38 protein-coding genes, 5 tRNA genes and 1 riboswitch (2 of these 44 cut by a window edge) are annotated in these 57,671 nt (G+C 37.0%); of the genes, 17 read left to right on the top strand and 26 right to left on the bottom strand.

From position 1 onward, the window contains the following. Window positions 1-456, bottom strand: partial view of an NADPH-dependent aldehyde reductase Ahr gene (ahr, locus tag EO244_RS11000; protein WP_129254724.1) — the start only. The gene continues 552 nt to the left of window position 1, outside the view; the window shows 456 of its 1,008 coding nt (coding positions 1-456); the start codon lies at window positions 454-456; its stop codon lies off the left edge, out of view. A 281-nt stretch (window positions 457-737) separates the two neighbouring features. Here ahr and EO244_RS10995 point away from each other — a divergent pair, with 281 nt between their 5' ends. Next, window positions 738-1,652, top strand: coding sequence for a hypothetical protein (locus tag EO244_RS10995; RefSeq protein WP_129254723.1), 915 nt, complete (start codon window positions 738-740; stop codon window positions 1,650-1,652). 114 nt (window positions 1,653-1,766) lie between these two features. On the opposite strand, the gene EO244_RS10990 is transcribed toward EO244_RS10995, so the two are convergent. Both EO244_RS10990 and folB read right to left on the bottom strand, forming a co-directional pair. Further along, window positions 1,767-1,837: transfer RNA gene (locus EO244_RS10990), tRNA-Cys, on the bottom strand. Between the two features lie 117 nt (window positions 1,838-1,954). After that, complete coding sequence (gene folB, locus EO244_RS10985) at window positions 1,955-2,308, bottom strand: dihydroneopterin aldolase (RefSeq protein ID WP_129254722.1); 354 nt, start codon at window positions 2,306-2,308, stop codon at window positions 1,955-1,957. A 248-nt stretch (window positions 2,309-2,556) separates the two neighbouring features. On the opposite strand from folB, the gene EO244_RS10980 reads away from it, so the two are divergent. Further along, a complete protein-coding gene (locus EO244_RS10980) occupies window positions 2,557-4,269 on the top strand; it encodes a glutamine--tRNA ligase/YqeY domain fusion protein (protein WP_241687973.1) in 1,713 nt (570 codons plus the stop codon). 172 nt (window positions 4,270-4,441) lie between these two features. Here EO244_RS10980 and EO244_RS10975 read toward each other — a convergent pair whose 3' ends face one another. Together EO244_RS10975 and EO244_RS10970 are read right to left on the bottom strand one after the other, a co-directional pair. After that, window positions 4,442-6,997 (bottom strand): adenosylcobalamin-dependent ribonucleoside-diphosphate reductase, encoded by a 2,556-nt coding sequence (locus EO244_RS10975; RefSeq protein WP_129254721.1) that lies wholly within the window; start codon window positions 6,995-6,997, stop codon window positions 4,442-4,444. A gap of 374 nt (window positions 6,998-7,371) precedes the next feature. Beyond that, window positions 7,372-8,601, bottom strand: coding sequence for a 3-deoxy-D-manno-octulosonic acid transferase (locus EO244_RS10970; RefSeq protein ID WP_129254720.1), 1,230 nt, complete (start codon window positions 8,599-8,601; stop codon window positions 7,372-7,374). Between the two features lie 238 nt (window positions 8,602-8,839). On the opposite strand from EO244_RS10970, the gene EO244_RS10965 reads away from it, so the two are divergent. The 5 genes from EO244_RS10965 to EO244_RS10945 all read left to right on the top strand — a co-directional run bounded on the left by EO244_RS10965 (window position 8,840) and on the right by EO244_RS10945 (window position 14,746). Then, window positions 8,840-12,283, top strand: coding sequence for a hypothetical protein (locus tag EO244_RS10965; protein WP_129254719.1), 3,444 nt, complete (start codon window positions 8,840-8,842; stop codon window positions 12,281-12,283). Between the two features lie 267 nt (window positions 12,284-12,550). After that, window positions 12,551-12,623: transfer RNA gene (locus EO244_RS10960), tRNA-Met, on the top strand. A 53-nt stretch (window positions 12,624-12,676) separates the two neighbouring features. After that, window positions 12,677-12,749: transfer RNA gene (locus tag EO244_RS10955), tRNA-Met, on the top strand. A 57-nt stretch (window positions 12,750-12,806) separates the two neighbouring features. Further along, window positions 12,807-12,879: transfer RNA gene (locus EO244_RS10950), tRNA-Met, on the top strand. 844 nt (window positions 12,880-13,723) lie between these two features. Further along, window positions 13,724-14,746, top strand: a complete 1,023-nt coding sequence (locus tag EO244_RS10945; RefSeq protein WP_129254718.1) for a DUF6588 family protein — start codon at window positions 13,724-13,726, stop codon at window positions 14,744-14,746. A 132-nt stretch (window positions 14,747-14,878) separates the two neighbouring features. On the opposite strand, the gene EO244_RS10940 is transcribed toward EO244_RS10945, so the two are convergent. Continuing rightward, window positions 14,879-14,952 (bottom strand) — tRNA-Ile (locus EO244_RS10940). A gap of 98 nt (window positions 14,953-15,050) precedes the next feature. Here EO244_RS10940 and EO244_RS10935 point away from each other — a divergent pair. Beyond that, entirely contained in the window at window positions 15,051-15,683 is a 633-nt protein-coding gene (locus EO244_RS10935; protein WP_129254717.1) for an HAD family hydrolase, read from the top strand. A 7-nt stretch (window positions 15,684-15,690) separates the two neighbouring features. Here EO244_RS10935 and EO244_RS10930 read toward each other — a convergent pair whose 3' ends face one another. Together EO244_RS10930 and ispG are read right to left on the bottom strand one after the other, a co-directional pair. Continuing rightward, a complete protein-coding gene (locus EO244_RS10930) occupies window positions 15,691-16,476 on the bottom strand; it encodes a hypothetical protein (RefSeq protein ID WP_129254716.1) in 786 nt (261 codons plus the stop codon). Between the two features lie 138 nt (window positions 16,477-16,614). After that, window positions 16,615-18,579 (bottom strand): (E)-4-hydroxy-3-methylbut-2-enyl-diphosphate synthase, encoded by a 1,965-nt coding sequence (gene ispG, locus EO244_RS10925; RefSeq protein ID WP_241687972.1) that lies wholly within the window; start codon window positions 18,577-18,579, stop codon window positions 16,615-16,617. A 225-nt stretch (window positions 18,580-18,804) separates the two neighbouring features. Here ispG and gldA point away from each other — a divergent pair, with 225 nt between their 5' ends. Both gldA and metK read left to right on the top strand, forming a co-directional pair. Then, on the top strand, window positions 18,805-19,704 hold the full coding sequence (gene gldA / locus EO244_RS10920; RefSeq protein ID WP_129254715.1) for a gliding motility-associated ABC transporter ATP-binding subunit GldA: 900 nt from the start codon (window positions 18,805-18,807) through the stop codon (window positions 19,702-19,704). A 609-nt stretch (window positions 19,705-20,313) separates the two neighbouring features. Next, the gene (gene metK / locus EO244_RS10915; protein WP_129254714.1) at window positions 20,314-21,570 is read left to right on the top strand and encodes a methionine adenosyltransferase; all 1,257 of its coding nucleotides are present in this window, start codon (window positions 20,314-20,316) and stop codon (window positions 21,568-21,570) included. Window positions 21,571-21,892: 322 nt separating this feature from the next. Here the strand turns inward: metK and EO244_RS10910 are convergent, their stop codons facing one another. Then, the gene (locus EO244_RS10910) at window positions 21,893-22,342 is read right to left on the bottom strand and encodes a hypothetical protein (RefSeq protein ID WP_129254713.1); all 450 of its coding nucleotides are present in this window, start codon (window positions 22,340-22,342) and stop codon (window positions 21,893-21,895) included. A 287-nt stretch (window positions 22,343-22,629) separates the two neighbouring features. Between EO244_RS10910 and sucC the strand changes: the two genes are divergently transcribed. Beyond that, window positions 22,630-23,802, top strand: coding sequence for an ADP-forming succinate--CoA ligase subunit beta (sucC, locus tag EO244_RS10905; RefSeq protein ID WP_129254712.1), 1,173 nt, complete (start codon window positions 22,630-22,632; stop codon window positions 23,800-23,802). Between the two features lie 54 nt (window positions 23,803-23,856). After that, window positions 23,857-24,732 carry a succinate--CoA ligase subunit alpha gene (gene sucD, locus EO244_RS10900; protein WP_129254711.1) on the top strand — a complete coding sequence of 292 codons (876 nt, stop codon included), beginning with the start codon at window positions 23,857-23,859 and terminating at the stop codon, window positions 24,730-24,732. Between the two features lie 86 nt (window positions 24,733-24,818). Here the strand turns inward: sucD and EO244_RS10895 are convergent, their stop codons facing one another. From EO244_RS10895 to EO244_RS10850, 10 genes are all read right to left on the bottom strand, one after another. Next, a complete protein-coding gene (locus EO244_RS10895) occupies window positions 24,819-26,513 on the bottom strand; it encodes a tetratricopeptide repeat-containing sensor histidine kinase (protein WP_164977471.1) in 1,695 nt (564 codons plus the stop codon). Between the two features lie 209 nt (window positions 26,514-26,722). After that, complete coding sequence (locus EO244_RS10890; protein ID WP_129254709.1) at window positions 26,723-28,630, bottom strand: tetratricopeptide repeat-containing sensor histidine kinase; 1,908 nt, start codon at window positions 28,628-28,630, stop codon at window positions 26,723-26,725. 257 nt (window positions 28,631-28,887) lie between these two features. Next, window positions 28,888-30,111 (bottom strand): alanine dehydrogenase, encoded by a 1,224-nt coding sequence (locus EO244_RS10885; RefSeq protein ID WP_129254708.1) that lies wholly within the window; start codon window positions 30,109-30,111, stop codon window positions 28,888-28,890. Window positions 30,112-30,225: 114 nt separating this feature from the next. Continuing rightward, window positions 30,226-30,651: a tRNA (adenosine(37)-N6)-threonylcarbamoyltransferase complex ATPase subunit type 1 TsaE gene (gene tsaE / locus EO244_RS10880; protein ID WP_129254707.1), complete on the bottom strand. Its 426-nt coding sequence runs from the start codon at window positions 30,649-30,651 to the stop codon at window positions 30,226-30,228. A 40-nt stretch (window positions 30,652-30,691) separates the two neighbouring features. Continuing rightward, a complete protein-coding gene (gene porX, locus EO244_RS10875) occupies window positions 30,692-32,251 on the bottom strand; it encodes a T9SS response regulator signal transducer PorX (RefSeq protein ID WP_241687971.1) in 1,560 nt (519 codons plus the stop codon). Between the two features lie 162 nt (window positions 32,252-32,413). Continuing rightward, a complete protein-coding gene (porW, locus tag EO244_RS10870; protein WP_129254705.1) occupies window positions 32,414-35,977 on the bottom strand; it encodes a type IX secretion system periplasmic lipoprotein PorW/SprE in 3,564 nt (1,187 codons plus the stop codon). Window positions 35,978-36,179: 202 nt separating this feature from the next. After that, window positions 36,180-36,932 carry an amidohydrolase family protein gene (locus EO244_RS10865; RefSeq protein WP_129254704.1) on the bottom strand — a complete coding sequence of 251 codons (753 nt, stop codon included), beginning with the start codon at window positions 36,930-36,932 and terminating at the stop codon, window positions 36,180-36,182. Further along, window positions 36,929-37,807 carry a DUF4296 domain-containing protein gene (locus EO244_RS10860; RefSeq protein WP_129254703.1) on the bottom strand — a complete coding sequence of 293 codons (879 nt, stop codon included), beginning with the start codon at window positions 37,805-37,807 and terminating at the stop codon, window positions 36,929-36,931. The genes EO244_RS10865 and EO244_RS10860 overlap by 4 nt, the downstream gene beginning before the upstream one ends. A gap of 105 nt (window positions 37,808-37,912) precedes the next feature. Next, a complete protein-coding gene (locus EO244_RS10855) occupies window positions 37,913-38,665 on the bottom strand; it encodes an ABC transporter ATP-binding protein (RefSeq protein WP_129254702.1) in 753 nt (250 codons plus the stop codon). Continuing rightward, window positions 38,662-39,402, bottom strand: coding sequence for an MlaE family ABC transporter permease (locus tag EO244_RS10850; protein ID WP_129254701.1), 741 nt, complete (start codon window positions 39,400-39,402; stop codon window positions 38,662-38,664). The genes EO244_RS10855 and EO244_RS10850 overlap by 4 nt, the downstream gene beginning before the upstream one ends. A 177-nt stretch (window positions 39,403-39,579) precedes the next feature. Between EO244_RS10850 and EO244_RS10845 the strand changes: the two genes are divergently transcribed. Beyond that, on the top strand, window positions 39,580-40,662 hold the full coding sequence (locus EO244_RS10845; RefSeq protein WP_129254700.1) for a mannose-1-phosphate guanylyltransferase: 1,083 nt from the start codon (window positions 39,580-39,582) through the stop codon (window positions 40,660-40,662). A 48-nt stretch (window positions 40,663-40,710) separates the two neighbouring features. On the opposite strand, the gene porN is transcribed toward EO244_RS10845, so the two are convergent. From porN to topA, 6 genes are all read right to left on the bottom strand, one after another. After that, entirely contained in the window at window positions 40,711-41,559 is an 849-nt protein-coding gene (gene porN, locus EO244_RS10840; RefSeq protein WP_129254699.1) for a type IX secretion system ring subunit PorN/GldN, read from the bottom strand. A 126-nt stretch (window positions 41,560-41,685) separates the two neighbouring features. Beyond that, window positions 41,686-43,239 (bottom strand): type IX secretion system motor protein PorM/GldM, encoded by a 1,554-nt coding sequence (porM, locus tag EO244_RS10835; protein WP_129254698.1) that lies wholly within the window; start codon window positions 43,237-43,239, stop codon window positions 41,686-41,688. Window positions 43,240-43,269: 30 nt separating this feature from the next. Then, entirely contained in the window at window positions 43,270-44,217 is a 948-nt protein-coding gene (gene porL / locus EO244_RS10830; RefSeq protein WP_129254697.1) for a type IX secretion system motor protein PorL/GldL, read from the bottom strand. Window positions 44,218-44,248: 31 nt separating this feature from the next. Further along, complete coding sequence (gene porK, locus EO244_RS10825; RefSeq protein WP_129254696.1) at window positions 44,249-45,583, bottom strand: T9SS ring complex lipoprotein PorK/GldK; 1,335 nt, start codon at window positions 45,581-45,583, stop codon at window positions 44,249-44,251. A 45-nt stretch (window positions 45,584-45,628) separates the two neighbouring features. Further along, window positions 45,629-46,546 (bottom strand): PorP/SprF family type IX secretion system membrane protein, encoded by a 918-nt coding sequence (locus EO244_RS10820; protein ID WP_129254695.1) that lies wholly within the window; start codon window positions 46,544-46,546, stop codon window positions 45,629-45,631. 257 nt (window positions 46,547-46,803) lie between these two features. Further along, on the bottom strand, window positions 46,804-49,233 hold the full coding sequence (gene topA / locus EO244_RS10815; protein ID WP_129254694.1) for a type I DNA topoisomerase: 2,430 nt from the start codon (window positions 49,231-49,233) through the stop codon (window positions 46,804-46,806). A 219-nt stretch (window positions 49,234-49,452) separates the two neighbouring features. Between topA and EO244_RS10810 the strand changes: the two genes are divergently transcribed. Both EO244_RS10810 and EO244_RS10805 read left to right on the top strand, forming a co-directional pair. Further along, on the top strand, window positions 49,453-51,828 hold the full coding sequence (locus tag EO244_RS10810) for a penicillin-binding protein 1A (RefSeq protein WP_129254693.1): 2,376 nt from the start codon (window positions 49,453-49,455) through the stop codon (window positions 51,826-51,828). 44 nt (window positions 51,829-51,872) lie between these two features. Continuing rightward, window positions 51,873-52,072: riboswitch (cobalamin riboswitch) on the top strand. A gap of 239 nt (window positions 52,073-52,311) precedes the next feature. Then, on the top strand, window positions 52,312-53,646 hold the full coding sequence (locus tag EO244_RS10805) for a sigma-54-dependent transcriptional regulator (protein ID WP_129254692.1): 1,335 nt from the start codon (window positions 52,312-52,314) through the stop codon (window positions 53,644-53,646). Here EO244_RS10805 and EO244_RS10800 read toward each other — a convergent pair. Next, the gene (locus EO244_RS10800; protein WP_129254691.1) at window positions 53,643-56,174 is read right to left on the bottom strand and encodes an ATP-binding protein; all 2,532 of its coding nucleotides are present in this window, start codon (window positions 56,172-56,174) and stop codon (window positions 53,643-53,645) included. The two genes, EO244_RS10805 and EO244_RS10800, sit on opposite strands and share 4 nt — an antisense overlap. A 296-nt stretch (window positions 56,175-56,470) precedes the next feature. Between EO244_RS10800 and EO244_RS10795 the strand changes: the two genes are divergently transcribed. Continuing rightward, on the top strand, window positions 56,471-57,325 hold the full coding sequence (locus EO244_RS10795; protein ID WP_129254690.1) for a Cbp1 family collagen-binding glycoprotein adhesin: 855 nt from the start codon (window positions 56,471-56,473) through the stop codon (window positions 57,323-57,325). Window positions 57,326-57,654: 329 nt separating this feature from the next. Further along, a protein-coding gene (locus EO244_RS10790) for a Cbp1 family collagen-binding glycoprotein adhesin (protein ID WP_129254689.1) crosses the window boundary here: on the top strand, window positions 57,655-57,671 show its 5' portion. Its footprint extends 838 nt past the window's final position; only the first 17 of its 855 coding nucleotides appear in the window; its start codon is at window positions 57,655-57,657; its stop codon lies off the right edge, out of view.

The raw sequence follows: 57,671 nt of genomic DNA, 5'->3' as shown, positions 1-57,671 counted from the left end.
TCCACCACAAAGCAGGGGACCGGCTTTCTTCATATCGATACCCTCAGGAAGTGGAATAGCCCAGGACCAATGCCCTCTGACATAATCAGCAAAACCACCATGTCGTCCAACAATAGTCCCTTCTACTGAATAGCACAGATGATGACTCCCATCCATACATTGTTTACAGTGCATACAGGATGCTGAATTCCAGCCCAAACCAACTAAATCACCCGTTTTAAGCGTTTTCACATTCTCGCCCACGGCTGCAACCTCGCCCACTATTTCGTGTCCGGGAACAAAGGGGTATTTCGTCATGCCCCATTCATTATTCAACATGCTCAAATCAGAATGACAAATACCACAATAATGCACCTTGATATCCACCTCATCCTTGCCGAGTTCTGCTAATTCGTACTCAAAAGGTTTTAACTGTCCTCCTGCCTCACTTGCAGCATACGCCTTTACTTTTTTCATAATAAACCGTTTTTAAAATGACTTTATTATTTCGACTCACATGCCTTCCAATAATTTAAGTCTTTAAAAACAAGGCCAATGAGTCTGAAAATCCGATTCATTCAATTTACCGAAAAAAGCACGAGGAATAAAAAATAATTGACAGGCTGAACTTTTTTCTAAACAAATAGGACTTGCCAGACCAATAATTACTCTAGTCTTGAGTGGATTATTAACTTAATTTTAAATTATTTAAAACTTGCAGATATTATCATAAAAGCTATATTTACAATAAAAAAACTATGACGAAAAGTATCTATTTTTTTATTATTGTAATTTTCTCTTTGTCTCTTATAGGCTGTGATAAAGAGAATGAAGATGTACAAACTCCAGAACCTAACAAAACTAAATTTGAACTTCTTTTGGAGGAATATAATTTACTAGACTCTGACGTAAATTTTGAAAACTACACCCTGGGAATAGATACAAATCTGATTTATTTTAATGGCAGAAAAAAAGATCAACTATTTATTGAATGTTTTAATCGAACTGATAAATCGAATGTTCTTTCATGGAATAAACAAGCTGCAATCGACACCATAGTTACGGTAGATAAGGGATATGGCGAAACAGCCACATACACGTTTGAAAATTTTAAACTAAGACAGGCCTATACCTACAAAAACAATCATGTTTTTATCCTACAAGGAGGATATGCTGAGAATTTATTATCAACATATTCTTTAGATCTATTTTTTGTTTCCAATCAAGACTACACTAAAATAAAAAAAATAAGAATGGGGGCCCTTATTCAAAACTTATTTTATATCATTCCTTGGTATGAAGGTCATATACTCTATCAAACGTCAGATGAGGAAGGTGAAACAGTATGTATATCTTATACTGTAAATGGTGAAGAAATATATAAAGCTGAGGACTCTATAAATATTAACGAAGAAAATATTATACCTATCAATTTGTATGAATATATAGGTTTTGTTAACAATTCTTTCTATCGTAATAATCTTACAACAAAGAATAGAATATGGATATCAGAAAATGTATTGCCAGATAATTCCAGAGTCGATGATGCTGAAATAACTCAAGAAGACCCAGATTATGTCATTTTCGATTTAAAATATACTTTATATAGTGGAGATAAAAAGTCCAAGAAATTTAAAGTCAATATCGAATCTGGAACATTTACAGAGATATAAATAAGGTTTTATAAACTGTTTCGTCTTAAAAAACATGAAACAGATTCAAATTAAAAAATCGTCAGGCATAAAAAACAAAACGCTTAACTTTTAGAAAGTTAAGCGTTTTAATTGAGGTCTCTGGCGGATTCGAACCGCCGTGGATGGTTTTGCAGACCACTGCCTAGCCACTCGGCCAAGAGACCCTTTCCTCCTTAAGAGCGATGCAAAGATAAGTAATAAAGAAAATACTTTACAAACTTTTTTACGCTTTTCTCTCATTTTTTTTAACCGACTTCTGCAGCTAAAAGAGAATCAAAAACTTATCGGCTTAGTGTTAAACTCACTTTTTCGATTTGCCCACCCATAGGGGGATTCATTTTAGAAACCTTAACCATAGCATGCTCCAATTCGGGAAATTTAGCGTAAAGCATATCCAATAAACGCTGGGCCACATGTTCCAAAAGATGAGATTTTATCTTAAACTCTTCCTGAATCATCTCGTAAGCGCGTTGATAATTGAGTGCATCAGTAATGGCATCCGAAGCCGCTGGTTTCTCAGCATTATACTCCATACGCACATACACAATAAACTTATTACCCACCACTTGCTCTTCAACAAAACAGCCGTGATAGCCGTAAAACTCCAATCCTTCTAATTCAATAATTCCCTTCATGATTCTTGTACTAATTCACGGCGAATATAAAACAAATTTCTAAATGCCGGATTCAAATTCAGTCTCACGTGCAAATTCGTGTGTGAGTAACTGTTTTATTTAGTGAAAATCTCTACTTTTGTCAGTTCGAACCTCTTATATCTGAAATTTTACAACCAAATGGTTTCTATCGGGTATAAAAGACAAAAGCAAGGCGAGATTCCGATGAATCTCAGGCAATACATGTATCATCTAAAATAGAATGAAGTATGGATAACAAGACTATGAATGAAGAGAACACTAACGAAACAAAATCTCTGAATTTTATCCAGCAGATCATTGAAGAAGATCTGAAAAATAAGGTCAATGATGGTAGAGTACACACCCGTTTCCCTCCGGAACCAAACGGTTACCTACACATTGGTCATGCAAAAGCAATCTGCCTAAACTTCAGCCTTGCCCAACAATACCAGGGAAAATGTAACCTACGTTTCGACGATACCAATCCTGTAAAGGAAGATACCGAGTACGTAGACTCAATAATGGAAGATATTAAATGGTTAGGTTTTAAATGGGACGGGGAGCCTTATTACACCTCTGATTATTTTGAGCAGCTTTACGATTGGGCTGTGAAACTGATTAAAGATGGAAAAGCATATGTTGATGACCAGTCTGCTGCACAAATTGCAGAGCAAAAAGGAACGCCAACAAGCCCGGGAACCGAGAGCCCTTTTCGCAACCGTAGCGTTGAAGAGAATTTGGATCTGTTTGCCCGCATGAGAGCCGGTGAGTTTAAAGATGGAGAAAAAGTGTTACGTGCCAAAATTGATATGGCATCGCCAAACATGCACATGCGTGATCCGTTGATGTACCGTATTCTGCATGCACATCACCACCGTACAGGTAACGCCTGGTGTATTTACCCAATGTACGACTATGCTCATGGCGAGTCGGATTATTTAGAGGGTATTACCCACTCAATCTGTACGCTTGAATTTGAAGTTCACCGTCCGCTTTACGAGTGGTTTGTAAACAATATTACAGATACTGAATACAAGCCTAAACAGCGTGAATTTGCTCGTTTGAACCTGAGTTATACTGTAATGAGTAAGCGTAAACTGCTTCAATTGGTAACAGAGAAACATGTATCGGGATGGGACGATCCACGAATGCCAACCATTTCAGGTTTGCGTCGCAGAGGTTATACGCCAAATTCAATTCGCAATTTTGCTGATATCATTGGTGTTGCCAAGCGTAATAACGTGATTGATGTTTCTGTTTTGGAACACTGTGTTCGCGAAGATTTAAATAAAACAGCCCCTCGTGTAATGGCTGTTCTCGATCCGGTAAAACTGGTTTTAACCAACTACCCTGAAGGACAAGAAGAATTCTTAAGCATCGAAAACAACCCTGAAGATCCGGAATCCGGATCACGTGATATTCCATTCTCAAGAGAACTCTATATCGAGCGTGACGACTTTATGGAAGATGCGCCTAAGAAATACTTTAGAATGACTCCGGGTCGCGAAGTTCGCCTTAAGGCAGGCTATATTGTGATGTGTGAAAAAGCGGTGAAGGATGCTGATGGCAACATTACTGAAATTCATGCAACATACGATCCCTTATCAAAATCGGGTAGCGGTACTGAAGAAAGTAAGCGCAAGGTGAAAGGAACACTGCACTGGGTTTCAGCCAAGCATGCACTTAAAGCTGATGTGCGAATCTACGATCGTTTATTCAACGACGAAGCACCTGACGGACATAAAGACAAGGATTTCCTTGAATTTATCAATCCGGATTCATTAAAAGTTCTTGAAAACTGTTTTGTTGAACCTGGGTTGAAAAATTCAAAAGCTGAAGATCATTTTCAGTTCACACGTCTGGGTTACTTCTCAACTGATAAGGATAGTTCTGCTGATAAGCTAATCTTTAACCGTACCGTTTCGCTTAAAGATTCATGGGCTAAAGCACAGAATAAATAGGGATTTACCCCTCATATTATATTTAAAATCCGATCGAACGATCGGATTTTTTTATTTACCCAACTCCCAAAAACAAGCTTGGGTACTCCTTCATAAAAAAGAAGGAAAAATTTAATGCAAAAAAAGGACGTTCGATATGAACGTCCTTACCTAATTTTATTGTTCTAATTGTTTATCCGCATTTAGAAGTTCCGCATGATTGGCAAATCAAGCAACCCTCCTGATAAATAATATGTTCTGAACCACAATCGGTACATGTCATCCCTTTAGCTTTTGTGCCATTAGGGATATATTTCTTAAGTGAACGCTCAACACCATTTTTCCATGTGTTGATATTTTCGCTATCCAATTGTAAACCTGAAACCAAATTCACAACCTGCTCAATTGGCATACCATGACGTAATACCCCTGAGATCAATTTTGCGTAGTTCCAGAATTCTTTGTTGAATTTGTACGACAGACCTTCAAAAGTTGTTTTAAAGCCACGTTTGTTGCTGTATTGGAAGTCATATCGGGTGTTGCCTTCCTCATCCTTACGTTTCAGAATAAAACCTTTGTTTACTGATTTAGGTAATAAGATACCTTCCTCATCATCCTGAATACCCGTAAAAATCTCATAAGGTTTTCCATTATAAAGACCGATAATCGCAATCCACTTTTCTTTATTATTCTGGAAACGAACCACTTCAGCCTCAAGCTCCGTTGGGCGTTTCTCAGGCATATCTTTGTCTCCTGCTCCCTCCTTTTTATCATTAGCAATCAAAACTCCTGATCGGGAACCATCACGGTAAACGGTACATCCTTTACATCCGCTCTTCCAGGCTTCTACATAAAGGTCGCCAACAAGCTCTTCAGAAACATCGCTTGGCAAATTAACAGTTACACTAATTGAGTGATCAACCCATTTCTGGATACGACCTTGCATACGTACTTTTTGCAACCAATCAACATCATTGGATGTGGCTTTATAATATGGCGACTGTTTTACCAACTCATCAACTTCTTCATCAGTAAAATGGCGTGCCGTTTCAATACCATTGGCTTCCATCCAGGTCACAAATTTATGGTGGAATACCACAAACTCTTCCCAACAATCACCCACCTCATCGGTAAAGTCAACACGAACGTCTTTATCGTTAGGATTCACTTTTCTACGACGCTTGTACACAGGTAAAAAGACAGGCTCGATACCTGATGTTGTTTGTGTCATCAAACTGGTTGTACCCGTTGGAGCAATCGTCAAACAAGCAATATTACGACGACCATATTTCACCATATCTTCATACATTTCAGGATCAGCCTCCTTCAAACGTAAAATAAATGGATTTTTGCTTTCTCTTTTAGCATCGAAAATGGTAAATGCACCACGATCTTTAGCCAAATATACAGATGCACGGTATGCTTCAACAGCAATCACCTTGTGAACTTCTTCTGAGAAATCAGTAGCAGCTTCGGTACCGTATTGCAAGCCCATAGCCGCAACCATATCGCCTTCAGCTGTAATACCAACACCCGTACGTCTACCTTCGTTAGCTTTGGTTTTAATATTATTCCAAAGATTACGCTCAACACGTTTCACTTCAGCGTCCTCAGGATCATTTTCAATTTTTTCTATAATCGCATCAATCTTCTCAAGTTCAAGATCAATAATATCATCCATGATACGTTGAGCCATTCCAACATGCTTCTTAAAAAGATCGAAGTTGAATTTTGCCTCAGGAGTAAAAGGATTCTCTACATAGCTATAAAGATTGATCGCCAACAAACGACACGAATCATAAGGACACAATGGAATCTCACCACATGGATTAGTCGAAACAGTGCGGTAACCTAAATCTGCATAACAATCAGGCACAGATTCTCTCTCAATCGTATCCCAGAATAAAATACCGGGTTCTGCTGATTTCCATGCATTGTGAACGATTTTCTTCCACAACTTACCTGCATCAATATCTTTTGTATATTTTGGGTTCTCAGCGTTAATTGGGTATTGCTGAGTATAATTCTTTCCTTCAAGAACAGCCTGCATAAACCCATCGTGAATTTTCACAGACACATTGGCTCCGGTTACTTTTCCCTGCTCCATCTTTGCATCGATAAACTCTTCCGAGTCAGGATGCTTAACAGATACACTAAGCATTAAAGCTCCACGACGACCATCCTGAGCAACTTCACGAGTCGAATTTGAGTAACGCTCCATAAATGGCACAATACCTGTCGATGTTAAAGCCGAATTCTTAACAGGAGACCCCTTTGGACGGATATGCGATAAATCATGACCAACACCCCCACGGCGTTTCATCAATTGTACTTGCTCCTGATCGATTTTCATGATACCACCATAAGAATCAGAATCACCGCTATTTCCAATCACAAAACAGTTTGACAAAGAAGCAATCTGGAATTTATTTCCAATACCTGACATGGGGCTCCCTTGAGGAACGATATATTTAAAGTCTTTAAGAACAGCAAAGATTTCGTCTTCAGAAAGTGGATTAATATACTTTTTCTCAACACGTGAAATTTCACTGGCGATACGACGATGCATATCATCTGGTGTCTTTTCGTAGATATTACCAAATGAATCTTTCAAAGCATACTTATTCACCCAAACACGTGCAGCTAATTCATCACCTCTAAAATATTCAAGTGAGGCTTGAAAAGCTTCTTCGGAATCAAAAGTTTGTTGCTTAACCATCGTCTCTTGTTTCTTGTCTTTAACTGTCATGATAACTATTAATTGTAAATTTACCGTTTAATTACTTTACATAAAACAGACGATGTGCCGTCTTTTTCTATTTTATGTTTCCTGATATGCAATTTAGTTATCGTTTTTTAAACCAACAATACTAAAATAAAAAAAACGATTAAAGTTATCCACAACAAACTGTTAATTTGTTAAAAACCAATTATATACAGATTGAGGAAATTGATAAAGTTTTCCAAAAAAGAAATATCTAGATATTAACATACAATCCAAACATGCTGAAAATAGAGCGTTTGAGGCTCTTTACAGATGAAAAACCTATTGAAAATAAAATATAATGTAGTATGGATTAGCTAAAGAACTGAAAGTGTGAATGCCGATGCATTTTGCTTAAACTAAAACTTTATTGTGTAAAGAATTTTGTCTGTCGCACCTCTCATTTCATCAACGTAATTTTTGGACGATGCACCGGATTTTTTTCGAGCATCCACATCATCATGATAAAAATCGAACAGGCTATTTAACTCTTCATAGTTTTCATATGAGTGAGCGCCACCCAGTGCAATTAGATCTTTAGCTTCTTTAAATTTGTGGTAATTTGGGCCAAATATAACGGGCATACCATAACAGGCCGCTTCGAGCGTATTGTGGATGCCTCGGCCAAATCCGCCACCGATATAAGAAATATCGCCATAGCGATACAATGACGATAAAACGCCTATACAATCCACAACCAAAACTTCAGCCGCATCAATCTCTGCTTTGGTCGCATTCGTAAATCGCACGTATGGCTTCTCAATAGCACTTACAATGTTTGAGATGTGATTCTCATCAACCTCGTGAGCGGCAATAATATATTTGTAATCGGTCTTTGAGGCATTGATATACTTAATGATATGCTCTTCATCCTTAGGCCAGGTACTTCCGGCAATCATTACGGGGCGACCCTGCGCGAAATCTTCAAGTTGAGGCAAAACTGTGGCCTGCTTTGCAATGGAATAAACACGATCGAAACGCGTATCACCTGCTAAGCTTACATTCTCGAATCCAATCCCTTTTAACAAATCGATAGATTCCTGATTCTGAACAAAGAAATGCGTAAATGCATTCAATATTTTTCTGTAGAGCCCTCCATAAGGTTTAAAGAATATCTGCTTGGGACGGAATATGGTTGAAAAAATATAGGTTGGCACCTCATTTTTTCTCAGCTCATTCAAATAGTGGTACCAAAATTCATACTTGATAAAGAAAACCATCTTCGGATTGATCAATCGAATAAAAGCTTTTGCATTTCGCTTGGTATCTACAGGTAAATAAAACACAAAATCGACGTCCCCATAATTCTTTCGAATCTCATAACCTGAAGGCGAAAAGAAAGTCAATACAATTTTATAATCCGGGTGTTTTTTTTTGAACGCTTCGATAACAGGACGCCCTTGCTCGAACTCACCCAAGGATGCCGAATGAAACCAAACCAGGTTCGACTCACCTTTTACTGCTGCTTCAATCTTCGCGAGAATAGATTTACGCCCATCAAGCCATTGCTTTGCCTTAGGGTTGAACAGAGATGCAAAACGCACCAATAGAGTATAAAAAAAGATGGACAGATTATAAAACAGAATCATGTGTCGAGCAATTTAGAATCAGAAAAGTCGTTTTAGAAGTAAAACGAAATCTTATTAAATAGACAAATAAAGATAAATGTGATTTAATATGAAGAAAAAACATATCTCACCCTACAAAACTAAACATTTTTAATATCCCTCTGTCTTCTCTAAAAAAATTATCCCCAAATTCGTATATTAAACAAAACTCAAAACCTAAATATTACAATTACGCCTTTAATCCCCTAACAGCACACCATTGAAACGAACTCTGATCTTTTGCTTTTTAATCATTCTGTGCACAGTCAACTATGCACAGGACTCAAGCAATATCAGAAACAAGGAAATTGATCTCACCAAAGACAGCATTCAACTGGACTCACTTTTAATTCTACCAGCAACAATCAGACTAAGGGTGAATGAGGAATTGCTTGACAGCTCCTATTATAAGCTGAATCTTGCTAAAGGCATTTTTATTCCCACGACCAAATTGAAAGCAAAAGGAAACCAGGCCCAAATTACGTACAGAGTGTTTAATTACAAGGTGAATCAGGTTTTATACAAACATCATTTAAATGAAATTAATAAACCAGATGTGCTGCAAACCAGACGGTACACCTTATCGCAAAATCATTTAAATACAACCGATGAATTCAGTTCTCAACTCAACAAACAAGGAAGTTATACCCGTGGCTTATCATTGGGAAACAATCAGGATGTGGTTAGCAATTCGAATCTGAACCTGCAATTATCAGGAAAACTCAGTGAGAATGTCAACATACTGGCGGCTATTACTGATGATAATATCCCCATCCAGCCCGATGGAAACACTCAGCAAATTCAGGACTTCGACCGCATCTTCATTAAACTGTTCAACGACGAACACGAACTTACACTGGGAGATTATCAAATTGAAAATTCAAAAACATCACATTTTCTCAGATTTAAAAAAAAGGTCCAAGGCGGACAATACCAGGGAATGGTTTCGAATGGAAAGAAAAGGAAAGTTCACACACAAGTCAGTGCCTCAATAACCAAAGGAAAATTCAACCGAATGGAAATTCAAGGCCTTGAGGGCAACCAGGGACCTTACCGATTATCTGGCGCCAATAATGAAACCTATATTATTGTTTTGGCCGGATCGGAGAAAATTTACAAGGATGGCAAACTACTGTCACGTGGCGAAAATGAGGATTACACCATCAATTACAATACTGCCGAACTGAGCTTTAACACCAGTCAACCCATAAACAGAAACGCGCGAATTATTGCTGAATTTGAATATTCCGAAGAAAATTATTCGCGATATTTAATCTACAACAGCACCGAAATTAGAGGTAAAAAAGCCTGTTTTCAATTCAACTTCTACAACGAACAGGATAATAAAAACAATACCCTTAGTCAGAACCTGAGCGACGAACAAAAACTTCTGTTAAGCCAGGTTGGAGACAATTTACAAAATGCCATTACACAGCAAATTCAGATTGTTGAATTTACCAATGATTTGGTTTTATATAAAAAAGAGACTCAGCAAGTTGAAGGGATAGACTACGAAACCTACGTTTATTCAACTCAACCGGAGGAGGCTATTTACAAGATACGCTTCTCATATGTGGGAGATAAAAAGGGAAACTACAGACAGATTGAGTCTTCTGCCAATGGGCGAGTTTATGAATGGGTTGCTCCAATCAACTCCGAACCTCAGGGTGACTTTTCGCTAAATTCTCAGATGATTGCTCCGGAAAAACATCAACTCATTAGCTTTGGTGGTCAATTCAGGCATTCTGATCGCGCCAACAGTCAGTTCGAATTGGCTTTTAGCAATAAAGATATCAATACCTATTCCTCTACTGACGATCAAAACAACAAAGCTTTAGCCTTCAATTTCGAAACCCATCAAAAATTCTTTCAAAGAGATAGTAATCAATTCCTGAATTCATCTCTCATCTACAATTATTTAGGTCAGAATTTCGAGGAAGTTGAGAAATTTAAATCACCTGAATTTAACAGGGACTGGAATATCCGGAAAGAATCAGAAAAAGGAGAAGAACATTTTGTCGAAATTAAAAATGCATACCAAAATAAATCGAGTCTTCTGAGCTACGACATAAGCCTTCTTAAACAGGCGTCGCAATACAAAGGGCTGCGTCATAATGCCGTGGCTGGCTATAAGAAAAAACATTTTGAATTCAACTGGGATGCCAACCTAATGACAAGCCAGGAAGACCAAATTCAAACCGAATTTTTCCGAAATAATATCCATACAACTTATAGACTAAACGTCTTTAAAATTGGTATGGAACAGCATAGTGAGCATAATCAGTGGAAGAGCAAAAACGATCACCAATTACTCTCGAACAGTTTTGCAAACAAAACTTACAAAGCCTATATAAAAAGCACTGAAACCAGCCTAAATCAATTTGAAACCTATTACCAATATCGCAAAGATTTGTTGCCTTGGGAAAATAAACTCAGTTCGCAAAGTGAATCTGAAGATATTGGTTTCAGCCTTTGGCTGAAAAAAAACAAAAAGAATCAATTAAAGCTGGGCAGTAATTATCGCAAACTTCGTATTTTAAATCAAGATATTAGTCAGGAAAAACCCGAAGAGAATTTCTTAGGCAAACTGGAACATCGCTCAAGAATTTTGAAAGGACTCATCCAAACATCCACTTATTATGAACTAGGATCTGGTTTGGAAGCTGATCGCATCTATTCCTACCTTGAAGTTAACGCCGGACAGGGTGTCTACAAATGGACTGATTACAATAAAAATGAAATAAAAGAAATCAACGAATTTGAAATTGCAAGCTTTAAAGATGAAGCCAATTACATTCGAATTTCCAACATCACAACCCAATACAGAAAAGTGTATACCAGTGAATACCGACAAAGTTTAAATATTCAACTTAAACGCTTAAAAGGTCAATCCTGGTTCCTTCGATTTGCTTCAGCATTTAACAATCGCTTTTCTTATCGGATTGCAAAAAAGAGTACGGATAAAGATTTTAACCTTTACGGAAATCCGTTTTCTTCGTCAGAAAACAAGAATAGTATTATCAACCAAACTTCTTCGCTTCAAAATACGCTTTCGTTTCATCCTAACAAATCGAATACCAGCTACGATTACATCTATTTAAATAATGCCGGCAAGCTTCTTCTGAATAATGGTTTTGAGAAGAATAAACTCTCGCAAAACAGCTTGCGCCTGGTCTGGAGAAAACAAAATTGGCAAATCAGTAACAGAGCCGATATAGGTCATAAAACGCGAAGCAGCGAGGTATTTTCAAGTAAAGATTTCAAATTAGACATTTTAAAAAATGAGTTAAAACTCAAATATCAGCTGGGACGAAACTTTCAATTAGGATTTGAGTATCTTTTCAAAAACAAAGAGAATAAGCTCAATATCGAAAAACTCAAATCTCACGATTTTGGTCTAGATGCCCAACTTTCACCTGGAAATAAAAAAAACTTAAATGCTTCGGTGCATTATCTAAGTCTAAAATACAATAGTGATAATAACAGTTCAATTGCATACGAGATGCTCGAAGGTTTTCTGCCCGGAAATAACATGACTTGGAGCTTAAATTACCAACAACAACTATCTAAAACTTTTCAGATGAATATCAACTACCGGGGAAGACAATCCGAAGGAAATTCAGCTATTCATGTGGGAAGTATGGAATTGAGAGCCTATTTCTAAAAAAAAATATTGCTTTAAAACAAGGATGATAAAATCACTATTCAAATCTCCGCAACGAATAATTACCGACTCTCAACTCTGTGATTATTTGACAAATGAGGCTCCATTTTAAAACACAAATTCATCAACAAACTGCATAAACATGACACGATCGATACACAGAAGATCTTGATATTCTCAAAAAAAAGTAAGGATTACCTTGCTTTAGTTTAAAAAGGGCGTATCTTTGCAATCGCAAATAAGAAAGATACCAATCTAAAGATATATTGCGGGGTGGAGCAGTTGGTAGCTCGTTGGGCTCATAACCCAAAGGTCATCAGTTCGAGTCTGGTCCCCGCTACTTAGAAATCCTTCGGGATTTCATCTTTCGACGAAAACATATTGAAAATATATTGCGGGGTGGAGCAGTTGGTAGCTCGTTGGGCTCATAACCCAAAGGTCATCAGTTCGAGTCTGGTCCCCGCTACATAGAGAGTCCTTTCGGGGATTCGTTTTCGTCGAAATTACCTTATTGAAAGTATATTGCGGGGTGGAGCAGTTGGTAGCTCGTTGGGCTCATAACCCAAAGGTCATCAGTTCGAGTCTGGTCCCCGCTACTCGAGAAAAGCTCTTAACGAAAGTTAGGAGCTTTTTTTGTATCTTAATTTCTGATATGTATACAGTTTACGGATCACTAGTAAAAGTTGGGTCTTTCTAATTCCAAGTAATAATTTTGGAAGGCATAAACAGAAAAAATCTTAAATCTGTGATACGAACCACTTTTTCTCTTTATTTACTTTTCCTTGATGAAAAGTAACAAAAATCAATGGCTTTGGCACTCAGTGACCCATCACGGTTCAAAGTCTAAACAGACTGAACTCGTTCGTACCTCACTCAAACAGCATTCTGTTTTTAACGCCTTTTTCACCTATGGGTCCCCACTTGCGTTGCCAAGGCCAGAAACAAAAAAAAAAAACGGCTCACAATTTCAATCATTTTTTATGAAAATGTTTTGGGCGGGCCTTGTCAGCCTGCCGTGAGGCGTGCTAATTTTTTTCCACTTAGAGAAAACAAGGATCAGGCTGACTTGATTCTTTTATTCGCAAATGTAATTTCTAGTGCTCATGAACCCTTCGGGGTTGTCTACTTTTCTCATATAAGGAGAATTGAAAATCATGAATTCCTTAATGTGATATTATTATATGAGTAGAAGTAGAAGCCTAGCGGCTTGAGCGAAAAATTTAAAAGATAATCCTAAAATATATTTAATCACTTTGACCCAACTTTTACCAGTGATCCCTCATATCCGCCTAAGGCGGATAAAATCTCCAACACTTCCCCTAAGCGTATTATCAAAAAAAATGATTTGGCTACATTCATTTTTTCTTTTACCTTGAGAAAAGTTCGTTTTATAACCAATTACTAGCTATTCATTGAACATTCACACTAAATCATACCCCTATGAAAAAAATTATTCTACTGCTTTTCTTATTGATTCCATTTCTGGGAAAGTCTCAGGACATTGAACAATTTCTTTTAGCCGGAACTGAAGATGCTTCAAAACTAACAGAGAACTATGTGAACCCCGTTTCCAAAGGTTTTATGTATGGGTTAAATAACGGATGGTACAGCACAGCCAGAACGCATAAAAAATTTGGTTTTGACATCACACTGGTTGCGAACCTTGCCAAAGTTCCCGGAAAAGATGAGGTTTTTAATTTTGTTGCTTCCGATTACAAGAATCTAACTGTAAAAAGTGGTCCAAATGAAATCCAAACCTTAATGGGAGGAAAAAACACGACCGTGCTTCAAGCCCAAATTGAAACAGAAAATGGTTCTTATAATTTGGCCGAATTTAATATCCCCGATGGAATTGGAAATGATTTGCCTATGAATGCCGTACCTTCGGCAACCCTTCAAGTCGGCCTTGGAATTCCGGTTATTGATGCTGATTTAAAAATAAGATACTTGCCCAAGATTGGAACCTCTGATCTGGATGTTGGTCTATTTGGTATTGGTATTCAGAAAAGTTTTACCAAACTGCTGAAGATGGACAAAACACCTTTTGATATTTCAGCCTTGGTCGCATTCACCAATCTCACCTCAGAATATGATATCCAAGATGAATCAACCTTTGAGGGATCTGGTCAGGTAATGGAATTTTCAACCAAGGCTTTAACCTTTCAGGCTATTGCTTCAGTCAATCTGAAATTGATTGAATTTTACGCGGCCCTTGGCTACAACACAGCTAAAATGGATGTCGATATAAAAGGAACTTACACGCTTGAATATACAGATACCAACTCCGGAACAACTGTCGTTTCCGAAACTGTAACAGATCCTGTATCTGTTGATTTTGATGCCAGTGGTGTGAGAGCAACCATTGGAACTCGCTTAAACCTGGGCTTCTTCAAAATATTTGCTGATTATACAATGCAGGAATACAACACAATTACAGGAGGTCTGGCTTTTAGTTTCAGATAAATACAAGGAAAATATTTATTTACAAAAAGAGAATGTTCTATCAGGAACGTTCTCTTTTTTAATTCCCTCATTTTAAAACAAAATTGACAATAAAAAAGCCGCTACACATTGTGTAACGGCTTCTATTGGGGGTGGGCCCACCTGGGCTTGAACCAGGGACCCCCTGATTATGAGTCAGGTGCTCTAACCAGCTGAGCTATAGGCCCTCGAAAAACTTTTCGATAAAAGTATTTTATTACCTTTGTTTTCGGACTGCAATGTTACATATTTGCATTGAATAATTCAACAATATTTAGAAAAAAAAATGCCAAATTTTTCATCAATTCCCAATATAATCTTCGATTTGGGCGGAGTTCTTCTCAATATAAATCCCGAAAATTCTGTCAATCAATTTAAAGCGATTGGTTTAAATGATCCTGAAAGGATTCAATATGAATATCGCGAAAATGGTTTGTTTGATCGTCTCGAAAAAGGACTTCTCAGCCCTCAGGCTTTTCGTGATGAAATTCGTCAGTATATCGATGCTAAAGTAAGCGACCAGCAAATAGATCAGGCCTGGAATGCCATGTTGCTTGACTTCCCTTACGAACGACTCGCCCTTCTCCAGGAACTTAAAAAAACACATAAAGTCTATTTACTCAGCAATACGAATCGGATTCATTGGGAATACTACACCAAACAAATCAAAGAAACACATGGTGTTGACTTAGCTGACTGTTTTGAAAAGGACTATTATTCTCATGATATGGGGCTTAGGAAACCTGATATGAACATCTATCAAGAACTTTTAAAAACCGAAAAACTCAAAGCCGGAGAAACCCTGTTTATCGATGATATGTACCCAAATATTGAAGCTGCTAAGGCTGTTGGCATGATTGCGCATCATCTCGATCTTGAAAATGGAGAAAGTGTCTTAGATCTGTTTACTTGTAATTAAACCAATCTTATTCTTTGATAAAGTCCCCAATGGTGTTATCGTAATTCACGTAATACTTCCCTGGAATTAAATCATCAAAACGGACTTCTTTGCCAAAACCGTCATAAATAAGGTTCCCAAAAGTATCGAAGATCTCAAATTGAGTCGGAGCTGAAAAATTCAGCTTCGATGTCACTGTCTTTTTCACCAAATAAACTGGCTGAATTCCAGAATGAAATTGAATGGTATCCGAATACCTCATCTTCTCACTGTGATCAATCTGGTAAACTCGAAACATATTTTGACCGGAATGAACCGGAACTTTTATCCTATAAAAGTTAAGACCATCTGTCCCAACTCCTCTTAATTGCCCAACAGTCAACCATTTATTCCATCGATACTGCTGCACAAAGAAAGTTAAAGACCCTATTTCATTTGAACAACTCCAATTTAGAAATTGATCTTTATCGACATAGGCCTTCTTCATTTCGAAAGAACTCACTGCCTGTATGGCTTCCATATTTATGATTGAAGGAACAATCGAATCTTTATACTTGATAAAAAATCGAAGATCCTCCCCCAGCTTAAACCCCATATGAGCCAAATCAACTTCAAAAGCACTTGATTGAATTGCCTCTGAATAGGGCTTCCCATTAATAGAAATCGATTCAATCGTAAAGGCATCTTCCGTTTGAGCAAAAGGATTCATAATATAAACATTCGATCCCGTATAGACACCTTGAATTTTGAGTTCCTGAGACGAGGCAATACTAGAAATAAATAGAAAAAGAACAACTACTAATCTGAAATTCATAAATCCTGTTTTACTGGGATGAAATAACAAGTAAAGAAAGAGAGCACAGGCTCCTTAAATTTTAACTTTAATAATCAATTCAAGATAAGAAAATTAGATAAATGAATGCCTCTTTCAAAAAAACTTATTCACATATAACTATTTAGCATCCTTCCAATCGCCATTTTCTTTAATAATCTGAATCAGCTCCTCAATGGCATCTTCGCTCAAAATATTCTTTTTGATCAGTTCCTGAGACTTGTAGAGTGATACTCTTCCAGCACCTGCGCCCACATAGCCATAGTCCACATCGCCCATTTCACCGGGACCATTCACAATGCAACCCATCACACCAATTTTAAGATGGGATAAGTGAGCAAATTTCTTCTTAACCTCGCTAACCACATCTTGCAATTTAAACAAGGTTCGACCACATCCCGGGCAGGAAATAAATTCGGTTTTAGATGTCCGCACACGAGCGGCCTGTAAAATACCAAAAGCAGTAGCATTGACTTCTTCACGAGAAATATTCCCGGTATTGTTTAAACAAATACCATTCCCTAAGCCATCAATAAACAAGGCTCCCAAGTCACAGGCTGATTTTAACTGAAGGTCTTCCAGTTCATTTTCATTGAATAATCGATGAAAAACAACAGGTGTTTTGCAATTGAACTGAATCAGTTTAAAAACAAAAGCACGCTGCTCAGCAAAAGCATTCTGATGATTTGATTGGCAAATCAAGACGGCCTTAGAGTTCGCTTGTAGCTTATTAATAAATTCTTCTGTAAGATCAGAATAAGAACAGTTGATAAAATGAATATCCGATTTAAAAGAACTCAAATCGTCGTGAAGAAAAACCTCTGCTGAGAATAAAGGCTGAACCTTTACTGAATACTGAAACGCATCTTCCCAACATACCGAATCAACAATCAAACCCAGTTCCTTAGGAAAATCTCTGATTGAAGGATCAAAACCATTGATATAGATAAAATCAGCAGCCAAATCGCCCTTCTCCCATTCCAAACTTTCAGCATCCATCCTGTAACCAACCTGTTCCGGGAAATCACTATTAAAATGCCTTTCTAAGCTAAAATCAGCAATAACTACAGCCGGTTTACGTCCGCCAATATTGTCGACTTCCACAGTTGATCGTTTGTAAAAATCACACAGATTAATCTGGCTATACGAGGGAGATTCAATGGGACAATGGCCTTCTTTTTCCAAAACATAGTCCACCATCTTCTTTCCAACAGGAGATTCAATCTCCGGATCTTCGGTTAAGGAAATTCGAATGGTGTCACCCAAACCATCGTTTAGTAAAGCACCTGTACCCACAGCCGATTTAATCCGCCCATCTTCACCTTCACCAGCCTCGGTTACGCCTAAATGCAAAGGATAATAAAGATCTTCCTTATTCATTTCACTTACCAGCAAACGAACCGTTTTTACCATCATCACTGTATTGCTCGATTTGATAGAAATGGCCACATCATTAAAGCGTTCCTCCTTGCAGATACGAAGAAACTCAAGGGTCGCTTCAACCATCCCACGCGGGGTATCGCCATAACGACTCATAATTCGATCTGAAAGTGAACCATGGTTGGTTCCGATGCGAATAGCCGTTTTGTGCTCTTTACAGATAGCAATCAAAGGAATAAACTTGTTGCGAATTTTCTTCAAGCCCTCCTGATACATTTCTTCACTGTATTCAGAACCGTCCAGATCAGCTCTTTTATCAACAAAATTTCCAGGATTTACGCGTATCTTATCTACATACTGAGCCGCAATAGTCGCTGCTACAGGATTAAAATGGATATCAGCAACCAAAGGTGTTTCATATCCCCTTTCCAATAACTCAGCTTTAATAAATTTAAGATTTTCAGCCTCTTTTTTACCCTGCGTCGTCAATCTCACATATTCAGCCCCCGACTCAATCATTCTGATGGCTTGTTCCACACTGGCCTTTATATCATTGGTGTCGGTATTCGTCATCGACTGGATACGAATAGAATATTCTGCCCCCAGCGGCGTTTTTCCAATTTGAGTTTCAGAAGATAAACGTCGTGAATAGTTAAATAAATCTTTACAGAATGTATTGAGTTTCGAAATTGTCATGGACTTCATATTATAATCAGCTTAACTTTAATTCTTAAGAGCAAAGTCTATCCGAACGGCTACAAAGCTGTAGTCTATTTGAAATTGATAAATCTTAGTCTGATTCTATTTGATGTACAAATGTAAGCTATAAATTCTTAAATTTGAATTTCGAACGCTCCGGGATTGACTGTCAGCCTTAATCTTTGACAAAATCCCAAAATCAAATCATTTTCAGCAAGAAATAAAAAGCCCATGTCGATACAAGTTAAGGAAGTCAGTAAATTCTATGGCAAACAAAAAGCTTTAGATGCTTTGAGTTTTGAAATTTCAGATGCCGAAGTTGTCGGTTTCCTTGGCCCCAATGGTGCTGGTAAATCAACCATGATGAAAATCATCACAGGCTTTCTGCCACAAAGTTCCGGAGATGTCTTTGTCAATGGTTTGAATGTGATGACCCATTCTTTGGAAATACGCAAACAAATTGGTTATCTGCCCGAACACAATCCGCTTTATCTGGATCTGTACGTGAAAGAATATTTGGAGTATGTTGCAGGGATCTACAAATTGGGGAAAAATAAAAAAAAGCGAGTTGATGAAATGATTGAGCTCACAGGTTTGGGTTTGGAACAAAAGAAAAAAATTGGTGCCCTGTCAAAAGGTTATCGACAACGCGTTGGGCTGGCTCAGGCACTTATTCACGATCCCAAAGTTCTGATTCTGGATGAGCCCACAACAGGACTCGATCCCAACCAACTGGTTGAAGTTCGCCAATTGATTCAGAATATTGGAAAAGAAAAAACTGTGATGCTTTCAACCCACATCATGCAAGAGGTTGAAGCCATATGCGAACGTGTACTAATAATAAACAAAGGGAAACTGGTCGCCGATCAGACTTCAAACAATATGCACAGCATAAAAGAATCCTATATATTCGACCTGCAGTTTACCAGCCCTGTTTCTAACGCGCAATTTAAAACTATTGCAGGCATTACTCAGGTCGAAGCTTTGGCCAATAACCGCTACCAAATATCGGCTACCAGCGATGTGCGTGAGCAAATCTTTCAAATGGCTGTTAGCAACAACTTGGTGCTATTGGAAATGAAATCTCAGGAACGTAATTTGGAATCTATATTCCATGAGCTGACTCGATAACAAATAAGTTCTTATTCGATCAAACCACTGAGCTCACAGTGTATTCAATTTCTCCTCCTTTCTAAGGAGGAGTGCCTGATCACGAGAATTCGGGAGAGGGCGAGGTGGTTTAACTTTTAGCCCAAATGATTGAGCTAACTCCAAATAATCACCTCCCCAACGAGCAAAGCTCGCCACCCTTCCTCAAAATTAAGGAGGAGAAATAAATTGCTAATAAAAAAGCAAAAGCCTAGCGGGCTTGAGCGAAAAGAAAAAGAAATCTTGAGATCATTTTCAACAAACCATTCGAATATAAAGAGATTTTAGTCTTTTTTAACCTAAGTGCTTTATATTCTTAAGGAGAAGCAGCAAATATAGGCTTGTTTGTTTCCAAAACTTTGCTTTCCTTTGCATCGAATTAAGTGGAAAGATTTGGCTGCTTGCGACCACAGAAAAAAATGCTAAAAAGAGTAATACTTACCCTATTTCATTTTCTGTACATTGTACAACCAATGCTTTCCCGTATATTTTATTTATAAGTAGTACTTTATAATCGACTTATTGCAAAGTGATTCCTGCTTCAGGCATTTTAGCTTAAGACACTCGAGGTACTCTAAACATTAAAATGTTATGGGATATTTATTTACATCTGAATCTGTTTCAGAGGGACATCCGGATAAGGTATCTGATCAAATTTCAGATGCTTTATTGGACAAATTTTTAGCTTTCGATCCAAACTCGAAAGTGGCTTGCGAAACAATGGTAACTACCGGACAAGTTGTTTTAGCAGGGGAAGTAAAAACAAAAACTTATATCGATACTCAGGAAGTCGCTCGTCAGGTGATCAACCGTATTGGTTATACCAAAAGCGAGTACCAGTTCGACGGCACATCATGTGGTGTGTTAACGGCTATCCACGAGCAATCAGATGATATCAACCGTGGTGTCGATCGTGAAGATCCAATGAATCAGGGAGCGGGTGATCAGGGGATGATGTTTGGCTATGCTACAAAAGAGACGGACGACTATATGCCATTGTCACTTGAATTATCTCACCGCTTATTGATGGAATTGGCTGAAATTCGCCGCGAAGGGAAAGAAATGACCTACTTGCGTCCCGATTCAAAATCACAGGTTACCATCCAGTATGCTGATGATGATACCATCGAGAGAGTTCATACCATTGTGGTTTCAACTCAACACGACGATTTTGGTCCTGATGATGAGAGCATGTTGGCTAAGATTAAAAACGATGTTCGCAACATCCTAATCCCTCGTGTGATTAAAATGTTACCGGCACGTGTCCAGGCTTTCTTCGATGATAACTTTATTCTTCATGTGAACCCAACCGGTAAATTCGTAATTGGTGGTCCTCATGGCGATACAGGTCTTACCGGTCGTAAGATTATTGTTGACACTTATGGAGGAAAAGGTGCTCATGGTGGTGGTGCTTTCTCAGGTAAAGACCCTTCTAAGGTAGACCGTTCGGCTGCTTATGCTGCCCGTCATATTGCAAAAAATATGGTTGCTGCCGGTGTGGCTGACGAAATGTTGGTACAGCTTTCGTATGCCATTGGTGTGGCTGAGCCTGTGGGTATCTACGTGGGTACTTATGGCAAGTGTAATGTTGACATGAGCAAAGGTGAAATTGCAGATAAAATTGCCGAAATTTTCGACCTTCGTCCTGCTGCTATCGAACAGCGTTTGAAATTGCGTAACCCAATTTACGAAGAAACTGCTGCCTACGGCCACATGGGACGTACTCCTCGCACAATAGTGAAGAAATTCCATTCACCTTATTTCGAAGATAAAGAAATGGAAGTAGAACTATTCACTTGGGAAAAACTAGACTATGTTGACAAAGTAAAAGAAGCCTTCAAGCTTTAATCCTTTTTCAAATTAGATAAAAACAAAAGAGAGCATCCTGATGGGTGCTCTCTTTTTGTATTCACATATTTGTTTAAAGGTCTCACTTTCTTAATGAGGCTCTCAATACAGTTCAATCTATAAGTCTTAATCATAACCTGACACACAAAACGAACAGATAATCAGAAGAGGCCAAACGGATGCAAGTTGAAAAAAATTGGGCCAGTATCTCATAATTTTGTAAATTGGATGTATAAAGCGAATCAATGGGGCTTATCAGACAACAAAAGCTCCCTTTCCACATAGGCAGAAAGGGAGCTTTTAATATGATGAGGTGTTTGAATTAGAAACCCTGGCTTGTTCTAAAGATCACAGCTCCAATAATAATGATTGGGTATAAAGCCAACATCACAATGGTCATGATACCCACAAATTTATAATGCGATTTGATGTAACCCATCGCCTCGGTAAGCGCCTGTGAACGACGTGACATTAATGCTTCCTTTGCCTTGTTCGAAAACTGAAGCAAATAATAAATAGGGAAAAAATAAAGCCCAATCAATAATAAATAAAAAACGCCCATAGCACCCATAGGAAATGGCGTGTAAGCACTCATCATACTTGAGGCTGCAAATAAACCCAAAGACCCCAAAAGTCCTAGTCCCATAAAAATGAAACCTAATATCGCGAAGAACTTCGTCCACTTTCTGGTTTCACGCAAATACGCTTCAGCTTGAATTTCCAACACCAATTCGTTTTTATTCTCCGATGCGGCTGTTTCTAAATTTTCCATGTTTTAAAATCTGATAAATAAATATTAAATTGTTCACTAAGATATTGAAAAAATAAGCAAACCACAGCTCTTAATTTTTAATAAAAAAAGTATAGATACTCAAACTGATTATAAATCAAGCTTTTTTAAATAAAAAGACAAAGAAGTCCGAAAAAAGACTTCTCTTCTTTTTATATTCATTCAGTTATTTATATATTTAGGTTCGTTAAAAAAACAAGACTTGTTTTAAGCAAACATAAATTGTTTTAAACAAGTTAATCTAACTAAGCCAAAATAATTTTTAGCCCATGAAGATTCATGAATACCAAGCCAAGGAGATCTTAAGATCTTATGGTGTACCTGTTCCCAAAGGGAAAATTGCTTCCACAGTAAAAGAAGCAGAACAAGCTGCTCAGGAAATTGGATTACCTGTTGTAGTTAAAGCACAAATTCATGCCGGAGGCCGAGGTAAAGGTGGTGGCGTTAAGTTTGCCCCTACAGCAAAAGACGTGAGCCAATATGCCAGCGATATTTTGGGAATGACCCTAATTACACATCAAACTGGACCAGAAGGTCGCTTGGTGAAAAAAGTTTGGATCGAAGCCGCTTCGAATATCAAGCATGAATATTATGCGGGTATTGTTCTTGATCGTGCCTCATCAAAAGTCACCTTTATGGTATCAACCGAGGGGGGAATGGAAATTGAAAAAGTTGCTGAAGAAACGCCTGAAAAAATTATGAAAGTAGGGGTTGATGCTTCAGTGGGTTTACAAGCTTTCCAAGCCAGAGAGATGGCCTTTTCATTAGGTTTGACCGGAACGGCTTTTAAAAATGCAGTCACATTTTTCTTAGCTCTGTACGATGCCTATATGGGTACGGATGCCTCTCTCTTCGAGATCAATCCTCTTGTTGTAACTGAAGAAGGTGATGTTTTGGCATTGGACGCTAAGGCTGATTTTGACAATAATGCCCTGTATCGTCAAAAAAACATTGTGCCTCTTCGCGATCTTGATGAGGAAGAACCTTTGGAAATTGAGGCTGGAAAATCAGGTCTTAACTATATCAAACTGGATGGAAACATTGGCTGTATGGTTAATGGTGCCGGTTTGGCTATGGGAACTATGGATATCATTAAATTAACCGGAGGTGAACCCGCCAACTTCCTTGATGTAGGAGGATCGGCATCTGCTGAAACTGTAGAACAAGGTTTCCGCATAATTCTTTCAGATAAAAATGTAAAGGCTGTTTTAATCAATATTTTTGGCGGTATCGTTCGATGCGATCGTGTTGCCAATGGCGTTATTCAAGCCATCAAAAATATCAATACTAAAGTTCCGATTGTTGTTCGTTTACAAGGAACCAATGCTGAAGAAGGTAAAAAACTTCTTGAAGAATCAGGCATGAATATTATTGCCGCTACTGAGCTTAAAGATTCTGCAGAGAAAGTGGTTGCCACATTGGGACAAACTGTAAGTAAATAAGTATTTGAAAAAGGTCAAACATCATGACCAATCACAATTAAAACAATCAAGACAATGAGTGTATTAGTCAATAAAGATACAAAACTAGTCGTTCAGGGAATTACTGGTTCTGAAGGGGGATTTCATACCCAACAAATGATAGAATATGGGACCAATGTGGTTGCCGGTGTAACACCAGGTAAAGGTGGACAAAAATTTATGGATCAAGTTCCTGTATTTGATACTGTGAAAGATGCGGTTGCAAAAACAGGAGCCAATGCTTCGGTTATCTTCGTTCCACCTGCTTTCGCAGCCGATGCGGTTATGGAAGCTGCTGATGCAGGTATAGAGCTTGTGGTATGTATCACCGAGGGTATTCCGACACTGGATATGATTAAGGTTCACGAATTCCTTAAAAAACGCCCTAAGACAACTCTTATCGGTCCTAACTGTCCGGGTGTCATTACCCCGGGTGTCGCAAAAATCGGAATTATGCCGGGTTTTATTCACAAACCGGGTAAGATCGGTATTATATCACGTTCGGGAACCCTTACCTATGAGGCGGTTCATCAGCTAGGTAATGCCGGTTTTGGTCAATCTACAGCTATCGGTATTGGTGGCGACCCAATTATCGGCACCAAACATATTGATGCGGTTAAACTATTGAATGAGGACCCGGATACGGAAGCCATCGTTCTTATTGGTGAAATTGGTGGTTCGGATGAAGAAACTGCTGCTGCTTATATTGCCGAACACGTGAAAAAACCAGTGGTTGCATTTATTGCCGGCCAAACAGCCCCAGCGGGTAAACGTATGGGACATGCCGGTGCCATTATTGCAGGTGGAAAAGGAACCGCTGCAGAAAAAATGAAGGCACTTGAAGCTGCAGGAATTCACGTAGTGAAATCGCCAGCTGAAATTGGAAATAAAATGAGAGAAGTTTTGGGATAAGCTTGTTTTTCTATCTGATCATAAAAAAAGCCGTTCAAATTAATGAACGGCTTATTTTATGCTGTTAAATCAGATTGAGTTTTCAATTAATTTTTACACAAAGGAATGCTAAAACTAACTCGTGTTCCGTGTAGATTCTTGTTTAACGTCTTCAAATCAATCACATCAATACTCAGGGTGTTTTTCGAATAATAGTTATAAATTCTGACTCTATCGTGAAGAATTTTAGTCCCCATTGATTTGTGTGTACTTCCGGGTTTCTTTTTAATATCTATACCAACCCCATTATCCTCGATACTAAAATCAATATTATTTGTGTCTTTATTCTTAAGCAAACAAAGTTTAATTTCTGCCTCAGGGTTATTTCTCAACTCCCCGTGTACAAGGGCATTTTCAATAATTGGCTGCACCAACATGGGCGGGATACGTATCTCATCCAGATCAATCTCCGAATCGATATCAAACCGATAAGAAATTCCCTGTCCAAAGCGCAGATTTTGCAGCTCAATATAAGCCGAAAGAATATCCAACTCTTCCCTAACTGTGATATAATCTTGTGTTGAATTCTCTAAAACACCTCTAACTAAACCCGATAGTTTGGACAGATAGCTGAATGCCTTATCGTTGTCATTGTCAAGAATGAAATCCTGAATCACAGAGAGTGAATTAAAAAGAAAATGAGGATTCATCTGACTCAAACGTACTTTCTGCTCCAATGATAAAGTCTGAAGCTTATTTCGATATGATCTTGACCTGATATAAAAAAGAACAAAAGCTGTGGCAAGAATAATCAATATCATGAGAGATAAAAGAAAAATATTCTTTCGGCTCAAAGCAAGATCTTTGATCTCAAGTTCTTTTTCTTTCAAGTCCAGGTAATGTATAAACTCAAGCTGATTTAGTCTTTGGGTCCGATCATCTAATTTCAATGAATCTCTAATAAACTGAACTTTCTTATTATAGACCAAAGCCTGTTCAAAATCCTTTTTCTTCTCCAGGATAATTGATTTCTGTAAATAAGTCTTTTCTAAATCTTCACTCAACTTATATTTCAAACAAATATCTTCTGATTTCTTTAGCTTGTCGAAAGCTTCATCATAGCGCTCTAATTCGGTCAAACATTGGGCTGAGTAAATATAAGATTTAGGTAAACCCCAAAAGTCACTAATTCTTATTCGAATCTCCTCACACTTATCATAGTAGCTTAAAGCCTTTTCATACTCTTTTTTATAGAAAGCCACCTCACCAAAATTTAGAAGAAGCTCACCCTTTTGCGGAAGATTACCATATTCTTCGATAAATATTTCTGATTTGTTCAAATATCGCAAAGCTCTATCATATTGTTTTTGCTCCAAATAAAGAACGCCCAAATTCATATTAACCTCTCCAAGTCGAGCACCATAATCCAGATCTTCAAACAGAGATTTTGCCATTAAATAATAATGTTCAGTCTCCAAAAAATTACCCAAGCTCTGATAAACACCGCCGACGTTAAAATAAATCGTCGCTATTCCTTTTTTATAACCGAGCTTTTCATAAATTTCCTTCGCTTTGAGATACCCTTCCAGTGCAAGTTCCGCTTTATTAGTGCGCCTGTAAATAACAGCAATATTATTCCACACCTTACCTACATCAAGCTTTTGTTCTGCTTTCTTAAATTCAGGAATCGCCTGATAAAAATGCACCAGAGCAGTATCATAAACAGCCTGATAAAAATAACTAACACCTTGTGTTTTTTCTGCCAAGCCAATTAAAGAAGGATCACCTAAATTACGTGTCATCTTAATAACTTGTTTCCCAAATTTAAGACAATAAGAAGGCGAAGTTGATCTTAAAGACTCCATCTTTTTTATAGAATCTAAATACTGATCGTAATGGACAGGCCTATTTTTTAAACTATCTTTTGAAAATATACTCCCTTTCAAACTTAAATGTATAAGCAGGAAACAAAGACTAAATAAAACGAGTTTTCGCATGTCATTGAATAGATTTAAGCTTGCGCAGGAATTGTAAAGCGTGCTAAAGTACCATGACTACCATTATTAATGTGTTTCAGGTCTATAACATCCAGTTTCATCTGGTGTTTCGATTTATAATTATAAATCTGAATCCGATCACGAGCAATTTGCATAGCCAAAGATTTCTTTTCTTTCATGAATGACTGCTTCCGGCCTTCTTCTATCCCAATCCCGTTATCCTGAATACTAAAGGCAATAGCACTATCATCAACCAGTTCTAATTTAATGAGAATCTCAGGATTATCAACTTTCTGAAGATTGGCATGAACAAGCGCATTTTCAATAAAAGGTTGGGTTAACATGGGGGGAATATTCAATTCGTCTAAATCAATCCTATCATCAATATCAAAACGAAAATCAATTGCATAATCGAAACGCAACTTTTGCAGTTCAATATATTTATGAAGGGTGTCCAATTCTTTCCTCAAACTGATATTTTCCTCTCGGGAATCCTCCAATATATTACGAACTAAACTCCCCAACTCTGAAAGATAGAGGTTCGCTTTATCACTTTCATTATCCAATACCAAAGACTGAACGGCCGTCAACGCATTAAATAAAAAGTGAGGATTCATTTGCGATAACAAGACTTTTTGGTCCAAACTCATCAACTTATGCTGCGCCTTAAGCTTATTAATTCTAAAGGAAACAACAATGGCAATCACACCCAATAGCATAATGACAAACATAGCAACCAGCCATGCATTCTTTTTATCTAATTCCAAACTCTGAATCTGTGCTTTCTGAGTCATTAGCTCCATTTTTTGCTTGGTATGATCCATATCATACTTAAGCATCAAGTCGTTGTATTTTTCATCATTCAGAGCCTTTTGAATTGAATCTCCTATTCTTCTGTAATTCTCAAATGACTCAAGAGCTAACCTATAATCTCCTGTTAATTTATACAACTTAGAATAAGCTGCATACACATCTGACTTCCAAGCATAATCCTGATTACTTTCAGCCAAATCCTGCATGGTTCCAACTAATCTTTTAGCCTCACGATATTCTTTTTTAGCAAGCGACAACTCAAACAATTCGTTGTAGACACCCAAAAGCTCCTCGTAATTTCCCTTTAGTTTTCTAATATTAAAGCTCTTATTCAAATAATCAGAAGCCTGGTCATAATCCTTTTTTCTTCGATAAATAATGCCAATATTCAAATACAACTTACTCTCCATTGAAATATTTCCGCTAGCCAGAACATTTTTCAAGGACTTTTTGTAAACTTTTAATGCATCTTCTAACCTATCTTGATTCTCATAAATAACACCCAAATTATTTAATGCATTAACCTGATCTGCCAAATTATTAGTCTTTACAGCCAAATCATAACCTAAAGTGAAATATTCTTCCGCTCTGTCAAAATTGCCCATCATAACAGATATATTCCCTAAATTGATATAAATGGAAGTTAAGCCAGCAGTATATTTAATCTCAGAAAAAATATCAACCTCTCTCAAATAATACTCTAAAGCTTTATTATACTCCCCTTTTCTTTTATAAAGAACTCCAATATTTCCTAAAATTTTAGCAGCCTGAATCATATTCCCCAATTCTTCAAACTTGTTTAAAGCTTTATTATAATAATTCATACAGGAATCATTTTCACCTAAATAATAGTAATTAATCCCCTGTGTTTTATATGCAAAAGCTAATAACGAATCTGTCTGCTCTTTTTCAGCTAAACGAATAGCCTTTTCGCAAATCTCAACACTTCTGTTTTCACTACTATCACGAAAACTAACAGAAGATTCTATCAGTTTCGAAATAATTTGTTCATGAATATTTAAGGTCGATTCATCCTTTGAATTCTGAGCATTAAGAACTGATACAAAAGAATTCAATATGAAAAATAAAAGGCAGATTTTTTTTTGCATAATAATGGCTGATTTAAGTTGGCAAAATAAAACAAAACTATTGAGAAACAAAACTTAAGATTCAATAAGAATAAGTTTCTTATGCAAATCATCCCATTATGGAAAACACTCTAAATCAAAATTAAAAAAAGCTTACTCAATAAAAGTAAGCTTCAATTATGATCTAAAGATCAATTTATATGTTTTAAATGATTGAAACTGGCAACACACTATCCATACAAGTTTAGCTAACAGTATTCAAAATCAACTTTCTAAAATTACATGGATGCAAAAAACAGATTAATATCCTTAGCCAATATACCCGTGCAATCGCCTAAACGTTGATTGGTTAAAATTCCACGATAAATATAAGTCCCATGACGAAGGCCCATATCCGTCTTTAAGAATTGGTGTAAACCTCCATTATTACCAATATGCAACAATAGCGGGGCACAAATATTACTCATGGCTAACGATGCCGTTCTGCTGACATGAGAAGCCAAATTGGGAACACAATAATGAATCACATCGTGCTTTCGAAATACGGGGTTTTTATGAGTCGTTAATTCTGAGGTCTCAAAACAGCCTCCCTGATCAATACTCAAATCGATGATAACAGAGCCTGGCTTCATTTCTTTTACCATTTCCTCTGTTACAAACGTTCCCGGGTGATTCCCTTCGTAACGAAGAGCTCCAATAACAACATCAGCCGATTTTAATGCTTTACTAAGTACATGGGGATGAAATGTAGAGGTGTGGATACGTTGTCCCAAATGATCTTCCAATCGGCGTAAACGATACATCGAATTATCAAAGACTTTAATGTTTGCACCAAGTCCCATGGCGGCTCTTCCTGCATATTCAGCCGCTGTACCTGCGCCAAGAATAACGACTTCGGTGGGGGAAACACCTGTCACACCGCCTAATAAAACGCCCTTTCCACCTTTGCCCTTACTTAAATACTCTCCGGCTATCATAATAGCAGATACCCCTGCAATTTCGCTCATCGAACGAATTACAGGGAAATGATTATCCCTATCTTTCAGATATTCAAAAGCAATTGCAGTCACTTTTTTGTACATCAATTTGCGAATATCTTCAGCACACTGGCAATGTACCTGAAGGGCTGACATGATAATCTGATTGCCCTTAAGCATTTCAATTTCGTCAGATGACAAAGGTGAAATCTGCAAAACAATATCGCATTGATATATCTCGGCCTTGGTACGAACTATTTGTGCTCCTTTCTCACTGTATTCTCTGTCAGGGTAATTCGATGCAAGCCCTGCTCCTTCCTCAATAATTATTTCATGCCCGTTATTCACCAACATCTCAACAGTAAGTGGTGTCAGACAAATACGATTCTCACCTTTATAATCCTCGCGAGGAAGACCTATCACCAATCTCTTTTTACTCTTCTCAATCTCTAAAAGTCTCTCCTTTGGATGATAAAACTCATATCCAACGGGAAAATTTTTAGGGGTATCACCTAGGTTTGTCATAATCGTCATTTATACCGTTAGTGTCTTCTTTAGAAATACAAGTTAATGTTTTTTTTAGAGCTTAACAGATTTTGATAATTACTAGTGCTAAGAAAGAGCTAAATGAGTAATAAATCAGGCCATCTGAACCTGAATTGTCCGACTTCCATCTTCCTCTTCAGTAAAATTCAAATTGATAACGTCATTGGGTAAAATTGATTCGATACGCTCGGGCCATTCGATAAAACAAATGGCCTGGCTATAAAAATAATCTTCATAGCCAAAATCATAAGCCTCCTGTACGTCTTCAATTCTGTAAAAATCGAAATGGTAAACAATCTGTTCTTTCCGGGTATGATATTCGTTTACAATAGCAAATGTTGGGCTATTAATTGTATCCTCTACACCCAACTCCTCGCAAACAGCCTTCACAAAGGTTGTTTTACCAACACCCATCGAACCATACATGGCAAAAACACGATGACGCTCACCCACTAATTCAATAAACTGCTTCGCTACCGAATTAATCTCTTCCAGGCTATTTATTTTTAACTCTGTCATTTTCACGTTTACTAATTGTATCTATTTCTATCAAAAACTTTTATTTTTTCTTTGGGCTCAAAGTTATCAAAGGAATTAACATTTCTTCCAATGAAATCCCGCCATGCTGAAATGTATTTTTATAATAAGAACTGTAATAGTTATAATTATTCGGATAAGCCAGAAAATCTTCGCCCGTAGCAAAAATATAAGATGAACTCATATTCATCTGTGGTAAACAAGCTTGAGATGGTTTGGTCACCTCGAAAACTTCCTTGGGATTATAATTCAAATTTCGACCTTGCTTGTACCTCAAGTTGGTGTTGGTTTGTCTGTCTCCAACCACTTTTACCGAATTCTGGACGCGAATAGCCCCATGATCGGTTGAGATGATCAATTTGATATTTTGCTCTGATAATTTTCTGATCAACTCCAATAATTGGGAATGTTCGAACCAGGAAGCTGTTAATGAACGATAAGCAGCCTCATCATTTGCCAATTCGCGAATCATCTCGCTTTCGGTGCGCGCATGAGAAAGCATATCTACAAAGTTGTAAACAAAAACATTCAATTGAGAATCCAGTAGAGTTGACAGATTATCAATGATTTTAGATCCTGTTTTCTTCGAATTAACCTTCTCGTAGTTAAACTTCACATCTCTATACTTGCGTTTTAGATGTAAGGCTAGTAGTTCTTCTTCATGTATGTTTTTACTACTGTCCTCATCTTCGTTAATCCACAATTCGGGATAGTGTTTCTGAATATCCAAAGGCATTAAACCAGCAAACATCGCATTACGGGCATATTGTGTAGCAGTCGGTAAGATTGAGCAATACATGTCGTCATCCTTCATCATAAAATAATCACTTATGATGGGGTATATAATCTGCCACTGATCAACACGCAAATTGTCAATCAATACAAAAACCACTTTCTCACCCTTATCTAATAAAGGAAAAACCTTATCTCTAAAAACATTGGGTGAAAACAAGGGTTTATCATTGCTTTCGGAATTGATCCAATCCAGATAATTCTTTTTAACAAATCGTGCAAAAAGATTATTGGCTTCGGATTTTTGCATTTTAAGCACTTCATCCATACCGGAATCTTCGATACCAGCCAATTCCAACTCCCAAAAAACCAACTTCTTATAAACCTGCTTCCAATCCTCCAGGCTTCTGCAATCATTAATTTCCATACCCAATTGTGAAAATCGGGATTGGTACGCTGAAGTTGTTTTTTCAGATACCAAACGTCTTTTATCGGTATTTTTCTTGATACTAAGGAGAATCTGTTTTGGATTTACAGGCTTGATCAGATAGTCGCTAATATGACCACCAATAGCCTCATCCATTATGTCTTCCTCCTCACTTTTTGTAATCATTACAATAGGAAGAGTAAGGTCGATTGCTTTTATTTCAGACAAGGCTTCCAAACCTGACATACCAGGCATATTCTCATCCAATAAAATCAAATCGTAATGGGTGTTGCGAACCATATCAATGGCCTCAGTCGCATTATTGCATGTATCAACGATATAATCTTTCCCCTCGAGGAAAATAATATGCGGTCTCAATAAATCTATCTCATCGTCAACCCAAAGTATCTTAATTGCTTTCACGTACATTCTATTTAAAATTCTACAATTGGCAATGTGCCAGACATCACCTTTAGTATTCGATGTAGTAACAAGATTTTACAGGATGTCGTTTATCCAACTTGTTCTACTCAACAAGTAACGTTTTTAGCCTTCAATATATTTCAATTAAAATACTAAGAAAGCTTAATTTAAATAGCGTTTGCTAAAGAATTTTAAATACTGATCCGCATCCATCAGATTCTTGAATACTTCGAAATTATCTTTCGAGATAATAAAATTGCGATAGCCAGACTTCTCCACCTGATCGAACAAGTTCCTATTAGAAATAATGGCTCTGAAATACATCATTGCTTGCTTCTTATTTCTCATATTCGAAACCACAATCATATCGCGTTTCTCATCAAGAGACAGACGTTCGGTTTTTAATGTTCTTGTGTTATATTTTTTTATGCCATTTTCAACAAGTTTGGCATTAACGCCTTCTTTATTAAAAATCAAAACAAAATGATGAGCAACATCCGGTTGATACACATAGGGGCCATTATCGGCATCAAGTTTTTTAGTTCCCTCAGCCTTCTCTTTAGCTGCCTTTTTGATATAATTTTCACTGAAAAATGACAGATATTCACTCAGGGTTCTGTTCACAAAAAAATTCATAAAATTCTTCTCACCTATTACAAAACTCTCATAATCTATCTGTGCCAACTGATCAAACACATTTTTATCAGAAGTTATCTGATTAAAATATTCCATGGCTGAATTTTGTGAGCCAAGATTATTAACCACAACCATTGTATGAGTTTCATCATACTGCTCTTTTATGATACTGAAATCCTTATCGTGGTTAAAAACATCAGTTTTCAGTTTAATCACATTTACCTTACGTGTAGGCACCAGAAGAATAAAGCGATGGTTATCAGTCGAATCTATTTCAAATTCTTGATTTTCAGCCTCTGGATCGATTAACTCCCCTTCTTTTTTAATTAGGGTCGTTTTCTTCTGATAATAATGCTTCTTATAAAAACTCATATACTCATTTACCAATTCCTCCTTTTTCATTGTTTCAAAATTGGAAACAGATATTACGAAATTTTTGTAAGGAATACTTTCCAAGCCATTATATGCTTTATCAGAAGCAACAATCTCATTAAAATACGTAAGACCTTCTTCTTTATCTTTAAGCCCTTTTACCAAAATAATAATATCGTTCTTATTCAATGAAAGTCGATCAGTTCTGAGACTTCTCTTATTTGCAGCCCTATTGAAACGATCAATATTAAACATGACTCTGTTAGGATCAGTTGCCCTTTTCTTGAATAACAAAACAAAATAATGTTCTTCATTAGGAATAAATTTGAAATAGTCCTTCTCTGAGTTTAAATCGTCCTGGTTACCATTTGCCATTTCCAGGGCTAACTGATCTTCAATTCGCCAGTTAATCAACAAACGATTCTGCCGTGCCTTATTCATATCTTCCTGAGAATACCTAACAGGAACCGAACCAGCATTTATGGTACTTAAAATACCGCGTGTAATTTCTTCAATTTCGGTATTAGGTTTTGAATCGAGTAATTCCTGCAAAACTGTCTTAAAAACTTCCACATTCTGAGTTCGCCCAATGGACAATGCTCTTAGAAATAAAAAATTAGATTCTAATTTTGACTCCGGATATTTCTTTACTGCCTGTTCACACATGCGAATAACCTCATCGTAATAAAAATTTTGGAAAGCATCATATGCTGCCAAATACAAGGACTCGGCTTCTTTATTCTGAGCTTCAATTTTCGCCCAATAATTAGGATCTTTAATCGCCTTGGCATAATCAGTATCAGCAAACTCAGTCAGAATTCGATTCTTATAATATTCTGATTTGGACAGATTTCCAGTTTGTACACAAAGAGAATAACACTGATAATAAGCAGATAACAAATATGGATTTTGAGGGAAACGCTTAAGCAAAGTCTCCATTGTTTCCAGAGCTTTTGCTTTATCCGATAAACGCTCCGAATACACAAATGACGCCTCATGTAAGGCTTCCATAATCTTTTGATCCGATTTCTTCATCAAATCATCAGTCAGAGGTAAATCAGCCAAATAAAAGGCCCTACTCTTGGGATCAGCTTTCTCTTGATTGGCTTCAGGGCTATCATTTTTGTCTTCAGCCGTTTCATTAAAATCATCACCCGAAACAATCGATTTATCTTTACGTCTCCAGTTATCTGCCAATTTTCGCCTTCCCCATTTACGTTGAAATTCAGACTTTCCAAGCCCAACCGTTGTCGGGTTATAGAAATACCAGTTACCCTGAGTTTGATTAGAATTATTTGAACGGAAATTGCCTACCATATTATTCTGAACAAAAAAGGTTTTATCGGCTCTGCTTTCCGCCTCAGCTAATTTTATAGCTTCCTCTTTTTCAAATTCTTTATCAATCAAATTCCTGATTAGGAAATCTCTTTCTTTTTCACTCATTTTGGCTATTTGCTGTAAGCTATCCTCTCTTTCAACTGTATTGAGATGATTAACCAAGTCAGTTAGATTGCCAACTCTAAACGATATATCACTATAGTTCGGATAAGTTTGATTCAGGTAAATCATAGAGCTGTCATAACAAATCTGAGCTTTCTTGTAATTTAAATCAGCAAAATAATAATCTGCCAATTTAATGAACGACACCGCTTTCTGATTGTCATTGGACACACTTTCTTTGGTTGAATTCCAATAGTTGGCAATGGCAGCATTTTCATCCCCATCTTTCATATCCATCTCTGCTAAAGCAAAGTAAATCTGGTCCCTGTAATCCGAATTTTTTCGATCCTTAAGCATTTTATTCAGTTGCTTACGAATTTCCAAACCATTCTCGGAACCTGAATAGGTGAGCGCCTGCGAGATTTTTGCATTAAAAGCCATCTCATAAGTCGAATGCAATTTTATCAAACGCTGAAAAGCATCGGAGGCATTAGTGGGCTGATCAAGTTTTAGATAGAGCTGACCAAGGATATAATAATATTTAGCCTTAATACGCTTCGTAGTTTGCAACTCAATTGCGGTTTGAAGATTGGAAATAGCTGCACCGTAGTTTTTCTCACGAATACCAATATCTGCAAGAAGAGCTGCAATTTCCTGTTTGTTATTTCGTGACAGATCCGGTAGTGCACTTACTTCATCCAATAATATGGTAGCTCCTGTAAAATCTTCCTGATTAATAGCGCACCTGGCTAATTCGATTTGAAATTCGGGTTTTAATTTCGATTCAGGAAAATCTTTCAAACCTTGCATCAAAGCTTTTTCTGCCGTTCTGTAATCGGCCTTATAAAACTGAGCTCTGCCCAACAACAAATAACAATCCTCTATCCAACTATTAAATTCGCGCTTTTTACGAAATTCTTTATACTTTTCAGATTGTTTGACTTTTTTACGCTTGGGTTTTCTTGTTATTGAGTGCAATTTTATTGCCTTCGTTGCCTTATCAATTGCAATGTCAATATCTCCTGCTGCTAAAACACGTGCACTGGCATCCTGATAATCAAAAACAGGTAAAATAGTGGTATAATTATATTCGATACCCTCTTCAATCTTCTTCTTACCAGCCTTTAAACTTTCCTTCCCATTAAAGAAAACATTGTAATATGTCGTGAGAGCATGATACTGTCGACTCACAAATGTGTTTTTTTGATTTGAGCAAGCCATTGAAATGAGACCTAAAACCAGACTCAAAATGGCAATATTTAACTTTCCTTTATTCAAAACAATTCTATTTTTATTGGAAATAACTGAGGTCAGAAGACCTGAATAATGTATCTGAAAATACGAAACAATATACAAATAGATTAGTTAGCTATCAGCCTTAGCAACTAATTTTTATACAGATTAGAATGTAATTATTCAACCAGGCTAAACTTCAAACGCAATCAAAAAAAAAAAAAGCATCACAGATCAACTCTATTCCCTACACTAAAACCTTTAGCTTACTGTCAGGCTTTAAACTTAGGGGCTCGTAATTAAGATTGGTAATCAAGTTAACTCCAGGTTTCTTACCGGTGTCAAAACTGCCAAGATGATCAAGACCTAAAAGCCGGGCTCCGTTTAAACAGGCCCAACTAATGAGCTGCTCCAATTTTAAATCAGGCTCAATTTCCTGTAAGTATTTAAGTTCCTCAAAAACCGATAATTTCTGATGACTTGATAAACTCCCTGTACCTATACAAAACGCTTTATCTAAAGAAATATTGTTGGGAAATAACCGGCCTAAAATTGAATCAGGAAACTCTGTAAGAAAATTGCTTTTATGATCTCCACTACATTTGCAAACATCTCTAAAACTAACCCTGGATTTTAATTTAAGAGTTTGGCTGATGGAGGAAGGGAAAAAATCAGCAGCGCCCTTTGTTCCATAGGCCTCAAGATGATTTATCGCTTTTTGAATAGATGGCAGATCACCACTTTTGCCCAATGACAATTCATTCCAGTTTTTGAAATTTAAGCCCTCTGCATTTATTTCGGGCCACGAAAGGCATGTAAAAACATCAACAAATCCTGGTACAAGAACCCCGCTATAATATTCCAGATTCTGAATTTCCTTAACCGATCCTTTCCTATCAATCAAGTCTGCTACAGAATTATCATCATTCAAAATTAAAATTCCATTCTTCAAAGGAGTTCCAACATTACTAATAATATAACTGGCAGAGATCTTTCTCATTTCTTCTTTAACTCTTTAATATCTCTTATTTTTTTAGGCCTATCAAGTTCATCATACTTCTCAAATCGACCATCTCCGAATCGTCTCGTTTTCATAATAGAATCCAATCCTAAAGAATCACGTTTAATTTGAGGGTTGAAAATCATGATATCTCTCAAATCGATATGCTGGGTGAAATTACTATCCGGATTGCTCCAGGCAATGATACTCCCTCTTAACTCTTTATAAGTAGAATCGGGGCGCTCCAATTGGGTTTCATATTTTAGTAATTTATCAGAGAAATCAATCGGTATTGAATCGAAATTGATCCGTTTACCTTGTTTTGTCGAGTCTTCTTTCCAGAAATAGGCTTTTAAAAACGGGCTCCAGCTTCCATCATCCTTAAATCGTTGAATCCTTGCACGAACAGTATAAATTCCCATTTCTGTGAGCGGAATAGAGAAATTTAAATTCTCATGTCGCCCACGAGCTAACAGAATACGTCTTCGCCCCTTCCACAAATTTACAGTATCACTAACGACTAAAGAGTCTTTTAAAGCAATACGAAATTGAGTCTCTAAACGATTAAGTGAATCTATCACTTTCTCATAAATCGTCTCGTATAAAGCTGAATTTTGAGCGTAAAAACTCACACATGAGTCAAACTGCTCAGGGGTAATGTTGTACTTTTTATAAATAGAATTGTAATAATAACTCGGCTTATACTCTTTGCCTCGGCTAACAATATTCTTTGTAGTCAACACTCCATCTGCAAGATGAATATCAAATACGATTCGAGTAAAATCATCCTGAGATAAATACGTTTTTTTCTCTTTAGAGGTACACGAGAATAAAAGTACTATTGCAAAAAGCAGAAATATAAATTGTTTATTCATAATAAGTCAGTACAGAATTAATCTTTGGCAAAGATAAAAAATCAGTTCATAGAAACTTGTTTAAAATATTTAAATCAGAGTGATTCTGTCTGATGCAAAATAAACCTAGAGCTTCGACTTAATCTTCTTAAATAGATTCGATGCAAATACAAAATTATTTAAAGCTTGATTTTCTGTGTCGAAAATTTCATCACTACAACCTTCCCAGGCTTTTACACCTTTATTGATGAACAAGATTTTCTCTCCAATCTCCATCACCGAATTCATATCATGTGTATTAATGATGGTTGTCATATTGTATTCCTTGGTAATTTCCTGAATAAGTTGGTCAATCACAATTGCCGTTACAGGATCCAGCCCTGAATTGGGTTCATCGCAAAATAAATATCTTGGGTTAAGAGCAATGGCTCGCGCAATGGCAACCCGTTTTTGCATTCCCCCGCTTATCTCAGCAGGATATAGCTTATGGGCCTTTTTAATATCCACTCGGTCTAAACAGAAACTCACACGCTCCTTCTTCTCATCCTCGCTCATAGCCGAGAACATATCCAGAGGAAACTTTACGTTTTCTTCTACAGATAACGAATCGAAAAGTGCACCTCCCTGAAAAACCATTCCCATTTCCTTACGAATCTCTTTCTTATCCTTGAAATTCATATTGGTGAAATCTCTATCATCATAATAGATATATCCCGTATCCACATCGAGTAAGCCGATAATCGATTTTAATAAAACCGTTTTACCAGAACCACTTTGTCCAATAATTAGATTGGTTTTACCCGCCTCAAATTGAATAGAAATGTCATTTAAAACATCCAATTCACCAAAAGATTTATTGATATTTTTTAATGTTATCATTTCAATAAAAGTTGAGTGAGAATTAAATTCGCCAATAGGATAAGAATACTACTATTGACAACTGCTTTGGTACTTGCCTTACCTACTTCCAAGGCCCCTCCTGATACATAATAGCCGTAAAATGACGGAACTGAAGTAATAATAAAAGCGAAAACAAGTGTTTTAATCAAAGAGTAAATTATATAATAAGGAATCAGGTCAACCTGAACACCGTAGATAAAATCAGGAACACTAACTGTACCTGCCATATAACTGGCCATCAAGCCACCTGTAATACCTACAAAAACACTTAAAACATATAGAAAAGGGTTGATAAAAACCGCAGCAATAATCTTAGGAAAAATCAAATATGAAGCCGAATTAATACCCATTATTTCAAGGGCATCAATCTGTTCGGTCACTCGCATAGAGCCAATTTCAGATGCAATATTAGAACCAACCTTTCCTGCTAATATCAAGCCCACAATTGTGGATGAAAATTCAAGAATCATCGATTCCCGGGTGGTATAGCCCACTAAATAATCGGGCAATAATGGGTTCACGAGATTATAAGCTGTTTGCAAACTGATAACGGCTCCCATAAAAACAGAAATAATAACCACAATGCCCACAGAGTTGACTCCCAACTTATATATCTCTTTAATAATCTGAGCAAAGAATACACGACCTTTCTCTGGCTTAGAGACAACTCTCTTCAGAAAAAGGATATACTGTCCTATATTTTCAAAAAAACTCATAAGAATTACATTTTATGATAAAAGTAACAATTATCCCTCAATTATCATCTACAAAGATAAAAAGCCGGAATAAATCAAAACATTTCAATCTCAGTTTGAAATCAGTAATTGAATGAGTAATTTTAAGGAAAGTAAGGCAATAATCTATCCTTACTTAATGTCTTAAAACACACAACAATGAATTCAAATAATTACTGTGTCATTATGGCTGGTGGAGTCGGTTCCCGATTCTGGCCATTAAGCAAACAAAAAAGTCCAAAACAATTTCTTGATATTCTAGGTACAGGTAAAACCCTCATTCAAATGACTTTTGAGCGATTCAGCTCTGTTTGCCCTACTGAGAATTACTATATTGTAACCAATGAACAGTACAAAGATTTGGTTCTGGAGCAACTCCCGCAACTGAAGGCAGACCAAATACTGCTTGAACCTTTGATGAGAAACACTGCGCCCTGCATCGCTTATGCCAACTATAAAATAAAACAAAGAAATGCGGATGCCCGAATCATTGTTTCACCTGCTGATCATCTCATCACAAATGAAACAGAGTTTCTAAACGTGATAAACAAAGGGCTCGATTACGTTGATCAAACAGATAAGCTTCTTACATTGGGCTTAAAACCCAATCGCCCTGAAACGGGATACGGCTACATTCAGATAGAAAAAAAAGCAGCTGACTTAGGCATCTCAAAAGTTAAAACTTTTACAGAGAAACCCAATCTTGATCTTGCGAATATCTTTATAAAGTCAGGCGATTTTTTCTGGAACTCGGGTATTTTCATTTGGTCACTTTCGGCTATCGAATCGGCATTCAAAACCTATTTACCTGATATCGACAGCCTTTTTTCTTTGGGAAAAGACGGTTTCAACGAAGCCTCTGAAAGAGAATTTATCGATAAGATCTATCCGGAATGCCCAAACATCTCAATTGATTATGGCATACTTGAAAAATCAGATAAGGTATATGTCTTCTGTTCTGACTTTGGTTGGTCTGATTTGGGGACATGGGGATCGCTTTACGACAGATCAGATAAAGACGGAGCCGGTAATGCTATCCAAGGAGATAATGTTATGCTTTACGATTCTGAAAATTGTTTGATCAATGTTCCTAAAGAGAAACTGGTCGTTGTACAGGGAATTAATGATTATATCATTGTCGATAGTCAGGATACCTTACTGATTTGCAAAAAGGAAAACGAACAGGATATTAAAACCTTTGTTGGCGATGTTAAGGTCTCCAAAAACAAAAAATTTATCTAAAAAAAAGAGGAGCCACAAAAGCTCCTCTTTTTTTAACATTCAAATATCTTAATACTCCCAAAAGTCTTGCTCAACATTCAAGAGATCGTTCTTAATTTTTTCTGATTCCAACATGGTTTGCAGACCAACTGTATACGACTCAATTCGTCGGTTATCATGAACATTTGAAACCTGTGTAATATAGCTTGAAAAACGTCTCTTCATAAATAAATCATCGTAAGAAAAACGTCGGGCATCATTAAACGGATTAAAAACTTCATGCGTAGCTAACAAGGGGCGAGCTTCCGGGAAGAAAATCCAAAACATCTTCTTCTTACGAAGTCCGTCGAGCTCAGAGTCTCCGTCCTTTACGTACTCACGAATCGGACATAAACCAATAATTCGAACTTGCAGAGTTGAACTTTGTTTATCAAACAGCCACTGCTCTTTAACCTGATATTTAGTCACCTCATTGGTATTGATTGATCGGGGTACAATCTTAGTTTCCATCAAGCCTGTCTCTCTGTTGGCTTGTCTGATTGTATCAACACCCGCTCCAAATTTGGTTCGAATATCTTCTATACTTAAAGGTGTTGTAAACTCATCATCATCTGTATCGTAAGCTGTAAGGCCTTCATTCTCGATTCCAAACATCAACAAATCAATCAAACTGTATCGATCATCCATCGGTTGAGTTGGATAATACATAGGCTGATTCATCTTCTCACGAAGATTTATCTCTCGCCAAACAAGTTTAGAGAAAATAACATCTGCCTCACGTATGTGAGCATATGGAATGGGTCTCTCATTCTTAGTATGATTCTTAGAATAGATACTAGTTGGAGTTGTTTGTGCTTTTGATTGAGAAAAGCCACCCATTAAGATTAAACCGACTAATAAAAATACAATCCTTTTCATCCGTAAATAATTTTTATGTCCAAGGCAGATGCCGACTCATATCCTAAGAGTTGACAATCTATTCTTCATTAATACAATTTACTCAATTAGAATAAACCGATAATATTATAAATATTCCGTCGAGAATTATTTAACTCTAAACGATATTGCGGGAAGATTACGAATTGAACCATCTGGTCCAACAGCCTTAATATCCTCAATATAAACTTTCTGATTTCGTCTTAAATTTTTCAACAGCTTGCTCTGTGCCGGTGTAAAATAATCAGAATTTGATTTCTCATCTCTGGTAAACCCTTTCACCTGAGTTGATACGGTAAAGCTTTTAATTTTAAATTTTAAATCAAAATCAAAATTATCCATCACAGCATCAACACCCGTTTGAACTTCTAAAAGGTTTTTATTAATAGAACCTCCATTTTTGCCAGCAACCATAGCAACCGGATCCGGGATTGGTTTAACTCTGAATTCTACAGATTTTAGTGAACGCCACTTACCATCCATTTTCCCTTCGACCAACACGTTTGCTATTTTACCAACCACCTTAGGTCTTGCAATGTAACCTTTTCCATTTTTAATTAAAACACCATTATCAACGGTAGCTCTTACATTATCCGCAGTAAAACCCGGGGCAGATACACTTACAGGATTATCAACACCTGCATAAAACACATTCATCTTAGTTGGTGAAACAACAACTTGAGGTTCGCTAACAATATAATCTTCCTCAAACTTATATGAGGTCACATTTCCGGATGGGGATGTGTAATAAACAACACCACCCCAGGAATGCTTTCCTAAATCAGTAGCCTTTTTCCTGTAGATTCCCCGTCTGGTAATCGGATCAAAATTCTTTAACTCACCTCCACCATTAAGTGTGATCTTAGGATTTAAGGTTGTATCAATAGCAGCCAAAAACACTTCGGCTTCGTACATATCACCTTTCAAAACAAAATTTGATTTAGAAATCACTTCTGCATTCAATTTATTGAAAGGAAACGATTCAGCTTCAATCTGATTAAACAGATACTTAACCACATCAGATTCTACCGAACGAATATCCGTCTGTAATTTGGATAAAAGCGTTACGGCCCCCACTAAAGGAATGTGTGCAAACTGCAAAGATTCCCATGAATAGGCAGGATCACCTGCTTTTTTCTTTGGAGGATCATCTGTGTTCAAATTCTGAGAGATGGTATGTTTAAACGTACTATCCTTTTCTGGTATTAGGTTTAAAATATGTTCTCTAAAATCAGTTATTTGTTTTTTTAATACTTTTCCTTCGCCCCCCACAATCATCACTTGGGCGGCAACATCAATATTATCTTTCTTCTGTATACTATCCAATCGACCTTCAGGGCCATCAGCGATTTTAACCAATTCAACTTTATAGTTTTGTAACTCTTTGCACAAATCATTCGACATTCCCCTAATCTCCATAGCCTTATCCCAAGATGCCTGCACCTTGTTCGGATTTGCATCCAAAGCCATCTTAAAGTCACTGTAAATGATTTTGTTTTTATCTTCAAAAGTTCGAACAGTTTGCGCTAAACCGTTATCGATTATAGTAAAAGCATCCAATACCTCATTTGATACATTTATCGCCAACATTGCTGTCAGGAATAAATACATCATACCGATCATCTTCTGCCTTGGTGTCTCTTTACAATTCGATGCTCCCATATTAGCTCAAATAGAAATTTTTACTCTTTATTAATTTTTATTCTTACTAATATCCAAAGCACTCAACATGTTACCATAAACTGAGTTCAGAGCGGACAAACGTTGATTTAAAGCTTCGGTTTCCTGACGATATACTTTCGTGTTATCAAGAGTCACATTCAAATTCTGAACAATTTCATTGAAATTTTCCTGAACGCGTCTGCCTTCTTCAATTTGCTCACTTGAATGCTTCAACTGCAATTCAAAAACCGAATTTAAAGACGATAGTTTTTCATTTAATTTGGCCATTGATTCAGCATAATTTTTACCGCTCTCTGAAATATGTGAGAAATTCCCATTTAAACTAGCCTTAAAATCTTCATAAGTATTCAACAACTGATCTCCTGACTCCTGAACCCGACCAGAGAATATTTTCCCATTTGCTGAAATATCTGAAGCCAATTGATTGTAGGATTTACTTAATTCTGATGCCGATTCTGAAATCTCCGTTGATGAAGAATTATATGTTTCAGAAAGCGTTCCCACTGATTTGCTGGCATTTCGAAGTGTTTCAATATATCCTTCCGTCGCTACAGCTGCTTCTGAAATATCAGAAATACGCTCTGCTGCATCAGTCAATTTACCTAATCCTCTGCTTAGATTTGTAAGCTTACTTGAATCGATACTCACATTCTCAAGGAATGATTGCAATTCGTCCAATCCTTCAACTTTAAGACCTCCGGAAGTTTCCCGTGGATCCAATCCGATCAATTCTGGATAAACCAAACTCCAATCTGGTTCTTCATGTGGTGGTTCAAAAGCCGAAAAGAAAAAGATGATAACCTCGGTAAGCATCCCAACAGTTAATAATGTACCTGCATGGGCCCAATGTTGGATCTTGAAAAGAGCACCTAATAAAACAACAGACGCACCCCAACCATACACGTAACCCATAAATCTTTTCCACCTTGGAGATTCGACTAATTCGGTAATATTCATAATAGATTGTTTAGAATAGTATTATTTTCAATTATTTCATATGACGTGTTCTAACACATCTGAATCCTATAAACGACTTAGCAGTATCCTGATACTCATAACTAGAGACACCGCATTGCAGGAAGTATCCAACATCCTTCCATGATCCTCCTCTAACAACTTTTCTTTTTAGAGCTGGAGGATCACTTGGTAAAGCATTATACTGATAATTTGGATTCATATCGTGTGTAAAGCTATATGCTGACTCTGCATACACAGCTGAAGTCCATTCTGCGACATTACCAGCCATATCGTAAAGCCCGTATCCATTAGGCTCGTATGTTCCAACCGGAAGTGTTACTAAACCTCCATCATCAACATAATTTCCTCTTAATGGTTTGAAGTTTGCCAGAAAACAGCCTTTTTCATTACGTGTATAATCACCTCCCCATGGGTAAAGGTTCAGTGCAATACCACCACGTGCAGCATATTCCCACTCAGTTTCTGTTGGCAAACGGTATTCAGGGACTGAATATTTTCCTGCTTTTCGAAGAGCTGAGTTATGCAATTCTGTTCTCCAACGGCAAAAAGCACGAGCTTGTTTCCAACTCACCCCAACTACCGGGTATTCATCAAAAGATGGGTGCCAAAAATATTGCTCAGCCAAAGGCTCATTGTAAGAGTATGTAAAATCGTGAATCCAGCTTAAGGTATCCGGATAGATATTCAAACTTTCTTTAATAATAAACGACGACCTGTCTTCAATCTTCTTACGTCCTCCCTGATAATCATCAACTAAACCTTCATATTCGCCAGTTTCACTATTATATCGATTGGACAAAAGTGCAGCTTGTTTAAAATCAACCCACTGGAAAGAATAAATCAATTTGCGGGCATCAATCTCTTTTCTACTTGAAAATCTTTCATGTTCAGGCACAAACATCTCGTTAAGAAGTTCTGCATATTCCTCATTATCCCACTCAATTTCTTTGTCCCAATTTAAAGTAGGTGGCTCAATTGGGTTCCCCTTAGCATCTTCGGTGTTTAAAAACTCATCAAACTGCTCACCAAGTTTGGTTCGGGCTATTGAATCACGTACCCACTCAACAAACTGACGGTACTCATTATTGGTAATCTCAGTTTCATCCATCCAAAAAGCTCCAACTGAAACACGTTTTGATTGAGAATTTAACGCCCAGGTTGCATCCTGATCGTTAATACCTTGAGTAAAACTTCCACTTGGAATGAGAACCATACCATGAGGAATAGGTTCTAAATATTTCCCTCTGTGAGATGCTCCAACCAATTCGCCACCTTCGTTTCGACGAATACAGCTAGATAATCCTAATAGAAAAACAACTCCGATAAATACAACAAGTTTATTCATAACTCTATGATTCGTGCTATGCACTGATTTTTTAATACATTTCTACTACAAAAAGCGAATACTCTTATATTTTTGCTTACGCTTAATTAGACTCGGTGTAAAATGATAAGCCGCCATAAATTCAAATGATGGCTTTTTAATATCTGATACTGACACGTCATATGCAACGCCAATGTCTAATCCATTTTTAAATAATATGCCTGCTAAAAAAACAATAGCGTCGTCTACTCTATAGGAAACGCCACTACGGTATTTTTTATTGTATACAACATTTGTATTGATATCATACTGAGACATTCTGCCATCTGTTTTATAGAAAAAAGACGGTATAATATCAACCTGATTGGTTAAATCATATTTGTAACCTCCCATGATATAATAATGTCTATACAAATAGATCTTATTTTTTTCATTAAAAGCCACGTTTGGCTTATTAATATGCGTTGATGATGCTCCTAAATATAATGTTTTACTTCGATAATAAAAACCCATACCTGCATCAAAAACCATCTTACTCGCATCAGTACTTCCTCCGTTTAAAAGCTCATCACCTTCATCCCAAGCTTTCCATTTCCCATTCAAAGCATTGTTTTGTAAACCAACACTTAAACCCGCATTCAAAACACCTTTAAATATCTTAAATTGATAGGCGTATTGAAATTTAATGTTCGTTTTATTCTCTGGACCTAACTTATCACTCATTACCGTTAAACCCAAACCATGCATTCTTCTTCCAATTTTTAATGGAATATTTCCATTAAAAGCTGTAGAAACTGGCGCATCTTCAAAGCCCATCCATTGCTGACGATTAATGATTGAACCTGTCATCTCATCACCAACACCTGCAAAGGCTGGATTAAACGTAAGTAAATTATACATATTCTGACTGAACTGAGGATCTTGCTGAGCTTTCGACACCAAACTAATTCCAACAGCCAATATGATGAAAAATATTTTTCTCATAAATTAGAAACAGATTCAATACTAATGATAATCTGGTTTGTCGTAAAGTAAGCAATAATATTCATCTTATACAAGCTTCATCAAAGTAGAAGGCCCATTAGTCAAACAAAACACGTACCTCACATTCAAATAAGCGTCCTATAAAATTACAACTATTTAGAAATTCATCATATTGATTCACAAATAATTTCAAAAAAAAAGAACCCTCTGAAATGTATCATTGGGTTCTTTATTCCTAAAAACTTTTGCTCAAAATTTTATTCAATCTTTTTTACACTTGCCTTTTTCTTTGCAGTTGTTGCCTTTTTAGCGGTCGTTTTCTTCTTGGCCGGTGCCTTTTTCTTTACGGCAGTAGTCTTCTTAACGGCCGTCGTTTTTTTCTTCTTTTGAGGTCCTTCTTTGATAATTTTTAAACAATCTTCAAAAGAAAGGGATTTAGGATCGATGTCCTTAGCCAATCTGTAGTTTTCTTTTTGATAAGAAATATAGGGCCCCCATCTCCCGTTTAATATCTGAAGTTCTGCATCCTCTTCAAAAGACTTGATATGCTTCAAACGATCTTTTTCCCGCTTTTCTTCAATCAAAACAATAGCACGATCTAAATCAATAGTCATTGGATCATCCACATCCTTGTGTAAAGATGCAAATTTACCATCGTGACGCACATAAGGTCCAAATCGACCTACAGCAACCACAACTTTTTTATCTTCGTAAAGTCCCAGGTCTCTAGGCAATTTAAATAAATCGATAGCCTCTTCCAAAGTGATTGTCTCCAAATGCTGACCTGTTCTTAAACTGGCAAACTTTGGTTTTTCCTCATCCCCTTCAGTGCTTTCACCAAGCTGCGCCATTGGTCCATAACGACCAATACGAACCAGAATTGGCTTGCCCGTTTTAGGATCTTCACCTAAAATACGCTCTCCGGTTGACCGTTCTGAATTTTCAATTGTTTTCTCAACATTTTCGTGAAATGGGAAATAAAACTTCCCAATCATCTCATACCATATTGAATTCCCCAAAGCAATCTCGTCGAACTCCTTCTCAACATCGGCAGTAAAGTTGTAGTTCATGATATTTGAAAAATGCTTTATAAGAAAGTCAGTAACCACCATTCCAATATCTGAAGGGAATAATTTTTTATTCTCAGCACCGGTAATTTGAGTATTCAGCTCTTCATTTATGATGTTATCAACCAAATTAAGAACTTCAAACTGACGCTGAACGCCATCACGAGATTCTTTAACCACATAGCCTCGGTTCTGAACCGTCGTAATTGTAGGTGCATAAGTTGATGGACGACCAATTCCCAAATCTTCAAGCTTCTTAACCAAACTTGCCTCGGTATAACGCGGAGGACGAAGTGTAAAGTTCTGAACGGCCTTGATAAATTCATTCTCAAGTTTATCTCCAACACTTACCTGTGGAAGAAGCGATTCTTCTTGTTTTTGTTCTTCATCGTCAGTCGATTCCAAATAAACCTTAAGGAAACCTTCGAATTTAATCATCTCACCAGTTGCAACAAACTTATCATCATTGGTAGAAATACTGATTTTGATATTTGTTTTCTCCAGTTTGGCATCACTCATTTGAGAAGCTATAGTTCGCTTCCAAATCAAATCGTAAAGGCGCTTCTCATTAGATTCTCCCTCTATATGATCCTTATTTAAATAAGTCGGACGAATAGCCTCGTGAGCCTCCTGAGCACCTTTGCTCTTTGTGCTGTATTTTCTAATTTTCACATAGTCGGCACCATGCAAACGTGTAATTTCTTCTTTTGCTGTTTTTAAAGCCGTTTCCGATAGGTTTACCGAATCGGTTCTCATATAGGTAATATTTCCTGCCTCGTACAAACGCTGAGCAACTGTCATTGTTTGTGATACCGAAAATCCTAATTTACGACTGGCTTCTTGTTGCAAAGTCGATGTTGTAAAAGGTGCAGCGGGTTTTCTCAATGAAGGTTTCTTCACAATATCATCGATATGATATTCTGCATTTTTACAAGACTCCAAAAACTGAAGGGTTTCTTCTTTTGTATCGAATCGCTTAGGCAATTCCGATTTTAAAATCTTCTTGGAACCATCTTTATCGGTTACTAAAAAATGGGCAACAACCTTAAAAAATGATTTCGATTTAAAAGCCATAATCTCGCGTTCTCGTTCAACAATCAAACGAACAGCGACTGACTGAACACGTCCTGCTGATAAAGAAGGTCTTACCTTCTTCCACAAAACCGGAGAAATTTCAAAACCTACCAGTCGGTCAAGAATTCGACGTGCCTGTTGTGCATTTACCAGGTTATCATCGATCTGACGTGGATTCTCCACAGCATTCAGAATCGCATCCTTGGTAATTTCGTGAAATACAATACGCTTTGTATTCTCTTTTTTTAATTTAAGTTCCTCAAACAAGTGCCAGGCAATAGCCTCTCCCTCGCGGTCCTCATCGGAAGCAATCCATACGGTCTTCGCATCCTTCGCCAACTTCTTTAGTTCTGTTACAACTTTCTTTTTGTCCGTCGAAACAATATATTTCGGGGTAAAGTTGTTCTTGATATCAATACCAAAATCCTTTTTGTCAAGGTCTCTGATATGCCCAAAACTGGACTTTACAAGAAAACTCTCACCTAAAAACTTCTCAATTGTTTTCGCCTTTGCAGGGGACTCAACAATAACTAAATTCTCTACCATCGCATCACTATTTATGGAAAATCGTGCTCTAAAATTTTGTGCAAAGTAAAAACATATGCGCCCTAAGTTCCAAATTTTATGATACTAATTTTCAAAACAGCTTATTTTAGGTGGCTTATTTTAAGGCAAAACTTACCCAATCGAGTTGTTGTTTTATTTACTATTTTTACAAACCAATTGCACGTAAACAAAGCCAAACATCAAATAATTTTAGATATTATGACTGAGTCAGATCTTAACAAAACAGATAAAAAACCTAAGGGATCTAAAAATTTCAAAAAATACATCATTACATTTTGGGCATTATTCTCATCCGTAGTACTGGCTGTATTCTTCTTATTTATGGGTGTATCAAACGGAAATTTTGGCTTTATGCCTAGTTTTGAGGAACTTGAGAATCCAAAAAATAGTTTAGCTACCGAAATTTACTCTGCAGACAAGGTGCTTCTTGGCAAATTCTACTTCCAAAACCGAAGTTTTGTGAAATACGAAGATTTATCGCCTGATATGGTGCATGCCCTTGTTGCCACAGAAGATGCCCGTTTCTACGATCACTCTGGTATCGATTTAATTGGTCTGGCTCGAGTTGCAAAAGGACTTGTAACGGCAAACAAAAATGCTGGTGGGGGAAGTACGCTTTCACAACAGTTAGCAAAAATGCTGTTCCCAAGAGAACAATTCAGTAACAAATTAGACATTGTCTTCAGAAAATTCAGAGAGTGGGTGATCAGTGTAAAACTTGAACGAAGTTATACCAAAGACGAAATTCTTACCATGTATTTAAATAAATATGACTTCTTAAATCTAGCTGTCGGTGTAAAATCTGCTGCACATGTCTATTTTAATACAACTCCGGATTCTCTAAAAATAGAACAATCTGCCATGTTGGTTGGGATGGCTAAAAACTCATCCTACTACAATCCCCTTCGTCGTCCGGAACTAACTCTTGACAGGCGTAATGTCGTTTTAAACCAGATGGTGAAATACAATTATCTGAGTCAACAACAATACGATTCTTTAAAATTGCTTCCTCTGGGACTCGATTATCAAAAAGTAGATCACCGAAGAGGTAGTGCAACATATTTCAGAGAATATCTGAGAACTTCACTTACAGCAAAAAAACCAGAGCGTGAAAACTACCCATCCTGGAATCTGCAACGTTTTATTGAGGATTCATTGGAGTGGAAAAATAATCCGTTTTACGGATGGTGTAATAAAAATACAAAGGCTGATGGCCAGCCATACAATATTTATAAAGATGGCTTAAAAATATACACAACCATCGATTCCCGTATGCAAAAATATGCCGAACAAGCCGTAAAAGAACATTTAGGCCTCGACTTACAAGCTGCATTCGACAATGAAAAGAGATTTCATAAAAACCCTCCATTCTCTGATGATTTGAATGATGAAGAAGTTGAAGGGAACCTAATCTCATCAATGAAACGAAGTGAAAGATATCGGGTGTTAAAAAATCAGGGAATTTCTACTGATTCCATTAAGAGTATTTTTGAAACACCAACTGAAATGAGAATCTTCACTTGGAAAGGCGAGCGCGATACCATTCTCTCACCAATGGACTCTATGCTTTATTATAAAGGGTTTCTTAGAGCTGGGTTCATGTCTATGGTTCCACAAACAGGAGAAGTGAGAGCCTATGTGGGTGGTCCAAACTACAAACACTTTATGTACGACATGGTAACCCTTGGGAAACGTCAGGTTGGTTCTATCATAAAACCTTTCCTGTATACAGTAGCAATGCAAGAAGGACTGACTCCATGTGATAAAGTTCCAAACATTCCACAAACTTTTGATGTGGGTGATGGCACCACCTGGACTTCAAGAAACTCGACCAGCAAACGCGAAGGTGAAATGGTAACCCTTAAATGGGGTCTTGCCAATTCAGTCAATAATATTTCGGGTTGGGTTTTGAAACAATTCAAACCGCAAACCGTTGTGAATATGGCAAAGAAAATGGGAATTATTAGTCGAATCGATCCGGTTCCTTCTGTCTTTCTGGGAACATCCGAAATTACTGTGCGCGAAATGGTGGGTGCCTATGGAACTTTTGCCAACAAAGGGGTTTATATTAAACCTCGTTTTATCACAAAAATTGAAGACAGCAGAGGAAACGAAGTTGCACATTCTATCCCACAAAAACATGAGGTGATGAGTGCCAAAACAGCTTATCTAATGACCAATTTACTCGAAGGCGTCGTTCAACAAGGTACAGCCCGACGTCTTGGATGGAAATATGATCTTCGCAACCCTATGGGAGGAAAAACAGGAACAACACAAAACCATTCTGATGGTTGGTTTATGGGAATTACGCCTAATCTTGTTTCGGGTGTTTGGGTTGGTGCTGAAGACAGAGCCATCCACTTTGAAGGTATTAGCTTAGGACAGGGTGCTAATATGGCTCTCCCAATATGGGGTCTTTATATGCAAAAAGTATATGCTGATGAAAGTTTAAACATTTCAAGGGGTGATTTTGAAAAGCCTGAAGGGTTCAATATTGATTTAGATTGTGACACACAATCATCAAACCCTGGAAATAAGGGTTTAATTCAAAATGAAGAAGAGGATTTCTTTTAAAATCAGTCATCTGGAATAATTGGCCGTTTATCTATTTTTGATTAAACTTGCAGAACGATTTGGGTTCCGAAAGGAATAATAGGGAATCCTGTTAAAAACAGGAGCTGTCCCCGCAGCTGTAATTCTCGGTTCGACACAGTTCGAATCCATATTTTGAACGAAAGACCACTGTCCGCCTGAGGTGAACGGGAAGGTGTTCAAAGTTGAGATAAGCCAGAAGACCTGCCTGTAATCATGAGTTTAGCTTTCGGGTAAGAAAAGCAGAAAGTCAACATAACCTTTCACTTTTTGACGCAAGCAGAGTGGATCTTTGCCATAGATTTGCTCATGAAAATTCATAAGTAACTGTTATAAGGATTGTAAAATTGCTCAAGCAAGCTTACAATCCTTTATTTTTTTTCGAACTCATAGTCTTCCGTCAAAGCTTTTTAATTAATTTTGTTTAAATTGACTATCTCAGTTAAGCATCACCATAAGCTCATTATGAATAAAATCCTCATTATAGACGATGATCCTACGATCTGTATTATGCTTCAAGGCCTTCTCAAAAAGAAAGGTTATGAAACGGATACCGCCTTTTCAGCCAATGAAGGATTAAAAAAATTTGGCAGCTTTAAACCCAAACTGGTTATTAGTGATTTTCGCTTACCCGATATTAATGGCCTTGATCTTCTCAAACAGATCAAGAGTTTGAATCCGCACATCCCGGTTATTATCATGACCTCTTATGCAGAGATTCGAACTGCTGTGAATGCTATCAAATTAGGCGCATACGAGTATGTCACCAAACCTCTCAATCCTGAAGAAATTTTGGTTCTAATCAAATCTGCAATTGAAAAATCGAAAATTGTAGAGAAGGTTGATAAGCCGAAAAAAATCGAATTTATTCGTGGCAAAAGTCCCAATTCAGTCCAAATCGATCAATATATCAGTTTGGTTGCTCCTACTGATATGTCCGTAATTATTGAAGGCGAAAGCGGAACAGGAAAAGAAATCGTTGCCCGAAGAATTCATGAAGCCAGTGCTCGGAAAAATAAAAACTTCGTCGCAGTAGATTGCGGCGCCCTTTCAAACGAATTAGCCGGGAGCGAACTTTTCGGACACAACAAAGGCTCTTTTACTGGCGCTATCTCTGATAAAAAAGGACAATTTGAACATGCTAAAGGAGGAACTCTCTTTTTAGATGAAATAGGAAATCTATCCTACGAAATTCAGATCAAACTTTTAAGAGCTATTCAAGAGAAAAAAATCAGGCAGCTGGGAAGCAATGATGATATTGATACAGATGTTCGAATTCTGGTTGCCACCAACGAAGATCTGATTAAAGAGGTGAATAATTCAAATTTCAGGGAAGACCTTTATCACCGATTGAATGAATTCAAAATTTCAGTTCCTGCTCTTCGGGATCGAAAAGAAGATATCAAACTATTTGCCGATAACTTTCTTCAACTTTCAAATCAGGAGCTAAATAAAAATATCAACGAATTTTCGGATGAATTTATTCAAAAACTGAAAGCTTATAACTGGCCTGGTAATTTACGTGAACTTAGGAATGTGATTCGCAGAGCCCTCCTTTTAAGTACAGGAGACCGTGTTGAAACATCAGCTCTGCCCCCTGAAATTTTACACTATCAGGAAACATCAAGTATAGATAACAGCACAACAGATCTAAAATTAATTCAGGCTTCTACCGAGAAGGATAAAATTATTGATACCCTGAAAGAGGTCAATAATAATAAATCAAAAGCAGCCCGTTTACTCAATATCGACCGAAAAACCCTTTATACAAAAATGAAGCAATATGGTATTGAAGGCTAATCCTTCATCTCATTGATTTGTTCAAACACCTCATTCGAAATTTCTTCAAGCTTGGCAATAGCAATGTTCAACTCATCAGTATTCGAATAAATGGTATCTTCCTGATGGATCATTTTTTCCAGCTCAAGTAAAATTTCACTGGCTGATTCAATTTTAAGCTGTCGATATGAGCTCAGCATTCTGTGGGCAATTTCCCCCAATTGCATATAGTTCTCTTCTTCGCTTGCTTTTTTTAGAAGCAACAGGCTTTCTTTAGCAATACGAACAAAACTCGAAAGCACCTGGTGTATGAGCGTTTGGTCTGATGCTGTAAATTTTTCTATCTCTGATAAGTCGAATAACAAATGATTGGTTTCTTTTAAAGGAATCTCTTCCTCAATTGCACTCATCTCGACTTCAATTTTCAATTGCTCACAAAGTATCTCCAATAAAACGGATTCATCAAAGGGTTTCAATAAATAGGCTGACATTCCCTCTTTAATGTATTTGTCCAAATCGACCTGACGTACATTTGCAGTTAAAGCAATAATTGGCATTTCAGACTTCAAATCATTTCGAATATTTCGACTGAGCTCTACACCACCCATTTCAGGCATATGAATATCAGTCAATAAAATATCGTAAGCAGATTCTTTTAAGGATTTAAGTGCCTTTAAGCCATTGTTCACAAAGGTTGGTTCCAGCCCCCATCCCTTAAAAATAGTTTCCATTAAAAGGGAACTGTATTCATCATCTTCAGCGACCAAAATTCTCTTTTGTTTAAGCGCATCAGGAACCTTATTGATCTGTTTCAATACAGACTCCTCAGTTATGGCATCGCCTTTTTCTATTGGAAGCTCCAAACAAAACTCAGAACCTTTATCTAGTTCGCTAATAACTCTCAGATCGCCTCCCAACATTCGGGCTAATCGTCTACTGATAGAAAGTCCCAAACCTGTTCCGCCATATTTCCTTGCAGAAAAGGATTCTGCCTGACTAAAATCTTCAAACACATGTTCCAGCTTATCCGATGAAATGCCAATACCGGTATCAATCAGACTAACCTTAAACGTATACTTATCCCCCTCAGATTCCATTACAGCCTTAATTTTCACTGAGCCTTTCTCAGTAAATTTAATTGCATTCGAACCTAAATTCAGTAGAATTTGTTTTAAACGAAAAGGATCGCTGACAAAAGCATATTTCTCTTCACCCTCGTATTCCCATGAAAAATCCAGATTTTTCTTTTGTGCAGAATCACTTAAGAGATAATAAACCTCATGAATCAACTTTTTAGGCTCAAAACTCCGGGCTTCAATAACAAGTTTTCCAGCTTCAATTTTGGCAAAATCGAGTATATCATTCACCAAACCAAGAAGATGATTCGAGGAATTTTCAATAACCCCAACATACTTCGTTTGCTCAGCATTCATCTTTGTTTTTTCGAGCTGACGCGAGAAACCAATCAGGGCATTTAAAGGCGTCCGAATCTCATGAGTCATGGATGCCAAGAACTCTTCTTTAACCTTAGCCAGCTTTTCCGCTTTGGCCTTTGCAAGCATAAGTTGTCTCTTTAAATAATCAGACTTGGAGAGATCGAGAAGTGTAAAAACAATAAACAAAACACCCAAAATAAACCCAACAATAATTACAATTGTGATCATGATAATTGAATCCTGGGCAATTTGTTCGGTATGCTCAACTTTTTTATTTATATCTCTAATCTGTTGCTGTTCGAGCTCATTCAACAGTTTTTTAATCTTTTGCAGAATAATAGAATTCTCGTCAACCAACTTCAATTCTTCTTGCATCAGCCTTTCACGAGTCTGCTGTTCTTTCTTTCGGGAAGATTCAAGTTCTTCCTTGAAACTATTAAATAGACTGTCTTGCTTTAAAATATAACTGCTGTCAATTCCCACTTCCTGACGTTCAATCACACGATCGACAACCTCATATTTTGATTCCTTTGCTTTACCAAATCGAATTCCAAGAAAGCTTTTGGGTTTATCTATTTTTTTCTTGATCTTTTTTATCGTGTCAACAATGGTGCGTTTTGTAATTGAGCTCTCAAACTGAGTTCGTGAATACTGTGAAGCATCACTCAATTCTTTCAGGGCCTGTTCCGTATAGTTGATCCCTTCCTTTGTTTTTTTAATTTTAGCAAACTCATTCAATTTTTTTGATCGAACACCAATCAAATAGATCATCGAATCAATCATCTGTATCGAATGCGCATTTTGAATATTACTTAAACGCAACGAATCCAGTTCATCTTTAATAGACTCAACCTTCTCACCAAAAAGATTTAAATACTGATCTTTTTTCGTCAACGAGTAAACCCGAATATGATTTTCGGCTTCAGACAAGTCGGTAAGCAAATGATTCATCCGAGAAATCTCAGCATCAGGCTTTGATAGCAGGGAAACCGAATTCATTAATCTTTCATAACTTGATTGACCAATAAGTCCTGCACTTACAATTGCTATCAGCAACACCAGATAACCGGCTATCACTTTAAGTCTGATATATTGATCCTTTGATTTTACCATAGGGCTGGGTTCTGTTTGTAAACTACAAATTTAGAGGATTTTATAAATAAACTGCTGTTAAAAATTCACAATTGAGGATTTCTCCCTCAGTTTTGGCTAAATATTCCACACTTACATGCCATCATATTCGATTAAAATAATCTGGCACGGCATCAAACCACAATATCACACACTGATACACAATGCATTACAGTGAAATAAGAAATAAAAACAGCAGCATATTTTGCTTTTGGCACAGTATTTACAATACCAATCGCAGAAAATAACTAGAATCACATAATTAAAGAACTAAAAAAATGAAACGTATTTTTATTGCCTTATTAATCCTGCCTTTTTTTGTTGCTTGTAACCAAAAAGAGATCAAGCAACTTAAAGAACAAAATCAACTTCTAACAAAAACAGCCAATGAAAAAGAAGTTGCCATTAATGATTTTATAGCTAGCTTGAATTCTATAGAGGAAAACCTTGATATCATTAGAGAGAAAGAAAAAATTGTAACTGTTAACGCGGAAAACCCTGACCAATCGCAAAAGCAAAAGATTGCAAGTACGCTCACTTCTATCAACGATATCCTTGAACAAAACCGATTGAATATTGCTGATTTGGATAAGAAACTGAAAAACAGTTGGTACAAAAATTCTAAGTTGAGAAAATTAACCGATCGATTAAAAGCTGATATCGCCAAAAAAGAATCAGACATTATTGCAATGACTGAGCAGGTTGCAAATCTAAACATCAAAGTTGAGGGCTTGACAACAGATGTCTCAAATTTAAATACAACCGTTAATGATTTAAGCACAGAGAATAATGAAAAAGCTAAAATCATCGAAGAAAAAACCAATAAGCTAAATACAGTCTATTATGTTGTTGGTTCAAGCTCTGAACTGAAAGCTAAAAACATTATTTCAAAAAAAGGGGGTATTTTAGGAATTGCCTCAACAAGTGTTCTGAATGAAAACTTTGATACTGAAGCATTCAATCAGGTTGATAAAAGAGAACTTGCTTTAATTCCAATTGAAGGTGAAAAAGCTGAAGTGATTACAACTCACCCATTGAGTTCATATAAATTTGAAGCGGGCAAAGGATTAACAATTATTGATGCTGAACAATTTTGGGAATCTTCAAAATATCTTGTTGTTAAGGTACGCTAGTCGAATTTTACCCTAACTAAATATAAAGAAAGGTCATTCTTTCTGGTGACCTTTCTGTTTTTCTAACATATTTGATGCATTCAGTAAAATAAATTCCATACATAATTGAGTAATAGCACCACAATAGTGTAGAATTATTCCACAGTTTAATTCAGCCAGCTAAATCCAACATCCCGATGGCTAAACACTATAAAACACATAAACACTATAAACAAAGGCTATTACAACAGTAATTCAAATTCAATTTCATGGGAAAAATTTTATGGCACAGTATTTATTATATACAAACCAGAATTTATTTTGAATATTATATAAATTAGAACATGACTATGAAACGTATTATTTT

This window comes from Ancylomarina salipaludis (genome assembly GCF_004122035.1).
In the GTDB taxonomy this organism is placed as follows: Bacteria; Bacteroidota; Bacteroidia; order Bacteroidales; family Marinifilaceae; genus Ancylomarina; species Ancylomarina salipaludis.
This window is presented reverse-complemented; position numbering and strand designations above follow the sequence as displayed.

What these genes read in the sequence shown, in the direction of transcription:
- EO244_RS10995 (WP_129254723.1), top strand. Translation starts at nt 738, where the DNA reads ATGACGAAAAGTATCTATTTTTTTATTATTGTAATTTTCTCTTTGTCT.
- folB (WP_129254722.1), bottom strand. Translation starts at nt 2,308, where the DNA reads ATGAAGGGAATTATTGAATTAGAAGGATTGGAGTTTTACGGCTATCAC.
- EO244_RS10980 (WP_241687973.1), top strand. Translation starts at nt 2,557, where the DNA reads ATGGATAACAAGACTATGAATGAAGAGAACACTAACGAAACAAAATCT.
- EO244_RS10975 (WP_129254721.1), bottom strand. Translation starts at nt 6,997, where the DNA reads ATGACAGTTAAAGACAAGAAACAAGAGACGATGGTTAAGCAACAAACT.
- EO244_RS10970 (WP_129254720.1), bottom strand. Translation starts at nt 8,601, where the DNA reads ATGATTCTGTTTTATAATCTGTCCATCTTTTTTTATACTCTATTGGTG.
- EO244_RS10945 (WP_129254718.1), top strand. Translation starts at nt 13,724, where the DNA reads ATGAAAAAAATTATTCTACTGCTTTTCTTATTGATTCCATTTCTGGGA.
- EO244_RS10935 (WP_129254717.1), top strand. Translation starts at nt 15,051, where the DNA reads ATGCCAAATTTTTCATCAATTCCCAATATAATCTTCGATTTGGGCGGA.
- EO244_RS10930 (WP_129254716.1), bottom strand. Translation starts at nt 16,476, where the DNA reads ATGAATTTCAGATTAGTAGTTGTTCTTTTTCTATTTATTTCTAGTATT.
- ispG (WP_241687972.1), bottom strand. Translation starts at nt 18,579, where the DNA reads ATGAAGTCCATGACAATTTCGAAACTCAATACATTCTGTAAAGATTTA.
- gldA (WP_129254715.1), top strand. Translation starts at nt 18,805, where the DNA reads ATGTCGATACAAGTTAAGGAAGTCAGTAAATTCTATGGCAAACAAAAA.
- metK (WP_129254714.1), top strand. Translation starts at nt 20,314, where the DNA reads ATGGGATATTTATTTACATCTGAATCTGTTTCAGAGGGACATCCGGAT.
- EO244_RS10910 (WP_129254713.1), bottom strand. Translation starts at nt 22,342, where the DNA reads ATGGAAAATTTAGAAACAGCCGCATCGGAGAATAAAAACGAATTGGTG.
- sucC (WP_129254712.1), top strand. Translation starts at nt 22,630, where the DNA reads ATGAAGATTCATGAATACCAAGCCAAGGAGATCTTAAGATCTTATGGT.
- sucD (WP_129254711.1), top strand. Translation starts at nt 23,857, where the DNA reads ATGAGTGTATTAGTCAATAAAGATACAAAACTAGTCGTTCAGGGAATT.
- EO244_RS10895 (WP_164977471.1), bottom strand. Translation starts at nt 26,513, where the DNA reads ATGACACGTAATTTAGGTGATCCTTCTTTAATTGGCTTGGCAGAAAAA.
- EO244_RS10890 (WP_129254709.1), bottom strand. Translation starts at nt 28,630, where the DNA reads ATGCAAAAAAAAATCTGCCTTTTATTTTTCATATTGAATTCTTTTGTA.
- EO244_RS10885 (WP_129254708.1), bottom strand. Translation starts at nt 30,111, where the DNA reads ATGACAAACCTAGGTGATACCCCTAAAAATTTTCCCGTTGGATATGAG.
- tsaE (WP_129254707.1), bottom strand. Translation starts at nt 30,651, where the DNA reads ATGACAGAGTTAAAAATAAATAGCCTGGAAGAGATTAATTCGGTAGCG.
- EO244_RS10865 (WP_129254704.1), bottom strand. Translation starts at nt 36,932, where the DNA reads ATGAGAAAGATCTCTGCCAGTTATATTATTAGTAATGTTGGAACTCCT.
- EO244_RS10860 (WP_129254703.1), bottom strand. Translation starts at nt 37,807, where the DNA reads ATGAATAAACAATTTATATTTCTGCTTTTTGCAATAGTACTTTTATTC.
- EO244_RS10855 (WP_129254702.1), bottom strand. Translation starts at nt 38,665, where the DNA reads ATGATAACATTAAAAAATATCAATAAATCTTTTGGTGAATTGGATGTT.
- EO244_RS10850 (WP_129254701.1), bottom strand. Translation starts at nt 39,402, where the DNA reads ATGAGTTTTTTTGAAAATATAGGACAGTATATCCTTTTTCTGAAGAGA.
- EO244_RS10845 (WP_129254700.1), top strand. Translation starts at nt 39,580, where the DNA reads ATGAATTCAAATAATTACTGTGTCATTATGGCTGGTGGAGTCGGTTCC.
- porN (WP_129254699.1), bottom strand. Translation starts at nt 41,559, where the DNA reads ATGAAAAGGATTGTATTTTTATTAGTCGGTTTAATCTTAATGGGTGGC.
- porM (WP_129254698.1), bottom strand. Translation starts at nt 43,239, where the DNA reads ATGGGAGCATCGAATTGTAAAGAGACACCAAGGCAGAAGATGATCGGT.
- porL (WP_129254697.1), bottom strand. Translation starts at nt 44,217, where the DNA reads ATGAATATTACCGAATTAGTCGAATCTCCAAGGTGGAAAAGATTTATG.
- porK (WP_129254696.1), bottom strand. Translation starts at nt 45,583, where the DNA reads ATGAATAAACTTGTTGTATTTATCGGAGTTGTTTTTCTATTAGGATTA.
- EO244_RS10820 (WP_129254695.1), bottom strand. Translation starts at nt 46,546, where the DNA reads ATGAGAAAAATATTTTTCATCATATTGGCTGTTGGAATTAGTTTGGTG.
- topA (WP_129254694.1), bottom strand. Translation starts at nt 49,233, where the DNA reads ATGGTAGAGAATTTAGTTATTGTTGAGTCCCCTGCAAAGGCGAAAACA.
- EO244_RS10810 (WP_129254693.1), top strand. Translation starts at nt 49,453, where the DNA reads ATGACTGAGTCAGATCTTAACAAAACAGATAAAAAACCTAAGGGATCT.
- EO244_RS10805 (WP_129254692.1), top strand. Translation starts at nt 52,312, where the DNA reads ATGAATAAAATCCTCATTATAGACGATGATCCTACGATCTGTATTATG.
- EO244_RS10800 (WP_129254691.1), bottom strand. Translation starts at nt 56,174, where the DNA reads ATGGTAAAATCAAAGGATCAATATATCAGACTTAAAGTGATAGCCGGT.
- EO244_RS10795 (WP_129254690.1), top strand. Translation starts at nt 56,471, where the DNA reads ATGAAACGTATTTTTATTGCCTTATTAATCCTGCCTTTTTTTGTTGCT.